This is a genomic window from Bradyrhizobium sp. UFLA05-109 (genome assembly GCF_054185165.1).
Genome location: NZ_JBBIAR010000067.1, coordinates 1 through 52,087 on the forward strand (window position 1 = coordinate 1; position 52,087 = coordinate 52,087).

A 52,087-nucleotide genomic window follows, 5' to 3' on the forward strand; every position below is an offset into this window, starting at 1 on the left:
GGACACATGACTTGCACCCGACCGCAAGCCGAACGCCAGATTCTTCTTGCAACGCGGGCGTCGTCCACACATGACCCGGAACGGACATCGCGTGTTAAGTGGGGAGACGGAGCCTTCGTCGCTTACGCCAACGGCTTTTTCGGCATGCGGCCTATCAGGCCGGCGCCTTCCGGCCGATCAGTCCGAACACGATCATCGCGATGCTGATGCCGCCGACGGTGCCTGAGACCTCGCCGACCGTGCGCATCAGGACGACAGGATCGTTGGACCAGGGCGTCATGTCCCGCATGGACAGAAAGAACAGGACGGCGAGGGCCAGGAGCACCACGCCCACGGCAATCAATCGCCAGTTTCGTTTCCGCATGACAGACTCTCCCCTATGCCGCCCCTGGGCGGACGCGGCAGATCACTCAGCAGAAGATAGTGTCGCTGATTTCCGTCCGGGTTCGATCAGCCCGCGAATAAAGCTGGGCTCCACGATCCAGCTTCGATGCGGCGACTAACGCCGAACGCTATTTGCCGTCGGTTTCCCGCCAGAGCGTCCAGATCCAGCCGGCGAAGGTCGCGACCAGCACGGGATAGGCGTAGGTCGGCAACGGTGTGGACGTTGGCGCTAGCGGCTCACCCCAGAAAATTCGCGCCGCTGTGACGATGAACAGCATGGCGCTCACGATGCCAAGGATTCGGATTGGCATGGCCAACAGCTTTGGGACGCTGATGAGGAGAAGCGCCGTCCCCCAAAGAGCGCTGCCGGCGGCAAACGCGCCGATGCTGCCCGCCAGGCCCGCCGCAGGGCCTGACAGCATGATCACACCCTCGCCGATGGCAAAAACCAGAAAGCCGCCGGCGACGACATCATGTCCTGCCCGAAAGTATTTTGTCGCCAGCAGTGCTGCTGCCATCACAAGCCCCGAGCCGTCGATCGCCCACAGAATCCCCTGCACGTTCTGTTGCGTGACCATAGCCCCCGCCATGCCCAGGGCACCACCAAGCGCAAGGCCTATGGCCGCGATAACGTTGATCGAGCGCTGCATCGTCTCTCCCAGCGGGACTCCACCCGACCCACGAGCGGCGATGATGCCATCATGCCGGTGATTTGCCCGACGTGTCAAATGGATTTCGTAAAATCGGAAGACATCATATCGGCCGTTGCCGGCTACGCCTACTGCGTCATAGACCCTGATGGTGAGGAGCGCGAAGCGCGTCTCCGGACGATGCTGCGCATCGCCGAGCGAACTATGAAGGCCCGCATCTTCCCCGCGGCCATCCTTCGAGACGCCCGCTCTCGCGGGCTCCTCAGGATGAGGGGGAGAGCACCCATAACGCAGGTAGGCTACTGTGCATGGGGTTGTTTTAGAGCTTTTTGTTGTCGGGCCGCGGAGGCCTCAGGCCGGACCCGGTCTCATCCGCCTCAGCTGTCGACCTTCAGCGCGGCAATGAAAGCTTCCTGCGGGATGTCGACTTTGCCGAACTGCCGCATCTTCTTCTTGCCTTCCTTCTGCTTCTCCAGAAGTTTCCGCTTACGCGTGATGTCGCCGCCGTAGCACTTTGCGGTGACGTCCTTGCGCAGTGCGCGGACGGTTTCGCGGGCGATCACCTTGCCGCCGATCGCCGCCTGGATCGGGATCTGGAACATGTGCGGCGGGATCAGCTCCTTCATCTTCTCGACCATGGCGCGGCCGCGGCCTTCCGCGCGGGTGCGATGCACCAGCATCGAGAGCGCATCGACCGGCTCGCCATTGACCAGGATCTGCATCTTGACGAGATCGGCCGGCTTGTAGTCGGTGAGGTGATAGTCGAACGAGGCGTAGCCCTTGGAGACCGATTTCAGGCGGTCGTAGAAATCGAACACGACCTCGTTGAGCGGCAAATCGTACTTCACCATGGCGCGGGAGCCGACATAGGTGAGCTCCTTCTGCGAGCCACGGCGGTCCTGGCAGAGCTTCAGCACGCTGCCGAGATATTCGTCGGGCGTGAGGATCGTGGCCTCGATCCAGGGCTCGTCGATCTCGGCGATCTTGACCACGTCCGGCATGTCGACGGGATTGTGGATCTCGATCTCGGCGCCGTCGGTCAGCTTCATCTTGTAGATGACGCTCGGCGCGGTCGCGATCAAATTGAGATCGAACTCGCGCGACAGCCGTTCCTGGATGATCTCGAGGTGCAACAGCCCGAGGAAGCCGCAGCGGAAGCCGAAGCCGAGCGCGGCCGAGGTCTCCATCTCGAAGGAGAAGCTGGCGTCGTTGAGGCGCAGCTTGCCCATCGCGGCGCGCAGGGTCTCGAAGTCGTCGGCATCGACCGGGAACAGGCCGCAGAACACGACCGGAATTGCCGGCTTGAAGCCCGGCAGCATCTCGGCGACCGGCTTCTTGTCGTCGGTGATGGTGTCGCCGACGCGGGTGTCGGCGACTTCCTTGATCGCGGCGGTGATGAAGCCGATCTCGCCGGGGCCGAGCTCGTCGACCTGCTGCATCTTCGGCGTGAAGAAACCGACGCGCTCGATGTCATAGGCTGCGCCCGTGCCCATCATGCGCACGCGGCTGCCCTTCTTCATGACGCCGTCGACGACACGGATCAGCACGACGACGCCGAGATAGACGTCGTACCAGCTATCCACCAGCAGCGCCTTCAGGGTGGCGTCGCGGTCGCCCTTGGGCGCCGGCAGGCGGGTGACGATGGCCTCCAGCACATCGGGCACGCCGAGGCCGGTCTTGGCCGAGATCATCACCGCGTCCGACGCGTCGATGCCGATGACGTCCTCGATCTGCTGCTTGATCTTTTCCGGCTCGGCGGCCGGAAGGTCGACCTTGTTCAGGACCGGGACGATCTCGTGATTGTTGTCGAGTGCCTGATAGACGTTGGCGAGCGTCTGCGCTTCCACGCCCTGGCTGGCGTCGACCACGAGCAGGGAACCCTCGCAGGCCGCCAGCGACCGCGAGACTTCATAGGCGAAGTCGACATGGCCGGGCGTGTCCATCAGGTTGAAGATGTAGTCCTTGCCGTCCTTGGCGCGGTACGAGAGCCGGACGGTCTGCGCCTTGATCGTGATGCCGCGCTCGCGCTCGATGTCCATGGAATCGAGCACCTGCTCCTTGCCGGCCATTTCGCGCTCGGACAGGCCGCCCGTCATCTGGATCAGGCGGTCGGCCAGCGTCGATTTGCCATGGTCGATATGGGCGACGATGGAGAAATTGCGGATGTTGGAAATGGGGGCGGTCGTCATGGGGCGCGGGATACCACTCACATCCCCGTGCGGCAACCATATTACTGTATTTTCAGGGCCTTTCTTCACGCCAAGCTGATTCCACGGCGGCTCAAAAAGCGCTACGCAACGAACCATGTCGACGACTTCGATCCTGCCCGCCGGAACGCACGCGAAAAGCGCTTTGAACCCCAGGCGGCTCGTGGCCCGGCTGGTTGCCAGTGCCACCGATCCCAAAACCCGTCTGTGGCTGGTGATCCAGCTCGCCGTCCTTCATGCAGTGATCTGGACCTTCATCCTGATCAATCTGAAGGCCGCGCAGGACGTTCATATGGACGTCGCAGAAGCCTATGCCTGGGGCCAGAAATTCCTGCTCGGCTACGGCAAGCACCCGCCGCTATCGGGCTGGATCGCCGGCCTCTGGTTCATGGTCTTCCCGCCGAAGGATTGGGCGACCTATGCGCTCGCGATGGTGACCGTCAGCGCCGGCATGGTGATCTGCTGGCTAATCGCGCTGCGCGTGGTTGACGCCCGGCGCGCGTTCCTCGTCCTGGTGATGACCGCGCTCTACCCGATCTTCAATTTCAAGGGTTTCAAGTACAACCCGGATTTGTTGCAGCTCGTCACGCTGCCGCTTCTCGTGCTCGCCTATCTCAATGCGTTCGAGAAGCGGAGCTGGCAATCCGGCGTCCTGCTCGGACTCGCCGGTGCGCTCGCGCTGATGACGAAATACTGGGTGCTGACCATGATCGGCGCCATCGGCCTCGCCGCGCTGATCCATCCGGACCGCGTCAGATTTCTGGCCTCGCCGGCGCCCTGGGTTGCGATCGCAACGCTCCTCGTCGCGATGATCCCGCATGGCATCTGGCTGGCTGGCGTGCATTTCGTGCCGCTGACCTATGCCGGCGACACCTATAGCCTCACCGATCGCGCCCAGATCAACGAGCTCGTGCGCGGCTATGCCCTGCACAATTTTGCGCTGCTCGCTCTCCCGGTGGCGCTGGCGGCGCTCGCGATGGCGCTGGTGCCGCCGTGGTGGAGATTGCTCCTGCAGGATCCCCTGGCGATCGTCACCCGCGCCTGGGCGCGCGGTGACAATCCAGGCGTCGACGTCTCGCAGGCGCTGAACATCTGGATCATCCAGATCATCGTCGCGGCCGGCCCGCCGCTGGGCGCGCTCGCCTTCGGCATCTACATGAAGACCGACTGGGGGATCTCGCTGTTCTTCCTGGTGCCGTTGGCGCTGGTGTCGATCCCGGCGCTGCGCGTGCAGCGCGCGAGCCTGTTCAACGTCACAGCGATCTGGCTCGTGCTGTCGCTGGCAACACTCGCCGCCTCGCCCTGGATCGCCGCACGCGAGATGGCAGCGAATGCCGGCAACACCGCGACCTATGGCGCGCGCTCGGAGCTTGCGCGCGAATTGACGCAGGCCTGGCGCACCCGCTTCGGCTCGCGCTGGCCAATCGTCGCCGGCACCATGGAAACGATTCAGCCGATGGCGTTCTACAGCCCCGATCATCCGAGCCCGTTCACGCCGAACGAAGCCTGGAGCTCCGGCCTGACCTCGGCGGAGGACGTCAAGCGCCTCGGTTTCATCGGCGTGTTCGATCCGACCGACGGCCGCGCGAACGATTTCGACAAATGGGTCAAGGAGACCGCGCCGAACGCCGAGCGGATCGTGATGACGACGCGCCGTTTCACCCACGGCAAGGCAGGCCCTGCGATGACGTGGAACGTCTACATCGCGCCGCCAGGAGGGTAACTCTTCTCGCGCCGCAAGCTGTCGAGTGGGCAAAGGCGCGCAGCGCCGTGCCCACCACTTCTGTCGAAAAATTGGAGACATGGTGGGCAGGCTTCGCTTTGCCCACCCTACGCAGCTTCACCCGGCCACGCGAGACTTGCCTTACGTCCCTTCCTCGTTGAACTTGCTTTCAACGAGTTCGGTGATCGCGGTGAGCGCGGCTTCGGCGTCATCGCCCTTGGCTGAAACTGTGATCGTCGTGCCGGGCCCAGCGGCCAGCATCATCAATCCCATGATCGAAGTGCCGCCGACGGTCTCGCCGCCGCGCGTCACCCAGACCTGCGCGTTGAAGCGCTCGACCGCTTGCACGAATTTTGCGGACGCGCGCGCGTGCAGACCGCGCTTGTTGATGATCAGCAGCTCTTTGGAGATCGCCCCTTCGGGCACGCCCGCTCCCGCAGGAAGACCGGCCTCACTTCCGAGTGGCGCGTCGTCGTTCATTTGCCGGCGAGCACGCGGCTGGCGATGGTGACGTATTTGCGGCCCGCTTCCTGGGCCATCGCGATTGCGTCGGGCAGCGCGCGCTCCTCGCGCACCTTGGCGAGCTTTACCAGCATCGGAAGATTGATGCCTGCGAGCACTTCGACCTTGGGTCGGCTCATGCAGGAAATTGCAAGGTTGGACGGCGTGCCGCCGAACATGTCGGTGAGGATCGCAACGCCGTCGCCGGAATCGACGCGATTAACCGCTTCGATAATGTCGCTTCGACAGAGATCGGAATCATCCTCGGCGCCGATCGTAATCGCTTCGATTTGCTTTTGTGGGCCCATGACATGCTCAAGCGCTGCCTTGAACTCGTCGGCAAGGCGCCCGTGGGTCACAAGTACTAGACCAATCATCGGAAAACTCCTCGCGGGCGCTTTTGGTGCGCCGCACGAACGCGCCACTTTGACCATCCAGAGCCCCCGCGCAAGAGGGGATGTTGCGTATCTCCCTGAATCTAGACGGATGGATGAGGGGAGGTCGCCGAGCTATTCGGTCGCGATAGTGGGGTTCATATGGTTACCATTTCCCTTCAAACAATCGCCCGAAGGGTTAACGGAAGATGAACTCTTGGTAGTGGTCAAGGCAGCGACAACCAGGGAGAGGGGCTGGTAACCGGCTCCGACCGGGATTCGCGGTAATTCGACACCGGAAATGGTGATTTTCAGGGCTTCCGGTGGCGGCAGGCGCTCCGCGTCGGGCGCGGCGAGATCGACCACGAGGCCGACGGTCGCATGCTCCACGAAGTCGCAGCGGCGGATGCCGAGGCCCCGGACCTCGATCAGGCCGGCCAGGACGGCGGCAGGGCGGACTACAATTTCGTTGCCAACTGTCGCCAGATGGACACGGTCATCGCCCACCAAAACGGCCTCTTCGACCACCCCGGCGCGGCCTGCCATGATCAAATCGAAGGCAAGGCGCGACTTACCCGCGCCCGAGGGCCCCCGGATCAGCACAGCCATGTTTCCTATTCTGACCGCGGAAGCGTGGACGCTGGCGCTGTCCTCGCTCATAGCGCCGGCAGCCTCACCACGAAGCGCGCGCCGGCGACGGTGGGCACGCCGTCGGCGTCAGGGGGACCAGCGCGATTCTCCGCCCAGATGCGTCCGCCATGGGCCTCGATGATCTGCTTGGAGATCGACAAGCCGAGGCCGGAGTTCTGGCCGAAGCCCTGATGCGGACGATCGGTGTAGAAGCGCTCGAAGATGCGCTCCAACGCGTCCTCGCGGATGCCGGGGCCGTCATCGTCGACCACGATCTCGATCTCGGTCCGCACGCGGCGACAGGTCATGCGAACCTTGTTGCCGGGCTCGGAGAAGGACTGCGCGTTCGACAAGAGATTGGCGATCACCTGCCCGAGTCGCGAATCGTGGCCGGTCACGGACAGGCCGTCGCTCGGGCCGCGGCCCTCGAAGCGGGCTTCGACCGCGACGTCGTGGCCGAGCTTGGTCTCGTTGGCGACCGAGGTGAGCGTCGTCAGCAGGCGCTTCAGATCGACGGGGATCGCATCCTGCCGCTGCAATTCGGCGTCGAGCCGGCTCGCGTCCGAAATGTCCGAGATCAGGCGGTCGAGCCGTTTCACGTCGTGCTCGATCACTTCCAACAGGCGCGCGCGGCTGGTGTCGTTGCGCGCCAGCGGCAAAGTCTCGACTGCCGAGCGCAACGAGGTCAGCGGGTTCTTCAGCTCGTGTGCGACGTCGGCGGCGAACATCTCGATCGCCTCGATGCGGCGATAAAGCGCATTGGTCATGTCGCGAAGCGCGCCGGAGAGATGGCCGATCTCGTCACGGCGGCGGGTAAAGTCGGGGATCTCGATGCGGGACTTGGTACGGCGGCGGACGCGCTCGGCGCTGTCGGCGAGGCGCCGCACGGGACCTGCGATCGTGCTTGCGAGCAGCAGCGACAGCATGATCATGACGGCGGCGGCGACGCCGCCGACTTTCAGGATCGCCAGCCGCTCGGCCGTGACCATCTGGTCGATGTCGTCGCCCTGGGTGGACAGCATCAGCGCACCATGGATGGCGCGCGAGCGCAGCACGGGCACCGCGACCGAGACGATCACCTCGCCGCGCGCATTGACCCGCACCATCGACCGCTTCTGGCCCTTCAGCGCATCGGCGACCTCGTCATAGCCGTTGCCGTTCTCTGGGCCGAGCTCGCGATAAAGCGGCAGGTCGCCGCGGTTGAGCCAGGTGCGCACCGAGGTCATGCCGCGTTCGAGGATGCCGGGCTTCTCGGATGGCGGTGGCAGGTCGTAGCGCAGCACGTTCTCGAGGTTACGGCTGTCGAGCAGGAGGATGCCGTTGGGATCGTAGATCCGCGCGCGCGTCTTGGTCGGCGAGATTAGTGTCCGCAGCACCGGCGCCACGCGCTCCGGATTGATCGGGAAATCCAGCGGCGAATAGTCGTCCGAACCGCCATAGCTGTCGCCGAGCTTGAGGTCGAGCAGCCGGTCGGGGTCGATCGTGATGGCGTTGGTCTGCACCGTCGCGGAAGCCGCGATCGCGCCCGCGATGATTTCGCCCTGCACCAACAGGCTCTGCGCGCGCGCATCGATCAGGCCGGCGCGGAACTGCGACAGGTAAAGGATGCTCGCGACCAGCGCGACGAGTCCGGCGAGGTTCAGCGAGACGATGCGGCGGGTGAGGCTCGAGAAGGAGAGCGCGAAGAAGAACTGCCCGGCGCGCTTGAGCCAATTCAGCGGCCGCCAGCCTTGCGCGACCTGCTTCTCCTCAGCCGAATGGTCCTGAACGCCCGCGGACGCGACGTCCTCGGCGTTCAGGCTGGAATCAGGCTGCGTCCGGTCAAGCAATGCTTACGCCCGCGTTAGGACTGTGTGCGTTTGGTCCCCGCATCTTAGCCGAGACCGACAACCCCGTCAGTCCGCAATGTCCCCGAAAGAGGCGCGCTCGCCTCAGGCTTCCTTGAAGCGATAGCCGACGCCGTAAAGCGTCTCGATCATCTCGAACTCGTTGTCGACCACCTTGAATTTCTTGCGCAGCCGCTTGATGTGGCTGTCGATGGTGCGATCGTCGACATAGACCTGGTCGTCATAGGCCGCGTCCATCAGCGCGTTGCGGCTCTTCACCACGCCAGGCCGGGTCGCCAGCGCCTGGAGGATCAGGAATTCAGTGACCGTCAGCGTCACCGGCTCGTTCTTCCAGGTGCAGGTGTGTCGTTCGGGATCCATGCGCAGAAGACCGCGATCGAGCGCCTTGGCGTCGTTCTCCTTCGGCGCGGCGGTCGGATCCTTTGGCGCCGAGCGGCGCAGCACCGCCTTGACGCGCTCGACCAGCAGCCGCTGCGAGAACGGTTTGCGTATGAAATCGTCGGCACCCATCTTGAGGCCGAACAGCTCGTCGATCTCCTCGTCCTTGGAGGTGAGGAAGATCACCGGCAGATCGGATTTCTGGCGCAGCCGCCGCAGCGTCTCCATGCCGTCCATGCGCGGCATCTTGATGTCGAGGATGGCAAGATCGGGCTGCGTGGTGCGGAAGCCGTCCAGCGCGGAGGCGCCGTCGGTGTACGTCATGATGCGGTAGCCTTCGGCTTCCAGCGCGATCGAGACGGATGTGAGAATGTTGCGGTCGTCGTCGACCAAAGCGATTGTGGGCATGAGCCTCTGCTTTCCGTTGGGGTCGTGATCTAAAACGGCGAGCAATTCAGAGATGCGCCGTATACATGGGCCCCCAACCCGGGGTTCGAACCTTGTCACCGAGCAATGCAAGCTGGGCTGAAGTGTGACCAAAGTTCCTCGAAACGCAGCGAAGCAGCCGCGATCCGACCCATAACCAAGCCCCGTTTAACCCCGAAAAGGCCGGCCTTGCAACCCGTAAAAGCCGGAAAACCGAAGAGAATCAGATGCAACCGACCTCCGATTTCGACCCCGGACAGCTCGCCAAATCGCTGTTGCGGCGCTCCCGGCAGGGGGCGCTCGCGACCCTGATGCCCGGCAACGGCGATCCCTATTGCTCCCTGGTCAATCTGGCGAGCCACCCCGACGGCTCGCCGATCCTGCTGATCTCGCGGCTCGCCGTGCATACCAAGAACATCCTCGCCGACGGGAGGGTCTCGTTGATGCTGGACGAGCGCGCCCCTGGCGATCCGCTGGAAGGGGCCCGGATCATGCTGTCGGGACGGGCAGAGCTGGGAACGGAAGGCGAGCTGGAGCTCCTGCGACGGCGCTACCTTGCCGCCCATCCGTCCGCAGAAGACTTTGTTTCGTTTCAGGATTTTTCCTTCTTCCGGATCAGGCCGTCCGGAACCCATCTGGTTGCGGGATTCGGCCGTATCGTCGATCTGAAGCCTGAGCGGTTCCTCACGGACCTCGCCGGCGCCGATGAGCTGCTTGAAGCCGAGGAGGGCGCGGTCGCGCACATGAATGCCGACCATCGCGATGCCATGGCTTTGTATGCGACAAAATTGCTCGATGCAGCCGAGGCCGACTGGCGCTGCACTGGCTGTGATCCCGAGGGCCTCGACATGCAGTCGGAACAGGTCGTGCTGCGGCTCGAGTTTCCGGAGCGGGTGACTGATGGCAACGCGCTGCGCAAGATCCTGGTGAAGCTGGCGGGCGAGGCGCGGGCCAAGGGCGGTTAGCTTGAACGGCGGCGTCGCTCGCCGCGACCCATGGTCAAGCAATATGGCCTGGGTCGGCAACGAGAGCTTTCATGACGCGATATTTACGTTTGGCGCTGGCAGCCGGGCTTGCGCTCGCGCTCGGCGCATCCTTCTCCACATTTGCCACGGCCCAGAATCTCGCCACGCAAAGCGCCAGGATCAACGAGCTCAGCCGAGCCGGCAAATATGCGGAGGCGCTGCCGCTGGCACAGGCCATGGTGGCAAGCCTCGAGAAAGGCAACAACAGCCGCGATCTCGCGGGTGCGCTGAACAACCTTGCCCAAATCAATGCCGCGCAGGGTCACGACGATCAGGCCGAGCCGCTTTACAAGCGCGCCGTCGCGCTGATGGAAAAATCCCTTGGCCTCGACGCGGTGGAGATCGCGCCCGAGCTGAACAACCTCGCAGCGCTCTATCAGCGCCAGCAACGCTTCGCCGACGCCGAGCCGCTGTTCAAGCGTGCGCTCACCATCCGCGAAAGGACACTGCCGCGCGAACATCCCGATGTCGGCCAGTCCCTCAACAATCTCGCCACGCTCTACGTGAAGCAGGAGCGCTATGCCGACGCCGAGCCCTTGTTCCAGCGCGCGCTTGCCATCTACCAGAAGGCCGGAGGCCCAGAGCATCCCGCTGTGGCGACGCTGCTGAACAATATCGGCCAGCTCGATCGCAACCTCAACCGTGATGCGGACGCCGAAGCGCCGATCAAGCGCTCGCTCGCGATCCGAGAAAAGGTGCTGGGCGCCGATCATCCCGATGTTGCGCGCTCGCTCAACAACCTCGCAGGGCTCTACGAGCACGAGCAGCGCTACGCCGATTCCGGGCCCCTCTATCGCCGCGCGCTGTCGATCCGCGAGCGCGCGCTCGGGCCCGATCATCCTGACGTCGTGACGTCGATCGGAAATCTTGCGTACTTCCTGCAAGTGTCGGGAAAGACCGCCGATGCATTGCCGCTTGCAGAAAAGACGCTGGCCAACAATGGCACGCAGCTCCGCGTCGTGCTGCCGGTCCTTTTTGCCGCGCGGCAGCAGCAATTGCTGCCTGACGACGAGGCGCTGGACGAAGCGCTTGCCGCCATCCAGCGCGGCACGCAATCCTCTGCCGCGTCGGCCGTGAACAAGCTCGCGGTGCGGCTCGCCGCCGGCAGCGACCGGCTCGCCGAGCTGGTGCGGCGAGATCAGGATCTCGCCGCAGATGCCGACACGCTCGACAAGGCGATCATTGCCGCAGTGTCAAAGCAGCCCGTGCAGCGCGATGCGGCCGGCGAGCAGCGCAACCGGCAGCGCCTTGCGGCGATCGCAAGCGAGCGCGCGAGCTTGCAGAAAACGCTTGCCGTCGAATTCCCGGATTACGCCTCGCTCTCCAATCCGTTGCCGCTGGCGGTAAAGGAGATCCAGGCGCTCTTGTCGGCCGATGAAGCGATGGCGCTCTATGCCATCGTCGACAAGGAGAGCTACGTCATCGCGATCACGCGCGAAGGCGTCGATTGGAAACGGATTGCGCTCGGTACTGACGCGCTTGCGCAAAAGGTCTCGGCGTTCCGTAAGGGGCTCGACGTCGGCAAGGCGCGCGATTCCTCCGGCAAGTCGGGGCTGTTCGATCTCGCGCTTGCCAACGAGCTCTATGTCACGCTGCTCGGCCCCGTCGAGATGCTTACAAAGGACAAGCGCAGCCTGCTGGTGGTCCCCTCCGGCGCGCTGACGGCACTGCCGTTTCATCTGCTCGTCACCGAGAAGCCGCGAGCTGCGATCCCGGAGACGCTCGAAGGCTATCGCAGCGCTGCGTGGCTGTTGCGGCGCCAGGCGGTCTCGGTGTTGCCCTCGGTGGTCAGCCTGAAGTCGCTGCGTGCCTTTGCGCGCAGGGATCAGAACATCAAGCCAATGACCGGCTTTGGCGATCCCCTGTTCAATCCTGCGCAGGAGGCGCCCGCGGACCGGCGCGCGACGAAGACTGCGGCGCGCAGCATTGCGACGCTTGCCTATACCGATTTCTGGCGCGGTGCTGGCGTCGATCGCGCGCGGCTTGCACAGGCGTTGCCGCAACTGCCTGATACGGCGGACGAGCTCAGCGCCGTGGCGAAGGACGTCGGTGCCGCCGCCGCCGATGTCCATCTCGGTCGCGATGCCAGCGAGACGACGCTGAAGCGGGCAGCGCTTGCCCAATACAGCATCATCTATTTCGCCACCCACGGCCTCGTCGCCGGTGACGTCAAGGGATTGGGCGAGCCTTCGCTTGCGCTCTCGATGCCGGATCAGCCGACCGACTTCGACGATGGTCTCCTCACGGCAAGCGAAGTCGCGCAGCTCAAGCTCAATGCGGACTGGGTCGTGCTGTCGGCGTGCAACACCATCGCTGGCGACAAGCCGGGTGCGGAAGCGCTGTCGGGATTGGCGCGAGCGTTCTTCTATGCCGGCGCGCGCGCACTTCTGGTCTCGCATTGGGCGGTTGATTCCGAAGCCGCCACCCGGCTGACCACATCGACTTTCGATTTGCTCAAAAACGAACCAGGACTCGGCCGAGCCGAAGCGTTGCGGCGCGCGATGTTGGCCTACCTCGATGACACCTCCTCACCGCGCAATGCCTATCCCGCGATCTGGGCGCCCTTCGCGCTGATCGGAGAAGGTGCGGTACGATAGAAACAGCACTGGAAATACAGTGGCAGATTGTGCGTTGCAAAATCTCCGACAACGCTGATTTGCCCATTTGGTTGCGCGATCATCGGTCGTTTTCGACGCGCGCGCTTCAGAGCGGGCACGCGCGACTTTTGGCCCAGCCCTTGAATAAACCAAATCCTACGGGATCAGCTTGGCAACGTCAGCGTTCATCAGTATTACGTCGTCCAGCCGAGGCCGGACGGCCTATTATTCACGGTGGCCGCGATGGATGGCGCTCAAAGATGATCGCGCCAGTAATGCGGGTTCTAGGAGGATTTTTCGTGCAAGAGACGGGCGTGCGCAACGGTGCCTTCGGCGCCGACAAATTCGGCTTAAAGAATCTCAAGCGGGTTCATTGGAACCTCGGCGCGCCGCAACTTTGTCAGTACTCGCTCTCCGCCGGAGAAGCGGTGCTCTCCGCCGATGGCGCGCTCTGCGCGGATACCGGTGAGTTCACGGGCCGCAGCCCGAAAGACAAGTTCACGGTGCGCGACGCCACCACCGACAAGAAGATGTGGTGGGCCGGCAATCAGTCGATCACCGCCGAGCAGTTCGAGACGCTCTATCAGGATTTCCTCAAGCACGCCGAAGGCAAGAGCCTGTTCGCGCAGGACCTCTATGGCGGCGCCGATCCGGCCTACCGGATCAAGACGCGCGTCTTCACCGAGCTCGCCTGGCACTCACTGTTCATTCGCACGCTCCTGATCCGCCCGGAGGCGATCGAGCTGTCGACCTTCGTGCCCGAGCTCACCATTATCGATATGCCGAGCTTCCGCGCCGATCCGAAACGTCACGGCTGCAAGTCGGAGAACGTCGTCGCGATCGACTTCGCCCGCAAGATCGTGCTGATCGGCGGCTCCTATTATGCCGGCGAGATGAAGAAGTCGGTCTTCACCACGCTGAATTATTACCTGCCCGAGCGCGGCGTGATGCCGATGCACTGCTCGGCCAATGTCGGATCGAAGGGTGATACCGCGATCTTCTTCGGCCTGTCCGGCACCGGCAAGACCACGCTGTCGGCCGACCCGAACCGCACACTGATCGGTGACGACGAGCACGGCTGGGGTCCCAACGGCGTGTTCAATTTCGAAGGCGGCTGCTACGCCAAGTGCATCAAGCTGTCGCAGGAAGCCGAGCCCGAGATCTATGCCGCCTCGACGCGCTTCGGCGCGGTGCTCGAGAACTGCGTGCTCGACGAGGACACTCGCGTCGTCGATTTCGACAACGGCTCCAAGACCGAGAACACTCGCTCGGCCTATCCGCTCGACTTCATCCCCAACGCCTCGCGCACCGGCCGCGCGCCGCAGCCGAAGAACGTGGTGATGCTCGCCGCCGACGCTTTCGGCGTGCTGCCGCCGATCGCAAAGCTCTCGCCGGCGCAGGCCATGTACCACTTCCTGTCCGGCTACACTGCGAAGGTCGCGGGCACCGAGCGCGGTCTCGGCAATGAGCCGCAGCCGGAATTCTCGACCTGCTTCGGCTCGCCGTTCCTGCCGCTCGATCCATCCGTCTACGGCAACATGCTGCGCGACCTGATCGCCCAGCACAATGTCGACTGCTGGCTGGTCAATACGGGGTGGACCGGCGGCAAGTACGGCGTCGGCTCGCGCATGCCGATCAAGGTGACGCGCGCGCTGCTCACCGCCGCGCTCGACGGATCGCTTCGCAACGTCGAATTCCGCACCGACAAGTATTTCGGCTTCGCGGTCCCGACCGCGCTGCCGGGCGTGCCGAGCGAGATCCTCAACCCTGTCAACACCTGGAAGGACAAGGATGAGTTCGACAAGACCGCCCGCGCGCTGGTCGGCATGTTCCAGAAGAACTTTGCCAAGTTCGAAGCCCAGGTCGACGCAGAGGTGCGCGCCGCAGCGCCTGACGTGAAGCTGGCGGCGGAGTAACGTCGTTCTGCCGAAATCCAAAAGGGCGGCCGAGAGGCCGCCCTTTTTGTTTGGGAACCGTATATCGCAAAAGCATCTACGCCTTGAAATACGCGATCTGAGTGGTGGTCGCTAGCAGGCGGCCGTTGGGCGACCACAGCTCGCCGGTCTGGTCGCCATAGCTCTTGTGAAAGATCTTGGCGTCGGCCGTCGCGAGCACGCGCGTGATGTCTTCCACGGCGAGCTCTGCCGCGTCCGTGTGAAAGTATGTCGTCAGCGACACCGTGCCGAATGGCACGAGTTCGCGCCGCGCGTGGAAGATGCGGCCGAAGAACGCATCCGACATCGCCATCACCGACAGCATGTCGAGCTTGCGCGGCGTGCTGTCACTGATCCACACCTTCGAATAGGTGCTGGCTAGTTCTTCCTTCGCGGCGCCGATTCGCATCTCGCCCTCGACGAAGCGGAATTCGTACTGGTTGGCCCAGGACGCCTTGATCTTGGGAAAGGGCAGCGTCTCTTCAAACGGCGTCGCGTCAGGAAACTGAGCCACTTGATGCGACCAGGAGGAACGGCGTTCGGCAAAGACGGCGGTGGCAAGCGTTGCGACCTCGCCGCCATCTTGTGACAGCTCGACGCACCAATGCTGGCTGGAGCGATTGGCCTTCACCAGTCGCACGTCGAGATCGAACGCACCCTTCGCGATCGGCGCGCAGTAGTTGACGGTCACCGAAAGCGGATCGCCGGCAGCCTGCGGATGGTCGATCAGCGCGCGCAAGATCGTCGCGGCGGTGGCGCCGCCGAACGGGCCGACGAAGGCCCAGTAGTCGTCACTGGTATGTCCCTGCCAGCAACTGTCGCCGGCGCTGACGCGTGTCGCTTCGTCGAAGAGGTGCGGGAGTTTGGCGTGCATTCCTGGTCCTCGATACCTGCCGCACCGTCATTGCGAGCGCAGCGAAGCGATCCAGCCTGCGTCCGCGGAAAAGATCCTGGATTGCTTCGCTGCGCTCGCAATGACGAGCATTGGGCCGGGGGTGACCATCACTGAAACCGGCCCCCGGAGATGATGATGGTCATATCATCATCGTCAGGGAATTATGCAATGACCTCGCGGGTAACCCAGATTTCGCGCCGCGGAAAAATCAGCCCGTCGCGCCGCGCTGATCCTCTGCTTCCTGAAAGGCGGGCGTCGTCGGATGCACCGGAACGTTCCAGATCTCCTCGGCATATTCGCGGATGGTGCGGTCGGAAGAGAACCATGCCATGCGCGCGACGTTGAGGATGGAGGCCCGTGTCCAGGCCGGCGCCATCTGCCAGCGCGCGTCGATGCTGCGTTGCGTCTCGTAGTAGGATTCGAAGTCGGCGCTGACCATGTAGTGGTCGAGATAGCGCAGCGCGTGCGCGATGGATTCGAAGCGGCTGGCCTCGCCGGGCGAAAACTCGCCGCCACCGATCGAATTGATGGCGCGCGAGAGCTGCGGAGATTTGCGGATCACGTCTGCGGCATCCAGGCCCTGCTTGCGCCGGATCATCACGTCGCCGGCCTCCATGCCGAAGATCGCGATGTTCTCCGCGCCGACCTGGTCGCGGATCTCGATATTGGCGCCGTCGAGGGTGCCGATCGTGATGGCTCCGTTCAGCGCCAGCTTCATATTGCCGGTGCCGGAGGCTTCCATGCCGGCGGTCGAGATCTGCTCGGAGAGATCGGCCGCGGGAATGATCACCTCGGCGAGGCTGACATTATAGTCGGGCAGGAAGGCGACCTTGAGCTTGCCGCCGATCGCAGGATCGTTGTTGACGACCTCGGCGACGTCGTTGATCAGCTTGATGATCAGCTTGGCGTAGCGGTAGCTCGCCGCCGCCTTGCCGGCAAAAATCTTCACACGTGGCACCCAGTTGCCGTCGGGATTGTCCTTGATCGCCTGGTACAGCGCGACCGTCTCGATGATGTTGAGGAGCTGGCGCTTGTACTCGTGGATACGCTTGATCTGCACGTCGAACAGCGCGCTCGGGTCGACCTTGATGCCGAGCCGCTCGCCGATCACGCGCGCGAGCGCCGTCTTGTTGTGATGCTTGACGCTGCGGAATTTTTGCTGGAACGCGACGTCGCTGGCACGTGCTTCCAGCAGCGTCAATTGCGTGGGATCGTCGAGCACGGCCTCGCCGCAAGCCTCGCGCAAGAGATCCGTGAGCTTCGGATTCGCCAGCATCAGCCAGCGGCGGAAGGTGATGCCGTTGGTCTTGTTGGTGATGCGGCCGGGATAGAGATGGTTGAGATCGTGAAACACGGTCTCGCGCATCAGGTCCGAATGCATCGCCGAGACGCCGTTGATGCGGTGCGAGCCGACGAAGGCGAGCTGGCCCATGCGCACGCGGCGGCCGCTCTTCTCGTCGATCAGCGAGACCGAGGCGCGGAAGTCGATGTCGCCGGGGCAGCGCGCTTCGGCCAGCGCGAGGTGCTGGACGTTGATGCGGTAGATGATCTCGAGATGCCGCGGCAACAACCGCTCGAACAGCTCGACCGGCCAGGTTTCCAGCGCTTCCGGCAGCAGCGTGTGGTTGGTATAGGAGAGCGTGGCGACGGTGATCTTCCATGCCTCGTCCCAGCGGAAATTGTGCAGGTCTATCAGGATCCGCATCAACTCGGTCACGGCAAGGGACGGATGCGTGTCGTTGAGCTGCACCGCGACCTTCATGGACAGGCTGCGCAACTGTCCGTCTGCGGAGAGATGCCGCTTGACGAGATCCTGGAGCGAGGCCGAGACGAAGAAATATTCCTGGCGAAGGCGCAGCTCGCGGCCCGCGGGGCTCTCGTCATTCGGATAGAGGAACTTGCAGATCGCTTCCGCGCGCGCCTGCTCGGACGATGCGCTGACATAGTCACCCGAATTGAACACGTCGAGCTTCAGCGGATCGGGCGAGCGCGCCGACCATAGCCGTAGCGCGTTGACGTGCTGGCCGCGCCAGCCGACGATCGGCGTGTCATAGGCGATCGCCTGCACGGTCTCGGCCGGATGCCAGATCGAGCGGTCGCGGCCCTTGTCGTCGACATGCTCGACTCCGCCGCCGAAATGGACGTGATAGACGACTTCCGGCCGTTGCAATTCCCAAGGGTTGCCGAAGCTCAGCCATTCGTCCGGATATTCCTGCTGCCAGCCCTGATTGATGATCTGGCGGAACAGGCCGTAATCGTAACGGATGCCGTAGCCGATCGCGGGGATCGACAGCGTCGCCATGCTCTCCATGAAGCAGGCCGCGAGCCGGCCCAAGCCGCCATTGCCGAGCGCGGCATCCGGCTCGCATTTGCGCAGCTCTGGGAGCGAGACGCCGAGATCGCCGAGTGCGACCTCGAAGATATTGAGCAATCCCATGTTGTTCAGCGCGTCGGTGAAGAGACGGCCGATCAGGAATTCGAGCGAGAGGTAGTAGACGCGCTTGCGGCCGGCATCGTAGCTGCGCTTTTCCGCGCTGAGCCAGCGATGCACGATGCGGTCGCGCAGCGCGAGAGCTGCGGCCTGGTACCAGTCGTGCCTGGTCGCCATGCCCGCGTCCTTGCCTATGGCAAGGCGCAGCTTTGCCAGGATCGCACCCTTGATCTCCGTCAGCGCCAGCTCGTCGATGGGCTGACCGGCTGCGGGAAAATTCGGCTGGAACGATTGCTCTTGCAAAACAGTCACTTCCTGGTCTCGGGACACACAACAAAGTTTACGCGCCAAATCGTGCGCGGCAAAACCTTACGCGGCTCGTCGCGGGAGCGGAACCGTGCCGCCGCAACCGTGCACCGCGCCGGCGTCAATTTATGCAAGGAATGGGCCGCTTTGGGAACCCGGTCGCGCACGGAGAGGCCCGGATTTTCGTGCTAGAGTGGTGAAGGATTCAGCCCTTGGTGTGGAGGGAGGATAGGTCCATGAGACTGCTGATCGAAATCGCCACGGCCGCCTTGCTCGTCATCTGCATCACCGCCTCCAGCGCTGCCTTTGCCGCCGACAGGATCGGCCGCAGCGCCGATGGCCTGAGCTGTGCGTTCTCCCTGCCGCAAAACGCCCCGCCCGCCGCGCGCTGCGCCGCCATCAAGCATCAGTGCGGCGGCAGGTTCTACGCGAATTATTGCGGCGACAGGATGCTGTCGGCGGCGAATTGAGCGGTTGAAAAGGAAGAAGCCGCCGACAGGGGCGGCCTCTGGGTCCTTTCCTGACTTACAGTCTTTCCCGCCGGCTATTTTTTCTGCTGTGCCAGCGCCCGGGCGACGCAAGCGTTGTACGCCTGCGTACTGCCGCCGGCGCCGTTGCGGCCGTATTCCCAGTTTCCGCTAACGGGATCGCAACGGCCGCCAATCTCGATCGCGCATTTTGATGGAATGTCCTTGCAGCCCTTGTCGGCGAGGGCCGCAGTCGTCCCAAACACCGAAACCGCAAGTGCGACCGCTATCGCGGTCATCAAATTCGAAGTCATGGCAATTCTCCCCCAATCTGACCATGCTTGGCCAGTGATCGGGAGTATGCCGAAAGTTCCCGCAAGCTCAACGCGGATGCATCGCAGCAACAAAGGCAGCGTGCGATCGATCCCCAGCCTTTCCGAGGGGATGGAGTTCGCGCTCGGTTCGTGCTCTCCACCTTGGCGAAGGCTCTCGCCAGAACGATGCCGTGGAGGCGCGGGAACGAATTAAGAACACTTTAGCAAGTCTTTGATATACCATTATGATTCGGTGTTCCGTCGACACAATATCTAGCGTCTGTCCGATTTCGCGAGGACTACATGTCCACCATTGCCTTTGATCAATTCGCCCTCACCCGAATTGGCGACTTCGCGCGCTCGCTGTCGCGGCTGCATCAGGCGGCGCGGCGCTACGCGGTCGATGACGATCAGATCGACCGCGAGTTCAACGCGGTGTGCCAGTCGATCTGGGGTTACACCATCGACGATATCAGCGATGACCTGTTCTCGGCCGAGGACCATCTGTTCCTCGACACGCTCGATGAGGCGCAGGCGCGCATTTTCGCGGCCGAGCAGGGTTATGACCTCGTCGACGATGCGGGCATGCTGACGGACTGGTGGGGCTTTTGCTGGATGATCCTCGCCGAGAAGCGCGGATTGCTCACGCCGGAAAACCGTGCCGCGGCGCGCGCGGCGATCGAGGAGAAATATCTGGCAGCGCCGAACGTGATCGGCGTGATCATCGGACGGTGATGCTCTCGCTCCTCATCCTGAGGAACCTGCGAAGCAGGCGTCTCGAAGGATGAAGGCCGAGATGCAACAGCCGGGCTTTCATGGTTCGAGACGCGCGTTCCGCGCTCCTCACCATGAGGGTCTCAGTTCAGCCCCGCGCGCCTGCCCGATTTCTGCGTCGGCGACGACTTCGGCACCGTCACATCCGGCGGCGTCTCGCGCACGATCTCCGGCGGTGGCGCGTCCGCCGCTACCGTCTCGGCGCGCACCGGCGCAACCTTCATCTCGCCGAGGCGGGAGCGGACCTGTGCGGTGAGGCCGGGATAAGAGGCGACCGGCGTGAAGTCGGCGGCCTGGTCGTTGCCGAGGCGAACGCCGGTATAGGCGACGAGACCGTCACTCGTCGCGATCACGTCGCCGGCCTTCAGGGACGTATCTAGCGCCAAATCAACCGGCGCAAGTCCGACCGGCTCGCGGCCATTGCATGTGCAGTCCGCGCGCAGCGCCTTGCGGAAGGCGAATGCGTTCTCGCTGTCGGCATAACGCTCGCCAGTCTGCGAAGTGGCGCCGTCGATGCTGGAGCCGAAATAGATCCTCGTCGTTGTGGCAGGACAGAACGCCTGACACATCTGCGCCGGCGAGGCCACGCCGCGCATCAGTGGAAAATACTTGCCGTCGCAGGTGCGCACGCAGAACGCCGGACCGGAACCGCCGGAGGCCGCACGCGTGGGCGAATCCTGGGCGGGCCCATTCGGCTGTGCTGCCGCGAAGGGATCGATATAGGAACTCGACTGCGGCGCGCTGCGCTGCGGACGCTGGAGTGCGTTGAAGAAGAAGTCGAACAGGCCCTCGGCGGACACGGGTGCTGGCGCCACGAGAAGCGGCGCGGCAACAGTTGTGGCCACAAGCATTGCGCGTTGCGGCCAACGCACATTGGAAAAATCTGTACGCAAGGCCCACTCCACCGGACGCAACGAACCCCACCGAGTGCAACGTGTCTCAGCGCTGATTCACCATAGTGCCGGATAGTAAATGAGCGGTGACCGTGGCGGTTGTTGGATCGAATCGCGTCAAGGCCGGGGTTAAGCCCAGGCGAGACAATGGATAGAGCCTTGCTGTGTCTCAGCTCTTCAAAAATTCCGATGCCTTGTAGAGCGAGCGGAATGGCAGGCCGGCTTGGCCGAAGGTATCGTTGGCGCCTTCCTCGCGGTCGACCATGGTCAGCACCAGCACCACATTGGCGCCGGCCTCGCGGACGGATTCCACGGCCTTCATCGCCGAGCCGCCGGTAGTGGTGACGTCCTCGACGATCACGACGCGCTTGCCGTCCAGCGTCTCGCCCTTGGCAAGACCTTCGACTGCCAGCTTCGCGCCGTGCTCCTTCGGCTTCTTGCGCACGAAGAAGGCCGCGATCGGATGACCCTTGATCCAGGAAATCTGCGCGAGCGCGCCCGCCAGCGGCACCGCGCCCATCTCCAGCCCGCCGATGAAATCGAGCTGGTCGTCCTTCAGCGCCTCATAGGTGAGCTCGGCAAGCAATGTCGCCCCTTCGGGGTCGAGCATGGTCGGCTTCAGGTTGAAATAGAAATCGCTCTTGCGGCCCGACGCGAGAGTCACCTCGCCGCGGCCGAAGGAGCGCCGGCGGATGATTTCGAACAAGCGGGCGCGGGAGGCTGATTTCGACACGACGGTCCCTCTGGGGCACTTTTGGAGGAGGCGGAATTTATCCGTCACAGGGCCGACATGCCAGAGGGGGATGGGCCCGCAAAACCACCGTCAACAGGGCATCGTCCGCGCCGTTTGGACAGCCACCATGCCGGACCGCTGGTTGTAAGGCCGCGACGTCCTGGAGTAGTGGGATGCCGGACAAAGCGGGAAGGAAAAGGCCAATGACCATCGAGCTCCACACCTGGAATACGCCGAACGGCCGGAAAATCTCGGTCGCGCTGGAGGAAATGGGGCTCCCTTACAAGGTCTTCCCGGTGAACATCACCAAGGGCGAACAGATGGCGCCCGAGTTCCTCAAGCTCAGCCCGAACAGCAAGATTCCCGCGATCGTCGACCCCGAGGGGCCGGACGGCAAGCCCGTCAGCGTGTTCGAATCCGGTGCCATCCTGCTCTATCTCGGCGAGAAGACCGGCAAATTCCTGCCGAAGCCGCTGGCGGCCCGCATCCCCGTCTACGAATGGCTGATGTGGCAGATGGGCGGCTTCGGGCCGATGCCCGGCCAGGTGCACCATTTCATTGCGCTGGAGAACGAGCAGGACCGCGCCTACGGGTTGAAGCGCTACATGGCCGAGACGCGTCGTCTCTACGGCGTGCTGGATCGACGGCTCGAGGGCCGCGACTACGTCGCGGGCGATCTCTCGGTCGCCGATTTCGCCATCCTGGGCTGGGCGTGGCGCCACCCGCGCCACAAGGTGGAGCTCGCGGACTTCCCGAACGTGAAGCGCTGGTACGAGGCCTTGATGGCGCGCCCTGCGGTGAAGCGGGGGATGGAGGCGAAACTGGATTAGTCCAGTCTACCGATCAGCTCGCATATCTCGCGCCCCGGAGGCAGTGCAGCGCGTAAGCGGTGCACTGCAGAGCCGGGGCCCATTCGGCAATAGGTCCCGGCTCTGCGCAGCAGCGCAAGGGCGCTGCAACGCGTCCGGGACACGAGCATGTGCTCTTCTTCAGCTCACACCCGCTTTGCTTCCACCGCCATCCGCACGGCAAGTCCGGCGAGCACCGTGCCCATCGGCCAGCGTTGCACCAGCATCCAGCTCGGGCGTGTCGCCAGGAACAGCGCGATCGAGCCGGCCGCGAGCGCGATCACGGCGTTGACGCTGACGCTGATCGCGATCTGGATTGCACCCAGTGCCAGCGACTGTGTTAGCACGGTGCCGGCGGCCGGGTCGATGAACTGCGGCAGCAGCGCCAGATACAGCATCGCGATCTTCGGATTGAGGAGGTTGGTCACGAACCCCATGGCGAACAACTTTCGCGGGCCGTCGACGGCGAGCTTCTCCACCTGGAACGGCGAGCGGCCGCCCGGCTTCACCGCCTGCCAGGCGAGCCAGAACAGATAGCCGGCGCCGGCGAGGCGCAGCGCGTCATAGGCGAAGGGAATGGCGAGCAGCAGCGCGGTGATGCCGAACGCCGCGCACAGCATGTAGAACACGAAGCCCAGTGCTACGCCGCCGAGCGAGACGATGCCGGCCGCCGGCCCCTGCGTGATCGAGCGCGAGATCAGATAAATCATGTTCGGCCCCGGTGTCAGTACGAGGCCGAGGCAAACGAGGGCAAAGCCGAGCAAGGCGGATGTGTGAGGCATCGATGAACTCGTGCGGGAGATGCACTATTCTAATATGCGAGGGCTCGCGCCGCCATTCCGCAATTGCACGGAGGACAATTCACTGATTAGGGCGCGTCGGCCTCAACGCTCCGGATGAACGCCGCAAAACACTCCATCGCCGAACGCAGCGGCTCCGCGACGGCAGGATCTGCGACGATGCGGTGCTCGTCCCAGGCGCCGCCGAGCAGGGGCAGCGTCACACAAGCTTCCCGTGCGATCCGGGCCGACATCGTCTCCAAGGTGAGCGTGAGGGCGGCGAGCGCGTGCGTGGCGCGCGGCGACGTGTTGATCAATGCGATCGGCTTGCCCGGAAATTCATGGCTTCCGACCAGCCAGTCGAGCGCATTCTTCAGGACGCCGGCGACACCGCGGGCATATTCGGGGCTGGAGATCAGGAGGCCATCCACGCTTCCAATGAAGTTGCGCATTGCCCCGACTGGGGCGGGAACGTCATCGCCATCGAGGTCCGGATTGAAGAAGGGCAGGACCCCAATTCCTTCGAAGGCCACCACGTCGACACCAACAGGTGCGAGCCGAGCCGCTGCACGCAACGCAGCCGCATTGCTCGAACCGGCCCGCAAGCTGCCGGAGATCGTCGCGATCTTCATCAGGGTGTCCGTCGTCAGTGCGCCTCGTCCCAATTGGTCGCCGCGCGGGCATCGACATGCAGCGGCACCGAGAGCAGCACGGCCGGGAAGGGCGCGTCCTGCATCACGTGCTGCACGACCGGCAACGTCGCTTCGACCTCCGCGTCCGGCACCTCGAAGATCAATTCGTCATGCACCTGAAGCAGCATCTGCGCGGAGAGTTTTTTTGCCGCGAGCGCGTCTTCCGCCCGCGTCATGGCGCGGCGGATGATGTCGGCGGCCGTACCCTGCAAGCGCGCGTTGATCGCGGCGCGCTCGTTGAAGGCGCGCACCGAGGCGTTGGATGCCTTGATATCAGGGTAATGACACTTGCGGCCGAACAGCGTCGTGACATAGCCGTGGCTCCGGCAGAAATCGCGCGTCTCGTCCATATAGGCGCGGATGCCGGGGAAGCGCTCGAAATACTTCTTGATGTAGGCTGAGGCCTCCTCGCGCGCGATACCGAGCTGGTTGGCAAGGCCGAACGCGGAGATGCCGTAGATGATGCCGAAATTGATCGCCTTGGCGCGGCGCCGGATTTCGCTCGGCATGCCCTTGATCGGCACGCCGAACATTTCCGACGCGGTCATCGCGTGAATGTCGAGCCCGTCCTTGAACGCCTGCTTCAGCACGGGAATGTCGGCGATCTCGGCGAGCAGCCGCAGCTCGATCTGCGAATAGTCGGCCGAGACCAGCTTGTGCCCGGGCGTCGCGATGAAGGCGCGGCGGATCTTTCGCCCGTCCTCGGTGCGCACCGGGATGTTCTGCAAGTTCGGCTCGTTCGACGACAGCCGGCCCGTGGTGGTCGCTGCCAGCGCGTAGGTCGTGTGCACGCGGTGGGTCTGCGGATTGACGTAATTCGGCAGCGCGTCGGTGTAGGTCGATTTCAGCTTCGAGACCTGGCGCCACTCCAGAATCTTCTTCGGGAAGTCGTGGCCCTGCTCGGCGAGATCATCCAGCACCTGCGCCGTCGTCGACCACGCGCCGGTCTTGGTCTTGGTGCCGCCCGGAAGTCCCATCTTGCCGAACAGGATGTCGCCAATCTGCTTCGGGCTGCCGACATTGACCGGCTCGCCGGCGATCTCCTGGATCTCGGCCTCCACCCGCGCCGCGGTCTGGGCGAAGTCGCCCGACAGCCGTGACAGCACCTGGCGGTCGATCGAGATGCCGCGGCGTTCCATGCGCGCAAGCACGCTGGTAAGCGGTCGCTCCAGCGTCTCGTAGACGGAGGTCATGTGCTCGGCGACAAGGCGCGGTGTCAGCACGCGCCACAAACGCAAGGTCACATCGGCGCGCTCGGCGGAATGCTCGGTTGCCTTGTCGATCGCGACCTGGTCGAAAGTGAGCTTGTTCTTGCCGCTGCCGATGAGCTCGCTTTCGCTGAGCACCGCGTGGCCGAGCCAGCGCTCGGCAAGCGATTCCAGCGCGTGCGAGCCCCGGCCGGCGTCGAGCACGTAGGAGATCAATTCCGCGTCGTCGTGGTTACACAGCGTGATGCCGGCCTGCGCCAGCAGCACCGTGATGAACTTGGCATTGTATCCGATCTTCAGGATGCCCTTCGACTCGAGCACGGGCTTCAGTGCCGCAACCGCCGCTTCGAATTTCACCTGGTCGGGCGCGAGCCCGGCATCGAACAGGCCGGCGCCGCCGCCGGGCGGCTTGTGGGCCAGCGGTACATAGACGGCATCGTCCGCGCCAAGCGCCAGCGCGATGCCGCAGATGTCGGCCTGCATCGGGTCTTCCGAGTTCGCCTTCACCTCGAGCGCGACATGGCCGGCGTCGTGGATGCGCGCGATCAGCGCCTTGAGCTGATCGAGGGTCGTGATCGTCTGATATTTGGCGCGGTCGATCCTGGTCCTGCGCGCGGCTTCCGCGCGGGCCTCGGCGAGCGACACCGGCGTGCCCTTGGGGCTTGCAGCCTTGTCCTCCTTCCCCGCGGCCTGGTTGCGCTCCGTGGGTACGGCTTGCGTCGATGCGCCAGATCCCGGAGCAAGTCCCGGCGCCGGCACGACGTCCGAGGGCGGCAGCGGCGAGAACACGCTGGCGCCGGTCTTGTAGCCGGGATCGGCCTCCACGTCGGCGGGATCGATCTGGGCGTATTCGGCGACGCGACGTGTCAGCGTCGTGAACTCCATCGCCTTCAGGAAGGCGACCAGCTTGCGCGCGTCGGGCTCGTGGACGGCGAGATCGTCCAGCGGCACTTCGAGATCGACCTTGTCGTCGAGCAGCACGAGCTGGCGCGAGATCCGCGCCTTCTCGGCGTTCTCGATCAGCGCCTCGCGCCGCTTCGGCTGCTTGATTTCGGTCGCGCGAAACAGAAGCTGCTCCAGGTCGCCATATTCGACGATCAGTTGCGCCGCGGTCTTGATGCCGATGCCGGGCACGCCCGGCACGTTGTCGGTGGAATCGCCGGCCAGCGCCTGCACCTCGACCACCTTCTCCGGCGGCACGCCGAATTTCTCGATCACCTCGGGAATGCCGATACGGCGATCCTTCATGGTGTCGTACATGGTGATCTTGTCATTGACGAGCTGCATCAGGTCCTTGTCGGAGGACACGATGGTCGTGACGGCGCCACGCTCGTTTGCCTGCCGCGCATAGGTCGCGATCAGATCGTCAGCCTCGAAGCCGACCTGTTCCAGGCAGGGCAGGTCGAAGGCGCGCACGGCCTCGCGGATCAGCGCGAATTGCGGGATGAGATCGTCCGGCGCGGGCGGCCGGTGCGCCTTGTAGTCGGGATAGATCTTGTTGCGGAAGGTGACCTCCGACTTGTCGAAAACGATGGCCAGATGCGTCGGCCGGTTGTCCGCGGGCATGTCGCGCAGCAGCTTCCACAGCATGTTGCAGAAGCCGAGCACGGCATTGACCTGCAAGCCGTCGGACTTGCGGTTGAGCGGCGGCAGCGCGTGATAGGCGCGGAAGATGTAGGAGGAACCGTCGACCAGGAACACATGGTCGCCCTTGCCCGCTGCCTTCGCCACCACGGGTTTGGCAGCAGGCTTGGCAGCAGCGGATTTGGTTTCTGCCTTTGTCTCGGACTTGGTTGTCTCGGACTTGGTTGTCTCGGACTTGGTTGTCTCGGACTTGGCGGCGGTTTTCGGGGAGCTCTTGGGCATGGCCGCAATGTATGAATTTTTGCGGCATTTGACAGCCTTGGAAGGGGGATTTTTGGGCTGCGGGCGCCACTATCCCCACTGTCATTCCCCGCGTAAGCGGGGAATCCAGTACGCCGCGGCCTATCGGTAGATACCCGCCGTCTCTGGAATACTGGGTCGCCCGGTCAAGCCGGGCGACGACAGCGGAGCGAGCGCTACTCCGCCGCCTGCAAAACCGGCCCCGCCTTCTTCGGCGCTATCCAGAAGGCGTCCGGACGCTCGAACAGGAAGTGGGCGTGCATGCGCAGCGCGGCCTGCCAGATCAGGAGCGCACCGGCGACGCCCGCAATGGTGACGATCAGCGACATCATGCCGATGTCGGGAACAACGCCAGTGCGCAGCAGCAGCGTTCGCGTCGCGGCCATCGGCAGGAAGAAGGCGAGATAGATCACGATCGAATGCTCGCCGCAGAACCGAAGGAAGTTGAGCCAGCGCGCATGCGCGAGCAGCGTGCCCATCGTCACGATGGCGCAGGCGCCGCAGAGGCCGAGCAGAAGCGAGACCACCGGCCATTCGCTTGCGCCGTATGCAACGAGACCCGCATCGACGAGCGCCCACGCGCCAAGCGTGGCGAGGGCAACGGCTGGATGCCTGCGCGCGCGATCCGACAAGGCGAACACGTAATCCGCAAACAGGTAGCCGGAGTAGAAATAGACAAAGCGCGCGCAGAACTCGTCGATCGCGGTCCATCCCGTTGCGATGCGCGCCGTCTCCAGTAGCGCCGCAGCAAGCCAGATCGCGAGCGGCGGGATTCGCCGTGTCAGTTTTGTGACGACGAAGAAGATCGGTAGCAGGTAAATGAACCAGAGCGTGCCGAACGGCTCGATGAATGACTCGAGATACAGAAGGCCCGCATCACGCCAGCTCGTCTCGGCGGCGAAAGCCGGTGCCTTGAAGCCGAACTGGATTGTCACCCAGAGGACATAAAAATAGGCGAAATGCACGACCTTGCGGTCGAGATAGATTCGCCAGTCGCGGTCGATCACGAGCGGCAAGAATAGTCCCGAAATCAGGAAGAAATCCGGCATCCGGAACGGCTTTGCGAAGGCGACCAGACCATGCATGAACCCGGGTTCGCCGGCAGCGATCTCAACCCCCAGCACCGAGTGCATCATCACGACCATGACGATGCAGATTCCCTTGGCATAATCGACCCAATCGACGCGCGCTGGCGGCGAGGTCTTGGAACCTCCGCTTGCGGCGATTGTGCCTGATAGTGTCATGGTGTCCCTTTTCGAGGCGCTTACCGCCCAAGTGCGAGGCAGTATGCCGGCGCAGGGTTTCGGTCTCCTTTACTCTACAAATCACATGCCGGTTTTCTTGCCGTGTTTCTTGGGGCCAGCCTCTTCCCCGCGGACATGAAAATGCTCTAAGACCGCTGCAAAGCATCATCATGCGTTAACCAAGACAGGCAGGTTTTTCATGCGAATTGCCATGATCGGCACGGGCTATGTGGGGCTGGTTTCCGGTGCTTGCTTTGCGGATTTCGGCCATGACGTCACCTGCGTCGACAAGGACGAGCGCAAGATCGCAGCGCTCCACCGCGGTGAGATCCCGATCTACGAGCCGGGGCTCGACTCGCTGGTCGAGACCAATGTGAAGGCCAAGCGCCTGAGCTTCACGACCGATCTTTCCGGGCCGGTGGCGGAGGCGGATGCCGTGTTCATCGCGGTCGGCACGCCGTCGCGGCGCGGCGATGGTCATGCGGACCTGTCCTACGTCTACGCTGCCGCGCGCGAGATCGCTGGGTCGCTCTCCGGGTTCACGGTCGTGGTCACCAAGTCGACCGTTCCGGTAGGCACCGGCGATGAGGTCGAACGCATCATCCGCGAGACCAATTCGAAGGCCGATGTGGTGGTCGCGTCCAACCCCGAATTCCTGCGCGAGGGCGCCGCGATCCGCGATTTCAAATTCCCGGATCGCATCGTGGTCGGCACCAATGACGAGCGTGGCCGGAAAGTGATGGGCGACATCTACCGCCCGCTGTCGCTGAACCAGGCGCCGCTGATGTTCACCGCGCGCCGCACGGCGGAGATGATCAAATACGCCGCCAACGCGTTTCTGGCGACCAAGATCACCTTCATCAACGAGATCGCCGATTTGTCCGAGAAGGTCGGCGCCAACGTCCAGGAGGTCGCGCGCGGCATTGGCCTGGATAACCGCATCGGCACCAAGTTCCTGCACGCGGGCCCGGGCTTCGGCGGCTCCTGCTTCCCCAAGGACACCAAGGCCCTGATCAAGATCGCGCAGGACTATGACGTGAGCCTGCGCATCGTCGAGGCAGTGCTTGCCGTCAACGAGAACCGCAAGCGCGCGATGGCGCGCAAGGTCAGCCACGCGCTCGGCGGCGCGCTGCGCGGCAAGACCATCGGCGTGCTCGGTCTCACCTTCAAGCCCGACACCGACGACATGCGCGATGCGCCCTCGATCCCGCTCGTCACGGGTCTGCTCGACCAGGGCGCGAAGGTGCGGGCCTATGACCCGGTCGGTATGGAGCAGGCCAAGCAAGAGTTGCCGGCGATCGAGTATTGCGAGGATGCGTATGCCTGCGCCAAGGGCGCGGACGCGCTGGTCATCGTCACCGAATGGGTGCAGTTCCGCGCGCTCGATCTCGACCGGCTGAAGGAGATCATGGTGCAGCCCGTCGTGGTCGATCTGCGCAACATCTACCGTCCCGAAGACATGGAAGCCGCCGGCTTCGTCTATGAGAGCGTGGGACGGCCTGCCGGTCAGGTTTGATCGCCGCATCTTGTTGTCATACCCCGCGAAGGCGGGGTATCCAGTACGCTCGACCTTCGTCGGTGACGAGGGTCTTAAGTTGACTGGATCGCTCTCCTTAGCGCGCGATTGCGCACGAGGCGGGCGACGACGGATTAGCGGATATTGCCTCGCAGCTTCGACACGCCCCTTCCGATCGATGCGGTGCTCGACGACCTGTCGCGCACCCTGGAAGCGCACAACGCTGCCGTGCTGGTGGCGCCGCCCGGTGCTGGTAAGACCACGCGCGTGCCGCTGGCGCTGCTGGATGCGCCCTGGGCGAAAGCCAAGAAGATCATCGTGCTCGAGCCGCGGCGCATCGCGGCCCGCGCAAGCGCCGACCGCATGGCGAAGTCGCTCGGCGAGCGCGCCGGCGAGACGGTCGGCTATCGTGTCCGCTTCGGCTCGAAAATCTCGCGCGCGACCCGCATCGAGGTGGTGACGGAAGGCATCTTCACCCGCCAGATTCTCGACGATCCCGAGCTGACGGGCGTCGCCGCCGTCCTGTTCGACGAATTCCACGAGCGCTCGCTGGATGCCGACCTCGGCCTCGCGCTGGCGCGCGATGCGCAGTTGGGCCTGCGAGAGGATTTGCGCATCCTCGTGATGTCGGCGACGCTGGACGGCGCCCGGGTGGCGAGGCTCCTCGGGGAAGCGCCCGTCGTCGCGAGCGAGGGCCGCGCGTTCCCCGTCGAGACGCGTTATCTCGGCCGCAAGGCGGACGCGCCGCTGGAGCGGCAGATGGCGGATGCGATTGCCTCCGCGCTGCGCGCCGATGCCGGCTCGGTGCTGGCGTTCCTGCCCGGCGCGGCCGAGATCCGGCGCACGCAGAACTTTGTCGCCGAACGCGTCCATGACGCTGCCATCGAGATCGTGCCGCTGTTCGGCGCGCTGGATGCCGCCGTGCAGGATCGCGCCATTGCGCCTGCGCCCAAAGGCACGCGCAAGGTGGTGCTGGCGACCTCGATTGCGGAGACCTCGCTCACCATCGAGGGCGTGCGCATCGTCGTCGATTCCGGTCTTGCCCGCGTGCCGCGCTATGAGCCCGACATCGCCTTGACGCGACTCGAGACCGTGCGCGCCTCGCGCGCTGCAGTCGATCAGCGCCGCGGTCGCGCCGGCCGCACCGAGCCCGGCGTGTGCTACCGGCTCTGGGACGAGCCGCAGACCGCCTCGCTCGTGCCCTACACCCAGCCCGAAATTCTGAGCGCGGACCTTTCCTCGCTCGTGCTCGATCTTGCGCAATGGGGCGTGAGCGATCCTACCGCGTTGTCCTTTCTCGATCCGCCGCCTGCGCCCGCCTGGAAAGAGGCGAAGAGCCTGCTCGCCGAGCTCAACGCGCTCGATGGCGACGGTCGAATCACGATGGAAGGCAAGAGCCTGCGCGCGCTGGCGCTGCCGCCGCGGCTCGCGCGCATGATCGTGGATTCGCATCGCGCTGGCAGCGGCGAGGCCGCCGCCGAAATCGCCGCCATTCTCACCGAGCGCGGGCTCGGCGGCGACAGCGTCGATCTCGACCACCGTCTCGATCAATTCCGCCGCGACCGCTCACCTCGTGCCACCAGCGCCCGTGACCTCGCACGGCGCTGGGCCTCGCAAGTCGCGAACGCCGAGAGCCGCGCAACCGCCGCCTCTTCTCCCTCCCCCCTTGCGGGGGAGGGGCGGGGAGGGGGCCCCACGGCCGCAACTGCATCCGTTGACCTCTCCACCGGCATCATGCTCGCCTACGCCTTCCCCGACCGCGTTGCGCGCAACCGCGGCAACGGCAGCTTCGTGCTGGCCAACGGCCGCGGCGCGGCCGTCGAGCAGTCGTCTTCGCTTGCGCGTGCGCCCTACATAGCGGTGGCCGAGATGACAGGCACGGCGGCGAGCGGGCGCATCCTGCTTGCAGCGCCGATCAGCGAGGGCGACATTGAAGGTCATTTCGCCGAGCACATCGAAACCTCGGACGAGATTTCCTTTGATCGTGGCGCGATGGCGCTGCGCGCACGCCGCAAACGCGCGCTGCACGCCATCACATTGTCCGAGTCTCCGCTCACGCTTACGCCGTCCGAGACAACGGCCCGTATCCTCGCCGAAGGCCTGATCGCGGCCGGCCTCGACCGGCTGCCCTGGTCGAAAGCCGCCATCCAGTGGCGCGACCGCGTGATGTTCCTGCGCAAGGCCGAAGGCGAAAGCTGGCCCGATCTGTCCGACGGCGCCCTGGTTGCGCGGCGCGATGACTGGCTGGTGCCCGCGCTCTATGACAAGACGGCGCTGAAGGACGTCTCCGCCGGCGACCTCTCCGAGGCGCTGATGGCGCTGTTGCCATGGGACCTGCGCGCGCGGCTCGAACGCGAGGCGCCCACCCATTTCGAGGCGCCGACAGGGACGATGCTCGCGATCGACTACGAGGCCGAGCAGGGGCCGACCATCGCGGTGCGGCTCCAGGAATTGTTCGGGCTCAACACTCATCCATCGATTGCGGGCGGTAAGGTGCCGCTCGTTCTGGAGCTGCTGTCGCCGGCACAGCGGCCGGTGCAGGTGACGCGCGACCTGCCCGGTTTTTGGCGCGGCAGTTACGTAGCGGTCCGCTCCGATCTGCGCGGGCGATATCCGCGCCATCCCTGGCCCGACGATCCCGCGAGCGCACTGCCCACCCGGCGCGCCAAGCCGCGCGGGACGTAAACCGACGGTAGACCCTCATGGTGAGGAGCGCGGAACGCGCGTCTCGAACCATGCAGGCCCCGCTCGTACCCGTGGCCATCCTTCGAGACGCCCGCTTCGCGGGCTCCTCAGGATGAGGGCTTGTGGTGTTGCGATACGGTCGCATTAACCCTTCCGTCACGCTTTTCGCCAAAATGGCGGCCTCCCGTCCGCAAGCCCGCTCGCGGGCGGGCGCGTAGCGTGATGAAATCGTGTTTTCGGCTCCGAGTGGTGTCATGCGTAACATTATGATCTTCGCGGCCATCATGATTGGGCTGGGCACATTCATGGCGCAGATGGCCGACAAGATGAGCTCGGCGTCCGCCACATCGGCCCCGCGCCAGATGGCCGCCGTTCAGGCGCCGGCGCCGCAAGGGAGCAACCGCAGCGTCAGCATCCCCCGCGACGCCCGCGGCCATTTTCAGACAGAAGGACGGATCGATGGCCAGCGCATCGGCTTCATGGTCGACACCGGTGCTTCCGTAGTGGCGCTGAACGAGACCTCGGCTGCCCGCTTCGGCCTGCGTCCCTCGCACGGCGATTACAACGCGAACGTCACCACCGCCAACGGCACCATCAAGGCCGCGCGCACCCGCATCGCGATGCTCGACGTCGGCGGTCTCATCGTTCGCGACGTCGATGCCATGGTGCTGCCGGACGAGGCGCTGTCGGAGAATTTGCTCGGGCTCTCCTTCCTGTCCAAGCTGAGGCGCTTCGAATACGCCAACGGCCAGATGGTGCTGGAACAGTAGGCGAGCGCTTCGGTCGACGGCCTGACGGCGAAGCTCTATACGCTACGCGGCGCGACGACGTTCCAATATCGCGGGTTACTCGGCGATTGAATTCGAAGCCAGCGATAGGGTGCGCGTGGCCACGGTCTGATCTGCGCCGTCAAATTATCCAGTACCAGATCACCACTCTTCGCTCGGACCAGCAGAACCAGATGGCGCTTGCCCCAGGCGGTCACGACCTCGGCGAGCAGAAGCGCCCGCTGCGGCCATCCAAGGCTCAGAAGCCTGTGTCGTTTGCTGACGGCATAATCGTTGCAGTCGCCGCGTTTCGGATCAATCAGCCAATCTTCCACCCCCAGGACCGGCTCGTTCGGTTCCGGGATAATGGCTCTGTTCACGGTCTCATTGACCTCACTTAAATCTGTCCATCGTGCCTCCGTAAGGGAGATCGGCCCGCCACGGAACAGCTGGTGGGCCTGGCATTCGTCCCGGTAGTGCAGGCAAAACATCGTGTATGCCATCGGCGGAAGCGTCGGATCGCCGAGCTTGAGGTGCAGGGGCGCCGACGGAGGAGCAGTCGGCATACCCCACACTCTCTTATCGGCCGATTGAGCGGCCATCATTTGGCAGATCAACAAGATCAAGCCGGCCACGATCGCGGCCGGGACCGACGCCATGCGCATGCTTTGTCTCCTACGCGTTACGTCGTGGAGAAAGCTCGTGACGAGGCTTGAGTTAATGCTCTAATTAATCGGGTCAGGCCGCGTCCTGCGCCAAATCGATCGCGCAGCGTCCATCGGGCGAGACGGAGTAATGCTGAGCGGGATATGCGCGGTCGGGCCAGTTAGTTTCAACACGATTTCGCGATCAGAGGTTGTTAGGCACAAAGTGCACATCCGCGATGGAACGGATCGATCATGGCCGAGATCTTTGGCCGAGCGCTTTGCCCAACCTTGCGCGCTCCGAGCAGCGCTTGAAGCAACGTTTCTCCGTTACCAAACTGCCGCAATTATCGGCCATAAGCCAACAATCCCGCCCTTCCGCTCGGCCTGAGCATTCGCTATGCCTGCGGTATATTCCTCCTGCCTGTTAACGAGATTGTCTCGATGTTTCCCAAGCCGAAATCCTCGCTGCTGCCCAACACCTATGCCTTCGAATCCGAACCCATGGTGAAGGCTACCGGCTTTCGCGAATACGACGCGCGCTGGCTGTTCAACAAGGAAATCAACCTGATGGGGGTGCAGGCGCTCGGCATGGGGCTGGGCGCGCTGATCGCCGAGCTCGGCGTCCGCCAGGAGATCGTCACCGGGCACGACTTCCGCGGCTATTCGGCCTCGATCAAATATGCGCTGATCTCCGGCCTGATGGCGGCGGGCTGCAAGGTGCATGACATTGGCCTTGCCGTGACGCCGATGGCCTATTTTGCGCAGTTCGACCTGGATGTGCCCTGCGTTGCCATGGTCACGGCCTCGCATAACGACAATGGCTGGACCGGCGTGAAGATGGGTGCCAACCGTCCGCTGACCTTCGGCCCGGACGAGATGACGCGGCTGAAGGAGATCGTGCTCAACGCCGATTTCAGGAACAAGGCCGGCGGCTCCTATCAGTTCCACGAAAATTATCCGGCGCGGTATATCGCCGATCTCACCAACCGCCCGAAGCTGAAGCGCAAACTCAAGGTCGTTGCGGCTTGCGGCAACGGCACCGCCGGCGCATTCGCGCCGCAGGTGCTGGAGGCGATCGGCTGCGAGGTGATCCCGCTCGACACCGAGCTCGACCACACCTTCCCGAAATACAATCCGAATCCCGAAGACATGGAGATGCTGCACGCGATCCGTGATGCGGTGCTGCATCACAAGGCCGACGTCGGTCTCGGCTTCGACGGTGACGGCGACCGCTGCGGCGTCGTCGACAACACGGGCGAGGAGATCTTCGCCGACAAGGTCGGCGTGATGCTGGCGCGTGACATGTCAGCGATCCACAAGGACGCGCAGTTCGTCGTCGACGTGAAGTCGACCGGCCTGTTCATCACCGATCCCGTGCTGCAGAAGCAGGGTGCGAAAACCGCCTATTGGAAGACTGGCCATTCCTACATGAAGCGCCGCACCAACGAGATGGGCGCGCTTGCCGGCTTCGAGAAGTCGGGCCATTTCTTCTTCAACAAGCCGTTCGGGCGCGGCTATGACGACGGCCTCGTCTCTGCGATCGCGATCTGCGACATGCTCGACCGCGCACCGGGCAAGTCGATGGCCGACCTGAAGAACGCGCTGCCAAAGACCTGGTCGTCGCCGACCATGTCGCCGCATTGCGCGGACGAGGTCAAATACGGCGTCATCGATGCCGTGGTGAGGCATTTCGAAGGCTTGCACGAGAAGGGCGCCAAGATCGGGGGGCAATCGATCCGCGACCTCGTCACCGTCAACGGCGTGCGCGTCACGGTTGAGGACGGAAGCTGGGGCCTGGTGCGAGCGTCCTCCAACAAGCCCGAGCTCGTCGTCGTTGTCGAAAGCCCCGTCTCCGAGCAGCGCATGCGCGACATGTTCGAGATGGTGGACGGCGTGCTGCGCACGCATCCGGAAGTCGGCGAGTACAATCAGAAGATTTGAGCGGCGCGAGGGAGGCATGATCCATGCCTTCCTCTCCGCTGTCATGCCCCGGCTCGACCGGGGCATCCAGCACACCGCAGCTTCGCCGTATTCAATCGCCGTCTCTGGAATACTGGATCGCCCGGTCGAGCCGGGCGATGACAGTTCCCTTGTGGCGAGATTCGAAGTCTAAGCCGCCACTACCACCGGGATCGGCAGTGCGGTGACCGACTTGATCTTCTCCATGGCGAAGCGCGAGGTCACGTTCTTGAGCGGCACGGCGCTGATCAGCTTCTTGTAGAAGACGTCATAGGCCTGCATGTCGGCGACCACGACGCGCAGCATGTAATCGACATCGCCGGCCATGCGGTAGAACTCCATCACCTCAGGCATGGCGCTGACGGCCTCGGCGAATTTCTTCAGCCAGGCCTCCGAATGGTCGGCGCTCTCCACCGACACGAACACGGATATGCCGAGCCCGATCTTGTTCTGGTCGACCAGCGCCACTCGCTTGAGGATCACGCCATCGGCCTCCAGGCGCTGGATGCGCTTCCAGCAAGGCGTGGACGAGAGCCCGACCCGGTCGCCGATCTCGGCGACGGACAGGGAAGCGTCTTCCTGAAGTACCATCAGAATCTTGCGGTCGATGGCGTCGAGGCGGCGATTGGTCTCTGGCAGTTGGACGGCGAGGTCGCTCATTTGAGGAACTTTTTTCCATTTCAGGGGTCGAAATCCCTCATATATAGAAAAATCTTCTAGAGCAAGCCCATATTGCGGACAGCCGGGTGCCGCGCTGGTTAGCCTTCGTGCAAAAGCTCTTCAACTTCAATGCGTTGCGGGGCGGCCAGGCCGCCACCAAAGCGGGTGCATTTCAGCGCGGCGGCGGCCGCGGCGAATCGCAGCGCCTCCCGCCTATCCCGGCCTTCGGCGAGGCGAAGTGCAAAAGCACCATGGAAGACGTCGCCTGCGCCGAGCGTATCCACGGCGTGGACCGGAAAGGCCGGCGTCTCCTCCAGCTCGCCCCACTCATTGAGCCAGATCGTGCCGCGCGGGCCGCGGGTGCCGGCGAGGAACGCGGGCGTCAGCCTCGCCAGCGTCTTCAGCGCCCGACCGTCGTCGGCGACACCGGCCGTTTCCCGCAACTGCTCGCTGGCGAACAGGATGTGCGAGGCGGCCGCGAAAAGGCCATCGCCTGGAGACATTGCGCGGTCGACGCCGACGATGACGGGAATGCCGCGGCGTCGCGCCTCGGCGCAGAGGGGGAGGGCGAATTCGGCGCAGCGGCTCTCGACCAGAATGGCGTCGCAATCGCCGAGCAGCGCGTCGGCATCAGGCAGCTTCACCGTCCACAGCTTGGGATCACGATAGATGACGAGGGTGCGTTCGCCGCTCGCGTCGATCATGATCGTCGAGACCGGCGTCGTCAGGCCCGGCATTCGCGCGATGTGCCCGACGTCGATGCCCTCGCGCGCCATGCGTTCGAGGATGAAGCCGCTCGAGGTCTCCCGCGCATCGCCCATCGGCCCGACCAGCGCAGCGCGGCCGCCGAGGCGCGCGATGGCGATCGCGGCGTTGAGAGCGTTGCCGCCGCAGATCTCCTCCAGATGCGTGGCGTTCGCCTTGCTGCCGTGCTCGGGGACGCTGTCCACGCGGAAGGTCAGGTCGCGCACGGGAATGCCGATGCAGAGGATGCGCGGCGCGATTGTTCTGGCGGACATCGGCCGTCGTCGCTATGCGCCGTCCTTGCCCTGCAACCAGCGGCCGACCAGATGATGGGCGATGGCGAAGGGGTGCGGACCGGCAAGCCCGTCCGGATGCGTTCGCGTCAGCATGAGCCGCGCTTCGTCGCGGCTGAACCAGCGCGCGTCTTCCAGCTCCGAGTGGTCGACAGTGATCTCATCCGTCAGTGCCCGCGCGCTGCAACCGATCATCAGTGACGACGGATATGGCCAGGGCTGCGTCATGTAATACGCGACGTCCGTGCAGCGAATGCCGGATTCCTCGAAGATCTCACGGCGCACAGCGTCCTCGATGGTCTCGGCGGCTTCGACGAAGCCGGCAAGGCAGGAATACATGCCCGGCGGAAACTGCTTCTGGCGGCCGAGCAGGCACTTGTCGCCGGCGGCGACCAGCATGATCACGACCGGGTCGGTGCGCGGAAAATGCTCGGCCTTGCAAGCAGGACATTCGCGCTTCCAGCCGCCTTCCTTCATCGCGCTGCGCGTGCCGCAATTGGCACAATAGCCGTGGCGCTGATGCCAGGTGACCATCGACTTCGCCATCGCGATCGCGGATAGCTCGTCGGGGTGGATTGCGCCCTGCATGGCCATGCCGCGCAATTCGGTCACGGTATAATCCTCGCGGCCGATCAGCTTTTCGGCCGCGGCCTGCGGCATGCCCATGCCGAACACCGCTGCGCCATCGCGCAGTCCCAAGAAGATCGTGCCGGGATTGGCGCCGCATTTGGTGGCTTCGTCGATCGAGAGCAGAGCGCGCACGCCCTCGCCCTCGCGCTTCACCAGCAGCGAGTCGCGGTAGATCACATAAGCGCGCGACGACGGCTTCTGTTCGATCGCGAAGAGTTTTTCGTCATTGAGGCGCAGATGCGCGGCGCGATCCAGGACGTTGGTGACGAAGGCCGGCCGTCCCAGCGGAAACGAGTCGAATGCTGACATTATTGTTCTTTCAACCCAACCGTTCTTTCAACCCAACCAGATCTTGCGGCGAAGCGCGCTGATGAAATTCTGCACCTCTTCGGCATCATGCGCCAACGGCGGCATCACGCCCCAGACCGGGCGCGGCCACGCCGCATCGCTGGTGCGGCGCGCGATGATGTGCACGTGAAGCTGCGGCACGAGGTTGCCGAGCGCGGCGACATTGAGCTTGTCGCATTTGGTGATCTCCTTCAGCGCGCGGGAGACGCGCGTGATCTCGGTCATCAATTGCGCCTGCTGGACCTCGTCGAGATCGATGATCTCGACCGCATCCGCGCGCCGCGGCACAAGCAACAGCCAGGGGTAATGCGCGTCCTTGATGACCAGCATTTTCGACAACGGCAGATCGCCGATATCGATGGTGTCCTCTTTCAGGCGGGAATGCAGCGACCAGGCAGGATCAGGCATGAAGATTGTCCGGATGGCCCGACAGGCTCGGGCGGCGAGGGCAGGAACCCAAAGTGTTCGGCTTCGACCATACGCCACCGATTCCCGTAGGGGAAGGATCGCACTCCGCAGGAGCGATATGCTCCATCGTCGTCCCGGCGAAGGCCGGGACCCATAACCACAGGGAGAAGTTGTTGTGCGAGATCGTGGTTGCGAGCTCGCACGAGCACAGAAGCCTGCGGCTATGGATTCCGGGCTCGCGCGTTGCGCGCCCCGGAATGACGGAATTACGCTTCCGCCAGCACGCGCGCGTTGGCGCGGACCGAGGCTTCGCTGACGCGGATGCCGAGGCCCGGACCATCGGGCACCACGACATGGCCGGCGCGGTTGGGGATGCGCTCCTCCAGCACGTCCTCGGTCAGCACATGGTGCGGCATGTAGAACTCGCAGCCAAGCGAGATGCCGGGCGTCGCCGCGATCAGCTGCGTGCCGGCGGCGAGCCCGATGCCGCCTTCCCATAGCGTGCCGCCATAGCCGGGCAGGCCGGCGACGTCGGCGATCGCCATGATGGCTTGTGACTCGAACAGGCCGCCGGCCTTCATCAGCTTGATGGACACCGCGTCAGCGGCTTGCCGGCGCACCACCTCCATCATGTCGCGGCGATCGAAACAGCTCTCATCGGCGAGAACAGGTGTTTCCAGCGCTGACGTCAGCTGTGCCATGACGTCGAGATATTTGCGCGGCACCGGCTGCTCGATGAAGGTCGGCGAAAACTGCTCGACGTCGCGCAGGATCTTGATGGCGCCAAATGGCGCCAGCGCCTGGTTGTAATCGACCCGTAGATCGACGGTATCGCCGAATTCTTTCCGGATCGCCGCGAGATGATCGAGGTCCTCGCGGTGCGGCTTCACACCGGTCTTGACCTTGTAGATGACGTTGCCGTCCGGAACCATTTTGCGCATGCGCTCGAGGTCGGCGGCGAAATCCGGATCTGCAATCGAAAAGGAGAGGGGGATCGTGTCGCGCACGCGGCCGCCGAGCAGGTCGGCGGCCGAAAGTCCCGCCGTTTTGCCGACGATGTCGAGCAGCGCCATCTCGATCGCGACTTTTGCTTCGGCATGTCCAACCAGCGCGCGGTCGAGCTCCACCATCAGCGCGCGGATGCGGCGCACCGGCTTACCGAGCAGGATCGGACGCAAGTAGATGTCGAGCGCGGAGAACGCCGCCTCCGGCGTTCCCGTAAACACCTCCCATGGTGCCGCCTCGCCCCAGCCGACTACGCCGTCGCTCGCAGTGAGTTCGAGTAGCACGCGCTTCACCGTGCCCTTGACGTTGCCGACGCCCTGAAGGCGGGCCATCTTGATCGGGCTTTCGATCTGGAACAGGCGAAGCCGCTCGATCCTCGCTTCGGTCATGCCAGGCCTCCATTGACGTGCCAGATCTGGCCGGTGACGTAGGATGCCTTCGGCGACGCCAGGAAGGCGATGATCTCGGCCACCTCCTCCGGGCGCCCGCGACGGCGCATCGGGATCAGCGCTTCCGTTGCGGCGATCTGCTCGGGCGAAAGCCTGCTCTCGCTCGGCTTGTCCTTGAGGATGAGACCGGGCGCAACTGCGTTGACGGTGATGCCGTCGCCGGCGAGCTCGACCGCGGTGAGCCGCACCAAAGCTTCCAGCGCGGAGCGGCTCGCGGCGGTTGCCGCGAAGGGCGCGAAATCGGGGCGGATCGCATGCGCAACGAACGACGACACCGCGACGATCCGCGCATCGTGCCCGGCACGCAATAGCGGAAGCGCGGCCGCGACCAGCCGCGTGAAGGCCAGTGCGGACTCGTCCATCGCGCGGCGGAATTGATCTGCCGGCGTGCCGATCGCGCTGCCGCGGCGGGCATGGCCGCCGACCAGGACGAGCGCATCGAGCCGGCCGAAGGCGGCTTGCGCGGTCGCGACAGCGTCGGTTGCGGCGCTCTCCTCGGCGAAGTCGCCGAGGCATTTAGCAACCGTCGCTCCGCGTGCTTCAGCTTCAGCGGCCGTGGCATCGAGGCCGGCACCGTTCGAGCGTGTGTGCAGCAGCAGTGCGGTACCGGGAGCGGCGAGGAGCCTTGCCGCGGCGCGGCCAATGCCGCTGGCGGCGCCGGTGACGAGATAAGCGCGATTGATATCGGACATCACGATGCCGCATTGGCTGGCGGCAATGCGCCGGTGCGGTGGAAATGGCTCAGGAAGGCGCGCGTTGCAGCTTCCCGCGGGGCATCGATCACCTGCCGCGCCGGGCCGTCCTCGACAACGACGCCATCGCGCATGAACACGACGCGATCAGCGACTTCGCGGGCGAAGGCGATTTCGTGAGTCACGATCACCATGGTCATGCCTTCGGAGGCGAGCTGCTGCATCACGTTGAGCACCTCGCCGACGAGCTCGGGATCGAGCGCGGAGGTCGCTTCATCGAACAGCATCACGTCCGGCTCCATGGCGAGTGCCCGCGCGATCGCCACGCGCTGCTTCTGTCCGCCGGAAAGCGTCGCCGGATATTGATCGGCCTTTTCCAGGAGCCCGACTTTTGCCAATTGCGCGCGCGCCAATTTTTCAGCGTCTGCCTTCGGCATGCGGCGCACCGTGACGGGGCCTTCCATGACGTTTTGGAGCGTCGTCATGTGCGGGAACAGGTTGAAGTGCTGGAACACCATACCGGTGGTGGCGCGGAATCTTGCCAGCGTCTTCACATCAGGCAGCTTCGCGCCTTCCCCGAACGCGAAACGCGTCTCGCCGACGCGGACGCTGCCACCGTTCGGCACGACCAGCAGATTGATGCAGCGGAGCAGCGTCGACTTGCCCGAGCCTGACGGCCCGATCAGCGCGACCACGCCGCCCTTGGCGACGTCGAGGTTGATGTTCTTCAGCACCTCGTTGCTGCCGAAGCTCTTGCGCAAGCCGCGGATTTCGATCTTGCAACTCTCTCTAGACGTATCGCTCATTCGCTGACCGCCAGACGCTTCTCGCCCCGCCGCACGATGATGGTCAGGGGAATCAGGATCGCGGCATAGGCGAGCGCCACCGCGGTGTAGGTCTCCAGCGGCCGGTAGCTGTCATGCGCTGCGACCTGGCTCTGATAGACGAGGTCGGGCACGGCGAGAACCGAGACCAGCGAGGTGTTCTTGAACTGGATGATCGACTGGTTCATCAGCGCCGGAATCATGCGCTTGATCGCCTGCGGCAGGACGATGCGCATCATGGCCTGGCGCGGCGTCATGCCGAGCGCGGCGCCCGCTTCCGACTGACCGCTGTCGATCGAGACGATGCCGCCGCGAATGATCTCCGAATAAAACGAGCCGCCATAGAGCGACAGCGCGAGCGCCGAGGCCGTGATCGGCGTCATCTCGACGCCGGCAAGGATCGGCAGCGCGTAATAGAACCAGATCAGTTGCACCAGGATCGGCGTGCAGCGGAACGCCTCGACGAAGGTCAGTGCAATGCCGCGCAGCCAGCCAAAGCGCGACAGCATCGCGAGCGCGGCGATGAGGCCAAACAGCAGCCCGAGCAGCACGATGACCACGGTGAAGCCGACGGTGACGCCGAGCCCGTTCAGGAAGAGCCAGCGATAGCTCCAGAGGATGCCGAAGTCCCACTGATACATGCGTGCCTTTCGGAACTCAGACTGACGCGAGATTAAAGCGGTGGTGCCGCATTCTCACTGCACCTCTCCCGCTTGCGGGAGAGGTCGGCGCGCGTCAGCGCGCCGGGGGAGGGCTCTCCCCATCTTGGGGTTATCGATTGCGGAGGCACCCTCACCCCAACCCTCTCCCGCAAGCTGAGAGGGGGCGCGGTGCCAATCACGGATCGAGCTTGCTTCAAACCCATCCTACTTACAGCGTCACGCCCGGCGGAATGTCCGCCTCCGTCACGCCCACGAGCTCCATGTTTGTGAGGATCGCGGTGCGGATGAAGCCGAGGCCCTTATTGAAGTCGATCCAGGTGTTGACGTAGTCGCGCCAGGTCTTGTCGGTCTCGCGGCGGAAGCCGGCGTTCGAGGTGGTGGCGAAGATCGGCGTCGGCAGCACGAACTGGCCGAGCGAAGGATTCTTCTTCAGCACCGTGAGCGAGAGCATGGTGATCAGGCACTGCGCGTCGACGCGACCGGTCTGCAGCGCGGCGGTGGCATCATCCGCCGTCTTCAGGCGCGAGATCTGCGCCTTCGGGATCAGGCGGCTGACGACCTGGTCGTGCGAGGAGCCCTGGTCGACGGCGATCTTGATGTCGGGCGAGTTCAGCTCGGCCCAGGTCTTCGGCTTGAACTCCTTCTTGGCGAGGAAGCCGAAGGCGTTGTTGAAGACGGGAATCGAGAAGTCGACCACGAGCGCGCGCTTCGGAGTTGGGTTGAGGCCGAAGAAGATGTCGATCTTGTTGGACTGGAGATCGAGCACCGAATTGCCCCAGGTCGTCTCGGTGATCTCGAGCTCGGCCTCCATGTCGTCGGCGAGCGCCTTGGCGATGTCGATGTAAAAGCCCTTCCACTGCCCGCTGGCGAGGTCCTTCATGTAATAGGGCGCACCGCCATTGACCGCGCCGATCCGCATCTTCTTGGTACGGCGGATGCGCGCGAAGGTGGATTCGTTGGCATCGGGGGCCGTCTGCGCCGCCGCCGGGGATGCGACCGCGCCTGCCGCCATTGCCGCGCCGACTGCGCCAAGCCCGACAATCGATGCAACATCACGACGTGTAACCATTTTGGTTTCGCTTTTCTGATTGGGTGAAGTTCCGGCAGCGTTCATACCAAGGCAGCACCAACAGCGAAAGCACAGCCTCTTGGCGCTTTAGGCGGGGATTTGCCCGGATGCTGGGCAGGCTGATACCCGACCCGATACCCGCTTGCTTTCCGACCCTTTTGGCCCCAAATAGAGACCGGGAGATTGGCGGTGGACGAGCCACTCGCCAACCGGGTCAGGTCCGGAAGGAAGCAGCCCTAACGAGGTCCGGATCGGGTCGCTCGTCAGTCTCCTACCTGTTTTTTCGAGCGAATTGCGCCGGCGGGCTCCCCGCCAGCGCGCTCCTTTCCGCAAAAGCCGGCCGAGAGACATTTCATTGCGGATCGACCGATGACCGACGCTGGCGCCCCCACAGACCCTGACAGCGCCAGCCGGGCTGGCTTTGCGCTCGGCGCCCAGCCGGGAACGCCGTATCGAGTGCTGGCGCGCAAATACCGCCCCTCCAGTTTCGACGATCTGATCGGCCAGGAGGCCGTGGTCCGCACCGTCTCCAATGCGTTCGAGACCGGGCGTATCCCGCAGGCCTGGATCCTCACCGGCGTCCGCGGCGTCGGCAAGACCACCACCGCGCGCATCCTCGCCCGCGCGCTCAACTACGAGATGCCGGACGGCTCGGTAAAGGGCCCGACCATCCACATGCCGACGCTCGGCGTGCATTGCCAGGCGATCATGGAAAGCCGGCACATGGACGTGCTGGAGATGGACGCGGCATCGCACACCGGCGTTGATGACGTCCGCCAGATCAACGACAGCGTGCGTTATGCGCCAGCCAGCGCCCGCTACAAGGTCTACATCATCGACGAAGTCCACATGCTGTCGACGGCGGCGTTCAACGCCTTCCTGAAGACGCTGGAGGAGCCGCCGGAACACGCAAAATTCGTGTTCGCGACCACCGAGATTCGCAAGGTTCCGGTCACGGTGCTGTCGCGCTGCCAGCGCTTCGACCTGCGCCGGGTCGAGGCTGACGTGCTGATGAATCACCTTGCCGATATCGCTGCGAAGGAAAGCGTCGAGATCGAGCCGGAGGCGCTCGGCATCATTGCCCGAGCGGCGGAAGGTTCGGTACGCGACTCGCTGTCGCTGCTCGACCAGGCGATCGCCCATGCGGCCGGCCAGGTGAAGGCCGATGCCGTCAGGCAGATGCTGGGGCTCGCCGACCGCACCCGCGTCATCGATCTCTTCGATTCGCTGGTGCGCGGCGACATCGCGTCGGCGTTCAAGGAGTTCCGCGACCAGTACGATACCGGCGCCGATCCGATCGTCGTGCTCTCGGACCTTGCTGAGTTCGTCAACTTCGTTACCCGCGTCAAGATCGTGCCGGCTACGGCGGACAATGTCGCCTATGGCGAGACCGAACGGCTGCGTGCGCGCGAATTCGCGTCGAAGATCTCGATGCGCGTCTTGTCGCGGATGTGGCAGATGCTGCTCAAGGGCATCACCGAGGTGCAGGCCGCGACGCGCCCGGCGGCCGCCGCGGAGATGGTGCTGGTCCGCATCGCCTATGTCGCCGACCTGCCGACGCCGGACGAAGCGATCAGGATGCTGGAGCAGAACGGCGGCGCGTCGCCCGTCGTGAGCGGCGGCGGCGCTGCGCGCAGTACGCCGACCGCGCCGGTTGCCTCCGCGGCGCCGGTGCGCGCGCCGTCCTCGCTACCCTCATTCGGCGGTGGCGCGCGGCCGCAAATGGCAGCGCCTGCGCCCGAGATCCAGGGCTCGGCGCCCGCGCTGCGCATCACGAGCTTCACCCAGCTCGTCGCGCTCGCCGGTCAGAAGCGCGACCTCATGACCAAGGGCGCGCTCGAAGGCGATATGCGCCTCGTCCGTTTCGAGGAGGGCCGGCTGGAAGTCGCACTCGAGCCCAACGCCTCCAAGACCATGATTTCCGAGCTCGCGCGCAAATTCGAGCTCTGGACCGGTCGCCGCTGGACGGTGATCGTGTCCAACGAGCAGGGCCAGCCGACGCTGCGCTCGCTCAACCAGGCCGCCAAGCAGGAGCACGCGCGGACCGCGGAGGCCGATCCACGGGTGCAGGAGGTGCTGTCGCGCTTCCCCGGCGCCAAGGTCGTCGAAGTCCGCAGGCTTGCCCCCGAGACGCCGGAATCCAATATTAACGCCGACTATGGCAGTGACGATCCGCCCGACGGTTCCGACGGCGACGACGATCTCTGAGCCTATCTTTCCAAGGACGAACAACCATGGCTGATTTTCTCGGCATGATGAAGCAGGCGGCGCAGCTGCAATCCAAGATGCAGGCGATGCAGGACGAACTCGGCAATGTCGAGGTCGAGGGCATCTCCGGCGGTGGCCTGGTTGCGGTGCGCATGACTGCGAAGATGGACGTCAAGGGCATCAGGATCGATCCCTCGCTGATGAAGGCGGAGGAGCGCGAGGTGCTGGAGGATCTGCTCGTCACCGCGCTCGGTGATGCACGCCGCAAGGCGGAAGCCGCCATGCAGGAGAAGATGCAGGCGCTCACCGGCGGGCTCGGCCTGCCGCCGGGCCTGTTTGGCCAGTGATATGGGAGCGGTTGCCGGTCCCGAGATCGAACGCCTGATCCAGCTTCTGGCGCGGCTCCCCGGTTTGGGGCCGCGTTCGGCGCGGCGCGCCGCGCTGCACCTGATCAAGAAGCGCGAAGCGCTGATGATGCCGCTCTCCGCCGCCTTGCAGGTCGCGCTCGATAAGGTCCAGGTGTGCAAGACCTGCGGCAATATCGATACGCAAAGTCCCTGCACGGTCTGCACCGACCCGCGCCGCGATCCGGCCATCATCGTCGTGGTCGCCGATGTCGCCGATCTCTGGGCGCTGGAGCGGGCCAACGCGACGCAAGGGCGCTATCACGTGCTTGGCGCGACATTGTCGCCGCTCGACGGCGTCGGCCCGCAGGATCTCACCATCGACGCGCTGGTCGCTCGCGCACATGATCCCCAGGTGCACGAGATCATCTTGGCGCTGAACGCAACGGTAGACGGCCAGACCACGGCGCATTACATCACCGACCTGCTCCAGGATGCCAACGTCAAGGTAACCCGGCTCGCCCATGGCGTTCCGGTCGGCGGAGAACTTGATTATCTCGATGAAGGTACGCTATCGGCAGCAATGCGGCAGCGGACCCTGTTCTAGCTTTTCCCTTAAGACGACGGAACGGACGACATGACGAAACGATTCGCCAAACGGCTGGCTTTGGTCGCGACGATGATGACGCTGGTGACGCCGGCCATCTCGGCGCAGCAGGACGATGGTGCTCCGCCGCCGTCAAAGCCCGGCAAGCCGATCAACACCGGAGAGGTCCTGTCGGGCGAGCTCAACAGCATGCGCGTACGTGACGTCAAGAACGGCAAGAAGGTTGCAACCTATCAGATCACGTCCGAGCCGCGGCGCCTGCCGCCGCCGAACGGGCTGTGCAATCTGGAGACCGGCCCCGAGACATTCCAGCTCGTCACAAGCAGCGACGCGCAGGCCACGCAGTTGAAATCGTTCGTCGGCAAGGAGATCTCCGTCAAGGTCGACGAGGTCGCCTGCGCCAGCGATCCCGGCCAGATGAGCGAGGCCGTGATCACGAAGTGGAGCCTGGTGAAGAAGCAGTAGGGGTTCGATTGTAGGGTGGGTTAGCCGAAGGCGTAACCCACCATTGTCTATGTCCGCGGAGGCAGAAGAGGTGGGTTACGCTTCGCTAACCCACCCTACGGCAGCCCTACACCCGCACCGGGCCCAGCGTTTCGAAATGTCCGCGCTTCTGCAACCAGGTGAGCAGGATCAGGCTCGGCACCGCGACCACCACGCAGATCATGAAGAACAGCGGCCAGCCCGTCATCTTCGCGACGAAGCCGGCGCCTGACGAGAGATAGGTGCGCCCGACCGCGGCCAGCGCGGTGAGCAGCGCATATTGCGTCGCCGTGTGCAGCGGGTTCTGGCATAGCGCGGAGAGATAGGCGACGAAGATCACCGTGCCGATGGCACTGGTGAAATTCTCGCAAGTGATAGCGAAGGCGAGCGCCCACTGGCTGGCGCCTGCCAGCGCGAGCCACGAGAACGACAGGTTCGCAAGCGCCTGCACAACGCCGCCGATCCACAGGCTGGCTGCCAGCGAAAAACGCCGTGCGACGAAGCCGCCGGCGAAGCCGCCGATCAGGGTTGCGGCAAGGCCGACACCCTTCACGATCGCCGCATAGTCGTTGCGGGAGAACCCGAGGTCGATCACGAACGGCGCCGTCATGGTGCCGGAGAATGCATCGGTGAACTTGAACAGCACCACGAAAGCGAGCGCGACGAGCGCATCCTTGCGCGACAGGAATTCCGAGAAGGCGCCGATCGCGGCGTGCAGGACTCGCGCGAACGCCGTCTCGGTCTGTGTTGCCGCTTCCGCCTTTGCGGATTGTGCAGGCTCGGTGGCGAGAAGCGCAGTGATCGTGCCGATCAGCACCATGGCCGCCATCACCACATAGCCCCACATCCACGCGGACGGCTTCGGAATGCCGGTGCTTTCGAAGCCGGATACGATGAACAGCGCGCCCGCGGTCGAGACCAGCATGCCGATGCGGTAGGCTGCGACATAGGAGGCCATGCCGGCGGCCTGCTCGCTTTCGGGCAGGCTCTCGACGCGGAAGGCGTCGACCACGATGTCCTGCGTCGAAGACGTCGTCGCCACCAGCAGCGCGCCGAGTGCGACGAAGAACGGCGAGCGCGCAGGATCGGTCAGCGCCAGGAGCAGGATCGAGATGATCAGGAGGAACTGCGAGAACAGCAGCCAGCCGCGGCGGCGCCCGAAGGCGCGGGTGAACAGCGGCACATGCAACGCATCAACCAGCGGCGCCCACAGGAACTTCAGCGTGTAAGGCGTGCCGACCAGCGCGAACAGCCCGATGGTGCCGAGATCAACGCCGGATTCCCGCATCCAAACCAGCAACGTCGAGCCCGACAGCGCCAGCGGCAGACCGGAGGAGAAGCCGAGAAACAGCACGATCAGCACCCGCGGCTGCAGATACACGGCAAGGCTCTCGCGCCAGGAGGCAGCGGGAGCGTCGGTGGTCGTGGGAGCGGTTCCGGAAGTCGCGTCGGGTGCGGTCATGGAGGGGTGTTAGCAGATTCTGGCGGCCACAAGTGAGGTGTCGTCGCCCGGCTTGACCGGGCGACCCAGTATTCCAGAGACCGGAGTTATGGGGGACCTGCAATCCCCGGGTAAAGATCGTTCCAATCGGGATTGTCCTTCTCGATCAGCGCGATCTTCCACGCGCGCTTCCATTTCTTGAGGCGCTTCTCGCGCTTGATCGCATTCTCGGGATCATCGAACTGCTCGAAATAAACCAGCTTCACGATCGCGTATTCTTTCGTAAAGCGCTCGACCAGCTTCAGCTTGTGCTCGGCCACCCGGCGGATCAGATCATTTGTCACGCCAATGTACAGTGTACCGCCGATCTTGCTGGCGAGAATGTAGACGTAGTAACAGCGTGCACCCATCTGCCGCCTCTGGGATACTGGGTCGCCCGGTCAAGCCGGGCGACGACAGCGATATTGGGGGCGACAGGTTACTTCATAGACGCTCACTCCCCCGCTTGCAGCTTGCGCGGGAACAGTTCTGGCGTGCTGGCGACCAGGCGCGGGCCTTCCGGTGCGTCGGTTTTGCTGAAGTCGAGCTCCTCGATGCGGCCGGCGCGCTTCTCGATCTTGTCGGCGGAGATCAGTACCTGGCGCACGTCCTCGTTCACGTCGGCAAAATGCTTCTGCAGTTTCAGCACGCGATCGCGCAGGCGGCCGAGATCGTCGCCGAGCTTGATCACCTCGGTGCGGATCTGGTCGGCGGCGTCGCGCATGCGCGCGTCCTTCATGATCTGCTGCATGACCTGGATCGCGAGCATCAGCAGCGAGGGCGACACCAGCACGACGCGGGCGCGATAGGCCTTCTGGATCACGTCATCGAAGCCGTCGTGGATCTCGGCATAGACCGACTCCGACGGCACGAACATCAGCGCCATCTCCTGGGTCTCGCCGGCGACGAGATATTTTTCGGCGATGTCGCTGACATGCTTCATCACGTCGCCGCGCAGGCGCTGCGTGGCGACCCTGCGCTCCTCATCGGTGCGTGCGTCGTGCAGCGCCGTCATCGCCTCCAGCGGAAATTTGGCGTCGATGCAGAGCGGGCGCTGGTCGGGCAGGAACACCACGCAGTCCGGCCGTTTGCCGGTCGAGAGCGTGAACTGGAACTCGTAGGAGCCCTTCGGCAGACCGTCCTGGACGATCGCCTCCATCCGCGCCTGGCCGAACGCGCCGCGCGATTGCTTGTTGGCGAGGACGTCGCGCAGGGTGGTCACCTGCGTGGTCAGGTCGGTGAGGTTCTTGTGCGCGCTGTCGATGATGCCGAGCCGCTCGTGCAGTGCACGCAGGCTCTCCATGGTGTTGCGTGTCGTATGCTCCATGGACTGGCCGACGCGATGGGTGACCGAATCCAGCCGCTCGTTGACCGCGCGTGCCATCTCGGCCTGGCGGCCGGCGAGCGCCTGCGCCATGGCGTCGACGCGGCCCGACGCCTCGCTCTGGGCGCGCAGCATCTGGCTCAGGCGCTCCTCCAGTTCGTCGGCCCGGATGGTCTGGGCCATGGCGAGTTCCGCGCCACGCCGCGAGCCGCGTGCGATCACGATGGCAATCACCAGGAGCAGGATGAGGGCCAGCACACCGAAGCCGATCAGGGCGTCGACGGTGCGCACCGGCCAGTCGCCAGCGGTAAAAATGATCTCGTTCATGTCAACCCTTCTAGCCGATTCGCGAGCAGGCGCGAACGAAGAGGGAACATTTATGGTTAACCGGCAGTGAATTTTTATGGTTAACGAAAGCCTGGTTTTTATGGTTAGCGAACCGTTAACGGCGTTCCCGGCAACATTGACCGCATCCGGCGCGCGGCTTAAATCGCCGCCATGGCCTTAAGAGAAATCATCATCCTGCCCGACAAGCAGTTGCGTCTGGTCTCCAAGCCGATCGAGAAGGTCACGGCCGAGATCCGCAAGCTTGCCGACGACATGTTCGAGACCATGTACGATGCGCCCGGCATTGGCTTAGCGGCGATCCAGATCGCGCAACCCCTGCGTCTGATCACGATGGATCTCGCCAAGCGCGACGAGAACGGCGAGACCGCGCGAGAGCCGCGCGTCTTCATCAATCCGGAGATCGTCGCCTCGTCCGAGGAAGTGTCGGTCTACGAGGAGGGCTGTCTCTCGATCCCGGAATATTACGAGGAGGTCGAAAGGCCTGCGAAGGTGCGCGTGCGCTTCACCGATCTCGACGGCAAGTTGCACGAGGAGGATGCCGAAGGGCTCTACGCCACCTGTATCCAGCACGAGATCGATCATCTCAACGGCGTGCTGTTCGTCGACTACCTGTCGAAGCTCAAGCGCGACCGCGTGTTCAAGAAGTTCGAGAAAGCCGCCAAGCGCGCGGAGTGAGCGAACCATCCTTCGCCGTCATGCCCGGCCTTGTGCCGGGCATCCACGTTCTTCGCGCTACGAGCAAGAAGGGCGTGGATGGCCGGGACAAGCCCGGCCATGACGAGTACCTTGTTCGTTTTGAGGATTGTCTCGCCCTATGCCTCTCCGCCTCATCTTCATGGGCACGCCCGATTTCTCCGTGCCGACGCTGCTGGAGCTCGTCGCGCATGGCCATGAGGTCGCGGCCGTCTACACCCGCGCGCCGAAGCCGGGCGGGCGGCGCGGGCTGCAGTTGCAGCCGACGCCGGTTGAAGACGCTGCGCGAAAGCTCGGTATTCCCGTGTTGACGCCGAAGACCTTGAAGACGCCGGAAGCGCTCGACGAGTTCCGCGCGTTCGATGCCGATGCGGCTGTCGTCGTCGCCTACGGCATGATCCTGCCGCAGGCGATCCTCGATGCACCAAAGCTCGGCTGCTACAATCTGCACGCCTCACTGCTGCCGCGCTGGCGCGGTGCCGCGCCCATCAACCGGGCGATCATGGCCGGTGATGCCGAGAGCGGCGTCATGGTGATGAAGATGGACGTGGGGCTGGACACCGGCGACGTCGCGATGGCCGAGCGTCTTGCGATCTCGGACACCATGACCGCAGCCGATCTGCACGATCGCCTCGCCCGGCTCGGCGCCGACTTGATGGTCCGCGCGATGGCCGCGCTCGAACGCGGCGCACTCCAGCTCAAAAAGCAGAGCGAGGACGGCGTCACCTACGCCGCCAAGATCGACAAGGCCGAGGCACGGATCGACTGGACCAAGCCTGCGCGCGACGTGCTGCGCCACATCCACGGCCTGTCGCCGTTTCCCGGCGCCTGGGGCGAGCTCGCCGGGGTGAGCGAAAATGCGCGCGTAAAGATTTTGCGCTGTGAGCTTGCAAGAGGCTCGGGTGCGCCGGGCGACGTGCTCGACGACCAGCTCACCATCGCCTGTGGCGAGGGCGCCATCCGCATCATCGAGCTGCAGCGCGAGGGCAAGGCGCGGATGCAGGCCGCCGACTTCTTGCGCGGCGTACCGTTGAGGGTGGGAGCTCGATTTACGTAACACTGTCATACCCCGCGAAGGCGGGGTATCCAGTACGCCGC

At 64.2% G+C, this 52,087-nt stretch carries 47 protein-coding genes and 1 other RNA gene; 18 read left to right on the top strand and 30 right to left on the bottom strand.

The annotated features are described in order from the left end of the window. Positions 1 to 154 precede the first annotated feature (154 nt). The 3 genes from Q3C01_RS35350 to lepA all read right to left on the bottom strand — a co-directional run bounded on the left by Q3C01_RS35350 (position 155) and on the right by lepA (position 3,223). Positions 155 to 364 carry a hypothetical protein gene (locus tag Q3C01_RS35350; protein WP_458149897.1) on the bottom strand — a complete coding sequence of 70 codons (210 nt, stop codon included), beginning with the start codon at positions 362 to 364 and terminating at the stop codon, positions 155 to 157. 148 nt (positions 365 to 512) lie between these two features. Then, a complete protein-coding gene (locus tag Q3C01_RS35355) occupies positions 513 to 1,034 on the bottom strand; it encodes a hypothetical protein (protein ID WP_458149898.1) in 522 nt (173 codons plus the stop codon). 377 nt (positions 1,035 to 1,411) lie between these two features. Beyond that, positions 1,412 to 3,223: a translation elongation factor 4 gene (gene lepA / locus Q3C01_RS35360; RefSeq protein ID WP_458149899.1), complete on the bottom strand. Its 1,812-nt coding sequence runs from the start codon at positions 3,221 to 3,223 to the stop codon at positions 1,412 to 1,414. A gap of 115 nt (positions 3,224 to 3,338) precedes the next feature. On the opposite strand from lepA, the gene Q3C01_RS35365 reads away from it, so the two are divergent. Next, a complete protein-coding gene (locus Q3C01_RS35365; protein ID WP_458149900.1) occupies positions 3,339 to 4,964 on the top strand; it encodes a glycosyltransferase family 39 protein in 1,626 nt (541 codons plus the stop codon). A gap of 141 nt (positions 4,965 to 5,105) precedes the next feature. Here the strand turns inward: Q3C01_RS35365 and Q3C01_RS35370 are convergent, their stop codons facing one another. The 5 genes from Q3C01_RS35370 to Q3C01_RS35390 form a co-directional block, all read right to left on the bottom strand. Beyond that, positions 5,106 to 5,444, bottom strand: a complete 339-nt coding sequence (locus tag Q3C01_RS35370) for an HPr family phosphocarrier protein (RefSeq protein ID WP_458149901.1) — start codon at positions 5,442 to 5,444, stop codon at positions 5,106 to 5,108. Further along, a complete protein-coding gene (locus Q3C01_RS35375; protein ID WP_011090868.1) occupies positions 5,441 to 5,842 on the bottom strand; it encodes a PTS sugar transporter subunit IIA in 402 nt (133 codons plus the stop codon). Before Q3C01_RS35375 ends, Q3C01_RS35370 begins: the two co-directional genes overlap by 4 nt. Before the next feature lie 132 nt (positions 5,843 to 5,974). Continuing rightward, entirely contained in the window at positions 5,975 to 6,499 is a 525-nt protein-coding gene (locus Q3C01_RS35380; RefSeq protein ID WP_458149902.1) for an HPr kinase/phosphorylase, read from the bottom strand. Continuing rightward, a complete protein-coding gene (locus Q3C01_RS35385; RefSeq protein ID WP_458149903.1) occupies positions 6,496 to 8,298 on the bottom strand; it encodes a stimulus-sensing domain-containing protein in 1,803 nt (600 codons plus the stop codon). Before Q3C01_RS35385 ends, Q3C01_RS35380 begins: the two co-directional genes overlap by 4 nt. A gap of 102 nt (positions 8,299 to 8,400) precedes the next feature. After that, positions 8,401 to 9,102 carry a response regulator transcription factor gene (locus tag Q3C01_RS35390; protein ID WP_027520846.1) on the bottom strand — a complete coding sequence of 234 codons (702 nt, stop codon included), beginning with the start codon at positions 9,100 to 9,102 and terminating at the stop codon, positions 8,401 to 8,403. A 245-nt stretch (positions 9,103 to 9,347) separates the two neighbouring features. On the opposite strand from Q3C01_RS35390, the gene Q3C01_RS35395 reads away from it, so the two are divergent. From Q3C01_RS35395 to Q3C01_RS35405, 3 genes are all read left to right on the top strand, one after another. Continuing rightward, entirely contained in the window at positions 9,348 to 10,085 is a 738-nt protein-coding gene (locus Q3C01_RS35395; RefSeq protein WP_458149904.1) for a HugZ family pyridoxamine 5'-phosphate oxidase, read from the top strand. A gap of 71 nt (positions 10,086 to 10,156) precedes the next feature. After that, positions 10,157 to 12,742, top strand: a complete 2,586-nt coding sequence (locus Q3C01_RS35400; RefSeq protein ID WP_458149905.1) for a CHAT domain-containing tetratricopeptide repeat protein — start codon at positions 10,157 to 10,159, stop codon at positions 12,740 to 12,742. A gap of 299 nt (positions 12,743 to 13,041) precedes the next feature. Continuing rightward, positions 13,042 to 14,658: a phosphoenolpyruvate carboxykinase gene (locus Q3C01_RS35405; RefSeq protein ID WP_458149906.1), complete on the top strand. Its 1,617-nt coding sequence runs from the start codon at positions 13,042 to 13,044 to the stop codon at positions 14,656 to 14,658. Between the two features lie 76 nt (positions 14,659 to 14,734). Here the strand turns inward: Q3C01_RS35405 and Q3C01_RS35410 are convergent, their stop codons facing one another. Both Q3C01_RS35410 and Q3C01_RS35415 read right to left on the bottom strand, forming a co-directional pair. Further along, positions 14,735 to 15,550, bottom strand: coding sequence for an acyl-CoA thioesterase (locus tag Q3C01_RS35410; protein WP_458149907.1), 816 nt, complete (start codon positions 15,548 to 15,550; stop codon positions 14,735 to 14,737). 229 nt (positions 15,551 to 15,779) lie between these two features. Next, entirely contained in the window at positions 15,780 to 18,305 is a 2,526-nt protein-coding gene (locus Q3C01_RS35415; protein WP_458149938.1) for a glycogen/starch/alpha-glucan phosphorylase, read from the bottom strand. Positions 18,306 to 18,544: 239 nt separating this feature from the next. On the opposite strand from Q3C01_RS35415, the gene Q3C01_RS35420 reads away from it, so the two are divergent. Continuing rightward, the gene (locus Q3C01_RS35420) at positions 18,545 to 18,778 is read left to right on the top strand and encodes a hypothetical protein (protein ID WP_458149908.1); all 234 of its coding nucleotides are present in this window, start codon (positions 18,545 to 18,547) and stop codon (positions 18,776 to 18,778) included. A 74-nt stretch (positions 18,779 to 18,852) separates the two neighbouring features. Here the strand turns inward: Q3C01_RS35420 and Q3C01_RS35425 are convergent, their stop codons facing one another. Beyond that, positions 18,853 to 19,089, bottom strand: a complete 237-nt coding sequence (locus tag Q3C01_RS35425; RefSeq protein ID WP_458149909.1) for a hypothetical protein — start codon at positions 19,087 to 19,089, stop codon at positions 18,853 to 18,855. 303 nt (positions 19,090 to 19,392) lie between these two features. Here Q3C01_RS35425 and Q3C01_RS35430 point away from each other — a divergent pair, with 303 nt between their 5' ends. Next, entirely contained in the window at positions 19,393 to 19,824 is a 432-nt protein-coding gene (locus Q3C01_RS35430) for a hypothetical protein (RefSeq protein ID WP_027520838.1), read from the top strand. Positions 19,825 to 19,946: 122 nt separating this feature from the next. Here the strand turns inward: Q3C01_RS35430 and Q3C01_RS35435 are convergent, their stop codons facing one another. After that, complete coding sequence (locus tag Q3C01_RS35435; protein WP_458149910.1) at positions 19,947 to 20,714, bottom strand: DUF2865 domain-containing protein; 768 nt, start codon at positions 20,712 to 20,714, stop codon at positions 19,947 to 19,949. 211 nt (positions 20,715 to 20,925) lie between these two features. After that, positions 20,926 to 21,489 carry an orotate phosphoribosyltransferase gene (gene pyrE / locus Q3C01_RS35440; protein ID WP_458149911.1) on the bottom strand — a complete coding sequence of 188 codons (564 nt, stop codon included), beginning with the start codon at positions 21,487 to 21,489 and terminating at the stop codon, positions 20,926 to 20,928. Positions 21,490 to 21,692: 203 nt separating this feature from the next. Here pyrE and Q3C01_RS35445 point away from each other — a divergent pair, with 203 nt between their 5' ends. Further along, entirely contained in the window at positions 21,693 to 22,319 is a 627-nt protein-coding gene (locus Q3C01_RS35445; protein WP_458149912.1) for a glutathione S-transferase family protein, read from the top strand. Between the two features lie 164 nt (positions 22,320 to 22,483). On the opposite strand, the gene Q3C01_RS35450 is transcribed toward Q3C01_RS35445, so the two are convergent. From Q3C01_RS35450 to Q3C01_RS35465, 4 genes are all read right to left on the bottom strand, one after another. Further along, positions 22,484 to 23,119: a LysE family translocator gene (locus Q3C01_RS35450; RefSeq protein ID WP_458149913.1), complete on the bottom strand. Its 636-nt coding sequence runs from the start codon at positions 23,117 to 23,119 to the stop codon at positions 22,484 to 22,486. An 86-nt stretch (positions 23,120 to 23,205) separates the two neighbouring features. Further along, positions 23,206 to 23,748, bottom strand: a complete 543-nt coding sequence (locus Q3C01_RS35455) for an NADPH-dependent FMN reductase (protein WP_458149914.1) — start codon at positions 23,746 to 23,748, stop codon at positions 23,206 to 23,208. Between the two features lie 14 nt (positions 23,749 to 23,762). Beyond that, positions 23,763 to 26,882 (bottom strand): DNA polymerase I, encoded by a 3,120-nt coding sequence (polA, locus tag Q3C01_RS35460; RefSeq protein WP_458149915.1) that lies wholly within the window; start codon positions 26,880 to 26,882, stop codon positions 23,763 to 23,765. A gap of 194 nt (positions 26,883 to 27,076) precedes the next feature. Beyond that, positions 27,077 to 28,144: an acyltransferase family protein gene (locus tag Q3C01_RS35465; protein ID WP_458149916.1), complete on the bottom strand. Its 1,068-nt coding sequence runs from the start codon at positions 28,142 to 28,144 to the stop codon at positions 27,077 to 27,079. A 199-nt stretch (positions 28,145 to 28,343) separates the two neighbouring features. Between Q3C01_RS35465 and Q3C01_RS35470 the strand changes: the two genes are divergently transcribed. The 3 genes from Q3C01_RS35470 to Q3C01_RS35480 all read left to right on the top strand — a co-directional run bounded on the left by Q3C01_RS35470 (position 28,344) and on the right by Q3C01_RS35480 (position 33,115). Continuing rightward, on the top strand, positions 28,344 to 29,660 hold the full coding sequence (locus Q3C01_RS35470; protein WP_458149917.1) for a UDP-glucose dehydrogenase family protein: 1,317 nt from the start codon (positions 28,344 to 28,346) through the stop codon (positions 29,658 to 29,660). 144 nt (positions 29,661 to 29,804) lie between these two features. Further along, on the top strand, positions 29,805 to 32,345 hold the full coding sequence (hrpB, locus tag Q3C01_RS35475) for an ATP-dependent helicase HrpB (protein ID WP_458149918.1): 2,541 nt from the start codon (positions 29,805 to 29,807) through the stop codon (positions 32,343 to 32,345). A gap of 254 nt (positions 32,346 to 32,599) precedes the next feature. Next, entirely contained in the window at positions 32,600 to 33,115 is a 516-nt protein-coding gene (locus Q3C01_RS35480; protein WP_458149919.1) for a TIGR02281 family clan AA aspartic protease, read from the top strand. 35 nt (positions 33,116 to 33,150) lie between these two features. On the opposite strand, the gene Q3C01_RS35485 is transcribed toward Q3C01_RS35480, so the two are convergent. Further along, positions 33,151 to 33,777, bottom strand: coding sequence for a transglutaminase-like cysteine peptidase (locus Q3C01_RS35485; protein WP_458149920.1), 627 nt, complete (start codon positions 33,775 to 33,777; stop codon positions 33,151 to 33,153). A gap of 423 nt (positions 33,778 to 34,200) precedes the next feature. On the opposite strand from Q3C01_RS35485, the gene Q3C01_RS35490 reads away from it, so the two are divergent. Further along, entirely contained in the window at positions 34,201 to 35,700 is a 1,500-nt protein-coding gene (locus tag Q3C01_RS35490; RefSeq protein WP_458149921.1) for a phosphomannomutase/phosphoglucomutase, read from the top strand. 168 nt (positions 35,701 to 35,868) lie between these two features. On the opposite strand, the gene Q3C01_RS35495 is transcribed toward Q3C01_RS35490, so the two are convergent. The 9 genes from Q3C01_RS35495 to Q3C01_RS35535 all read right to left on the bottom strand — a co-directional run bounded on the left by Q3C01_RS35495 (position 35,869) and on the right by Q3C01_RS35535 (position 43,502). Beyond that, positions 35,869 to 36,378, bottom strand: coding sequence for an Lrp/AsnC family transcriptional regulator (locus Q3C01_RS35495; RefSeq protein ID WP_458149922.1), 510 nt, complete (start codon positions 36,376 to 36,378; stop codon positions 35,869 to 35,871). Positions 36,379 to 36,476: 98 nt separating this feature from the next. Then, on the bottom strand, positions 36,477 to 37,397 hold the full coding sequence (locus tag Q3C01_RS35500; protein WP_458149923.1) for a sugar kinase: 921 nt from the start codon (positions 37,395 to 37,397) through the stop codon (positions 36,477 to 36,479). Positions 37,398 to 37,409: 12 nt separating this feature from the next. Then, positions 37,410 to 38,354 (bottom strand): NAD(+) diphosphatase, encoded by a 945-nt coding sequence (gene nudC, locus Q3C01_RS35505; RefSeq protein ID WP_458149924.1) that lies wholly within the window; start codon positions 38,352 to 38,354, stop codon positions 37,410 to 37,412. Between the two features lie 27 nt (positions 38,355 to 38,381). Beyond that, a complete protein-coding gene (locus Q3C01_RS35510; protein ID WP_458149925.1) occupies positions 38,382 to 38,801 on the bottom strand; it encodes an HIT domain-containing protein in 420 nt (139 codons plus the stop codon). A gap of 266 nt (positions 38,802 to 39,067) precedes the next feature. Next, the gene (locus Q3C01_RS35515; protein ID WP_458149926.1) at positions 39,068 to 40,195 is read right to left on the bottom strand and encodes a muconate cycloisomerase family protein; all 1,128 of its coding nucleotides are present in this window, start codon (positions 40,193 to 40,195) and stop codon (positions 39,068 to 39,070) included. Then, positions 40,192 to 40,947: an SDR family NAD(P)-dependent oxidoreductase gene (locus tag Q3C01_RS35520; protein WP_458149927.1), complete on the bottom strand. Its 756-nt coding sequence runs from the start codon at positions 40,945 to 40,947 to the stop codon at positions 40,192 to 40,194. The genes Q3C01_RS35515 and Q3C01_RS35520 overlap by 4 nt, the downstream gene beginning before the upstream one ends. Further along, positions 40,947 to 41,753: an amino acid ABC transporter ATP-binding protein gene (locus tag Q3C01_RS35525; RefSeq protein ID WP_458149928.1), complete on the bottom strand. Its 807-nt coding sequence runs from the start codon at positions 41,751 to 41,753 to the stop codon at positions 40,947 to 40,949. The genes Q3C01_RS35520 and Q3C01_RS35525 overlap by 1 nt, the downstream gene beginning before the upstream one ends. Then, entirely contained in the window at positions 41,750 to 42,412 is a 663-nt protein-coding gene (locus Q3C01_RS35530; RefSeq protein WP_458149929.1) for an amino acid ABC transporter permease, read from the bottom strand. The genes Q3C01_RS35525 and Q3C01_RS35530 overlap by 4 nt, the downstream gene beginning before the upstream one ends. A 229-nt stretch (positions 42,413 to 42,641) precedes the next feature. Continuing rightward, entirely contained in the window at positions 42,642 to 43,502 is an 861-nt protein-coding gene (locus Q3C01_RS35535) for a transporter substrate-binding domain-containing protein (protein ID WP_458149930.1), read from the bottom strand. A 178-nt stretch (positions 43,503 to 43,680) separates the two neighbouring features. Between Q3C01_RS35535 and ffs the strand changes: the two genes are divergently transcribed. The 5 genes from ffs (at position 43,681) to Q3C01_RS35560 (ending at position 47,126) form a co-directional block, all read left to right on the top strand. Next, positions 43,681 to 43,777: signal recognition particle sRNA small type (gene ffs / locus Q3C01_RS35540), an RNA gene on the top strand. Positions 43,778 to 43,871: 94 nt separating this feature from the next. Continuing rightward, positions 43,872 to 45,710: a DNA polymerase III subunit gamma/tau gene (locus Q3C01_RS35545; RefSeq protein WP_458149931.1), complete on the top strand. Its 1,839-nt coding sequence runs from the start codon at positions 43,872 to 43,874 to the stop codon at positions 45,708 to 45,710. Between the two features lie 26 nt (positions 45,711 to 45,736). After that, the gene (locus Q3C01_RS35550; RefSeq protein ID WP_254100560.1) at positions 45,737 to 46,057 is read left to right on the top strand and encodes a YbaB/EbfC family nucleoid-associated protein; all 321 of its coding nucleotides are present in this window, start codon (positions 45,737 to 45,739) and stop codon (positions 46,055 to 46,057) included. Position 46,058: 1 nt separating this feature from the next. Further along, the gene (gene recR / locus Q3C01_RS35555; protein ID WP_027520814.1) at positions 46,059 to 46,661 is read left to right on the top strand and encodes a recombination mediator RecR; all 603 of its coding nucleotides are present in this window, start codon (positions 46,059 to 46,061) and stop codon (positions 46,659 to 46,661) included. A gap of 30 nt (positions 46,662 to 46,691) precedes the next feature. Beyond that, positions 46,692 to 47,126 (top strand): hypothetical protein, encoded by a 435-nt coding sequence (locus Q3C01_RS35560; RefSeq protein ID WP_458149932.1) that lies wholly within the window; start codon positions 46,692 to 46,694, stop codon positions 47,124 to 47,126. A 106-nt stretch (positions 47,127 to 47,232) separates the two neighbouring features. On the opposite strand, the gene Q3C01_RS35565 is transcribed toward Q3C01_RS35560, so the two are convergent. From Q3C01_RS35565 to Q3C01_RS35575, 3 genes are all read right to left on the bottom strand, one after another. Then, the gene (locus Q3C01_RS35565; RefSeq protein WP_458149933.1) at positions 47,233 to 48,606 is read right to left on the bottom strand and encodes an AmpG family muropeptide MFS transporter; all 1,374 of its coding nucleotides are present in this window, start codon (positions 48,604 to 48,606) and stop codon (positions 47,233 to 47,235) included. 86 nt (positions 48,607 to 48,692) lie between these two features. Next, positions 48,693 to 48,995 (bottom strand): GIY-YIG nuclease family protein, encoded by a 303-nt coding sequence (locus tag Q3C01_RS35570; RefSeq protein WP_458149934.1) that lies wholly within the window; start codon positions 48,993 to 48,995, stop codon positions 48,693 to 48,695. An 83-nt stretch (positions 48,996 to 49,078) separates the two neighbouring features. After that, positions 49,079 to 50,275 carry a DNA recombination protein RmuC gene (locus tag Q3C01_RS35575; protein ID WP_458149935.1) on the bottom strand — a complete coding sequence of 399 codons (1,197 nt, stop codon included), beginning with the start codon at positions 50,273 to 50,275 and terminating at the stop codon, positions 49,079 to 49,081. 171 nt (positions 50,276 to 50,446) lie between these two features. Between Q3C01_RS35575 and def the strand changes: the two genes are divergently transcribed. Together def and fmt are read left to right on the top strand one after the other, a co-directional pair. Then, positions 50,447 to 50,971, top strand: a complete 525-nt coding sequence (gene def / locus Q3C01_RS35580) for a peptide deformylase (protein ID WP_458149936.1) — start codon at positions 50,447 to 50,449, stop codon at positions 50,969 to 50,971. Positions 50,972 to 51,110: 139 nt separating this feature from the next. Beyond that, entirely contained in the window at positions 51,111 to 52,046 is a 936-nt protein-coding gene (gene fmt / locus Q3C01_RS35585) for a methionyl-tRNA formyltransferase (RefSeq protein ID WP_458149937.1), read from the top strand. The last annotated feature ends 41 nt before the right edge of the window (positions 52,047 to 52,087 follow it).

Excerpts from the sequence above, each read along its gene's own strand:
- Q3C01_RS35350 (WP_458149897.1), bottom strand. The coding sequence starts at position 364 with ATGCGGAAACGAAACTGGCGATTGATTGCCGTGGGCGTGGTGCTCCTG.
- Q3C01_RS35355 (WP_458149898.1), bottom strand. The coding sequence starts at position 1,034 with ATGCAGCGCTCGATCAACGTTATCGCGGCCATAGGCCTTGCGCTTGGT.
- lepA (WP_458149899.1), bottom strand. The coding sequence starts at position 3,223 with ATGACGACCGCCCCCATTTCCAACATCCGCAATTTCTCCATCGTCGCC.
- Q3C01_RS35365 (WP_458149900.1), top strand. The coding sequence starts at position 3,339 with ATGTCGACGACTTCGATCCTGCCCGCCGGAACGCACGCGAAAAGCGCT.
- Q3C01_RS35370 (WP_458149901.1), bottom strand. The coding sequence starts at position 5,444 with ATGAACGACGACGCGCCACTCGGAAGTGAGGCCGGTCTTCCTGCGGGA.
- Q3C01_RS35375 (WP_011090868.1), bottom strand. The coding sequence starts at position 5,842 with ATGATTGGTCTAGTACTTGTGACCCACGGGCGCCTTGCCGACGAGTTC.
- Q3C01_RS35380 (WP_458149902.1), bottom strand. The coding sequence starts at position 6,499 with ATGAGCGAGGACAGCGCCAGCGTCCACGCTTCCGCGGTCAGAATAGGA.
- Q3C01_RS35390 (WP_027520846.1), bottom strand. The coding sequence starts at position 9,102 with ATGCCCACAATCGCTTTGGTCGACGACGACCGCAACATTCTCACATCC.
- Q3C01_RS35395 (WP_458149904.1), top strand. The coding sequence starts at position 9,348 with ATGCAACCGACCTCCGATTTCGACCCCGGACAGCTCGCCAAATCGCTG.
- Q3C01_RS35400 (WP_458149905.1), top strand. The coding sequence starts at position 10,157 with ATGACGCGATATTTACGTTTGGCGCTGGCAGCCGGGCTTGCGCTCGCG.
- Q3C01_RS35410 (WP_458149907.1), bottom strand. The coding sequence starts at position 15,550 with ATGCACGCCAAACTCCCGCACCTCTTCGACGAAGCGACACGCGTCAGC.
- Q3C01_RS35420 (WP_458149908.1), top strand. The coding sequence starts at position 18,545 with ATGAGACTGCTGATCGAAATCGCCACGGCCGCCTTGCTCGTCATCTGC.
- Q3C01_RS35425 (WP_458149909.1), bottom strand. The coding sequence starts at position 19,089 with ATGACTTCGAATTTGATGACCGCGATAGCGGTCGCACTTGCGGTTTCG.
- Q3C01_RS35430 (WP_027520838.1), top strand. The coding sequence starts at position 19,393 with ATGTCCACCATTGCCTTTGATCAATTCGCCCTCACCCGAATTGGCGAC.
- Q3C01_RS35435 (WP_458149910.1), bottom strand. The coding sequence starts at position 20,714 with ATGCTTGTGGCCACAACTGTTGCCGCGCCGCTTCTCGTGGCGCCAGCA.
- Q3C01_RS35445 (WP_458149912.1), top strand. The coding sequence starts at position 21,693 with ATGACCATCGAGCTCCACACCTGGAATACGCCGAACGGCCGGAAAATC.
- Q3C01_RS35450 (WP_458149913.1), bottom strand. The coding sequence starts at position 23,119 with ATGCCTCACACATCCGCCTTGCTCGGCTTTGCCCTCGTTTGCCTCGGC.
- Q3C01_RS35455 (WP_458149914.1), bottom strand. The coding sequence starts at position 23,748 with ATGAAGATCGCGACGATCTCCGGCAGCTTGCGGGCCGGTTCGAGCAAT.
- polA (WP_458149915.1), bottom strand. The coding sequence starts at position 26,882 with ATGCCCAAGAGCTCCCCGAAAACCGCCGCCAAGTCCGAGACAACCAAG.
- Q3C01_RS35465 (WP_458149916.1), bottom strand. The coding sequence starts at position 28,144 with ATGACACTATCAGGCACAATCGCCGCAAGCGGAGGTTCCAAGACCTCG.
- Q3C01_RS35470 (WP_458149917.1), top strand. The coding sequence starts at position 28,344 with ATGCGAATTGCCATGATCGGCACGGGCTATGTGGGGCTGGTTTCCGGT.
- Q3C01_RS35480 (WP_458149919.1), top strand. The coding sequence starts at position 32,600 with ATGCGTAACATTATGATCTTCGCGGCCATCATGATTGGGCTGGGCACA.
- Q3C01_RS35485 (WP_458149920.1), bottom strand. The coding sequence starts at position 33,777 with ATGCGCATGGCGTCGGTCCCGGCCGCGATCGTGGCCGGCTTGATCTTG.
- Q3C01_RS35490 (WP_458149921.1), top strand. The coding sequence starts at position 34,201 with ATGTTTCCCAAGCCGAAATCCTCGCTGCTGCCCAACACCTATGCCTTC.
- Q3C01_RS35495 (WP_458149922.1), bottom strand. The coding sequence starts at position 36,378 with ATGAGCGACCTCGCCGTCCAACTGCCAGAGACCAATCGCCGCCTCGAC.
- Q3C01_RS35500 (WP_458149923.1), bottom strand. The coding sequence starts at position 37,397 with ATGTCCGCCAGAACAATCGCGCCGCGCATCCTCTGCATCGGCATTCCC.
- nudC (WP_458149924.1), bottom strand. The coding sequence starts at position 38,354 with ATGTCAGCATTCGACTCGTTTCCGCTGGGACGGCCGGCCTTCGTCACC.
- Q3C01_RS35510 (WP_458149925.1), bottom strand. The coding sequence starts at position 38,801 with ATGCCTGATCCTGCCTGGTCGCTGCATTCCCGCCTGAAAGAGGACACC.
- Q3C01_RS35515 (WP_458149926.1), bottom strand. The coding sequence starts at position 40,195 with ATGACCGAAGCGAGGATCGAGCGGCTTCGCCTGTTCCAGATCGAAAGC.
- Q3C01_RS35520 (WP_458149927.1), bottom strand. The coding sequence starts at position 40,947 with ATGTCCGATATCAATCGCGCTTATCTCGTCACCGGCGCCGCCAGCGGC.
- Q3C01_RS35525 (WP_458149928.1), bottom strand. The coding sequence starts at position 41,753 with ATGAGCGATACGTCTAGAGAGAGTTGCAAGATCGAAATCCGCGGCTTG.
- Q3C01_RS35530 (WP_458149929.1), bottom strand. The coding sequence starts at position 42,412 with ATGTATCAGTGGGACTTCGGCATCCTCTGGAGCTATCGCTGGCTCTTC.
- Q3C01_RS35535 (WP_458149930.1), bottom strand. The coding sequence starts at position 43,502 with ATGGTTACACGTCGTGATGTTGCATCGATTGTCGGGCTTGGCGCAGTC.
- Q3C01_RS35545 (WP_458149931.1), top strand. The coding sequence starts at position 43,872 with ATGACCGACGCTGGCGCCCCCACAGACCCTGACAGCGCCAGCCGGGCT.
- Q3C01_RS35550 (WP_254100560.1), top strand. The coding sequence starts at position 45,737 with ATGGCTGATTTTCTCGGCATGATGAAGCAGGCGGCGCAGCTGCAATCC.
- recR (WP_027520814.1), top strand. The coding sequence starts at position 46,059 with ATGGGAGCGGTTGCCGGTCCCGAGATCGAACGCCTGATCCAGCTTCTG.
- Q3C01_RS35560 (WP_458149932.1), top strand. The coding sequence starts at position 46,692 with ATGACGAAACGATTCGCCAAACGGCTGGCTTTGGTCGCGACGATGATG.
- Q3C01_RS35565 (WP_458149933.1), bottom strand. The coding sequence starts at position 48,606 with ATGACCGCACCCGACGCGACTTCCGGAACCGCTCCCACGACCACCGAC.
- Q3C01_RS35570 (WP_458149934.1), bottom strand. The coding sequence starts at position 48,995 with ATGGGTGCACGCTGTTACTACGTCTACATTCTCGCCAGCAAGATCGGC.
- Q3C01_RS35575 (WP_458149935.1), bottom strand. The coding sequence starts at position 50,275 with ATGAACGAGATCATTTTTACCGCTGGCGACTGGCCGGTGCGCACCGTC.
- def (WP_458149936.1), top strand. The coding sequence starts at position 50,447 with ATGGCCTTAAGAGAAATCATCATCCTGCCCGACAAGCAGTTGCGTCTG.
- fmt (WP_458149937.1), top strand. The coding sequence starts at position 51,111 with ATGCCTCTCCGCCTCATCTTCATGGGCACGCCCGATTTCTCCGTGCCG.